Origin of the sequence: Flavobacterium ustbae (assembly GCF_003946915.1) — a bacterium.
Classification (GTDB): domain Bacteria; phylum Bacteroidota; class Bacteroidia; order Flavobacteriales; family Flavobacteriaceae; genus Flavobacterium; species Flavobacterium ustbae.
Window position 1 is genome coordinate 1 of record NZ_RPOC01000010.1, and the last position, 57671, is coordinate 57671.

Here is a 57671-nt window from a genome sequence, read left to right on the forward strand (position 1 = left end):
GCCTTCTCTTTTGGCCGTTTCGAATCTTCCGACTCTACTGCTCTTATTTCTTTTGTTCTGAAATCTCTTTCAGAACGGCTGTCAATTCAATATGTCTACGAACGTGTCTTTTTTCTGTTTCGCCTGTATCTCAAAGCGGGTGCAAAACTAATGATTCTTTTTGTTTCCTGCAAGAAAAATTTAAAAATTTTTGAAACTTTTTTTTTCGCCTCTCTTTTCTATTTTTCTCAGCAATCTCTCAAGGAACTTTCAGTGTTTTGCGGGGTGCAAATGTAAAAAGCATTTTCAAATCTCGCAAGCTTTTCAGGATCTTTTTTTTTTAGAAAATCGCTTTTCTTTTGATTCAGTGCCTGCCACTATTTTGATGAACGTTTTTCGCTGTTGCGGGTGCAAAAGTAGAACCTTTATTTACATTTACAAGCTTTTATTTTACATTTTTTCCATCTTTTTCTTAACGCGCTCATAACCCATCCTTTACAATTCAACTTTTTCTGCTGAGCTGTGGGGTTTTTCTGCGTTTTTTTCTTTTTTGATGGTTTTCGGCTCTTTTCGCATGTCGTTTTTATTGGTTTTTGACTTTTTTCGAGCCTTTTTTGTTCTTTTTGCAGTATTTGCTTCTTCCGAAAACAGCTGCCCTAGCCCCGATAGCAGCGGAAATCCTTTTGTCTGGTTTCTTTAGCCAGACAAAAGATTGAAGCGGATAGCGGGAAACAGCTCCCTATTAATATTTAAATTCCAAGTTTCAAATTCCAAGTTTCAAATTCCAAGTTTCAAATTCCAAATTCCAAATTCCAAATTCCAAATTCCAAATTCCAAATTCCAAATTCCAAATTCCAAATTCCAAACCCTAAAGGCTTCGCTGAGCTCAGCCAGACAGGACCGTTCTTTTATGCGTGGCGTGAGACGCACTGCGGTGCGTCTCTACGGAAGATTGGGGGTTATGAATAATGCTGCACCTATATAATACAGAAACCCGACAGGTTTGGAAAACTGTCGGGTTTAGTTGTAAATAATTACTCTTATATATATAGTGTAAAACTACCTTAATATATTATTCATTTATCGCATCTATAACTTCTTTTGTGATTTGGATGCTTTTTAGTTTTGCCTGATGATCAAAGATTGGACTTGTTACCATTAATTCGTCGATTCTTGCGTAGTTGATAAACTTTTTAAGATCTGTAACTAACTGTTCCTTGTTTCCTGTAAAGGTTCCAGCGGTCATTTGGTTTACATGAAAACGTTCTGCTTCATTCATGATATCGTCTAATGATGAAACTGGAGGCTGCAATCCTTTGCGATCATTTCTGATTAAGTTTAAAAACATTTGATACAAACTTGTAGAAAGCAATTCTGCTTCTTCATTTGTATCAGCAGCAATTACATTGAGACAAGCCATAGTTTTAGGTTTATCTAAAAATTCAGACGGCTGGAAATTTTCTCTATAAAATTCAAATGCCTGAATCATCAATTTTGGCGCAAAGTGTCCGGCAAATGCATAAGGTAGTCCGTACGCTGCTGCGAGAGCCGCGCTGTCCATACTTGATCCCAAAATCCAGATTGGCACTTTTAAACCTTCGGCTGGAAATGCACGGACTTTTCCTGTGGCATTTTCTACTGAAAAGTATTCCTGAAGCTTGCTCACATTCTGCGGAAATCGCTGTGCTTGCTCAAAAAAGTCTTTTCGAATCGCTTCGGCTGTTGGCTGATCTGTTCCTGGGGCTCTTCCTAATCCTAAATCGATTCGGTTTGGATAAAGTGTTTCAAGTGTTCCGAATTGCTCGGCTACTACTAAAGGTGAATGATTTGGCAGCATGATTCCGCCAGAACCTACTCGGATGTTTTGTGTTTGACTTGCTATATAACCAATTAAAACTACCGTTGCTGTACTGGCAACGTGTGCCATATTGTGGTGTTCTGCGAGCCACATTCTTTTGTACCCGATTTTGTCGGCAAGTTGGGCTATTTCTTTTGTTTTTTGAAATGTTTCTGTTGCGTTGCTATCTTGGGTGATAATCGCAAGCTCTAATATTGAGACTGAAATTGGGTTTTTCATATATAAATAAGGCTAAAATGCAAAATTAAGTCATTTATGTGAATGCCTCTTATTTCTAATGTTAATAGAATTATAATGTTTGTAGATACAAATGTCTTTATCTTAATTGAAGTATAATCAAATCGTGGTTTGTTTTGCCGTTGTGTTTTATTTTGGCATCTTTATCTGTTTCTACTTCAAATTTTGACGAATTTTCTACATTTAATGAAATATCACGATTTCTAAAACTTTTAGGAATTTCTGGAAGCTGAATCGTTACCGTTACTTCTTTATCTTTCTGAACGAAATCAACTTTAATCCTATCTCTCAGCCAAATGTATTCGTAGACTTCCTGCCATGGCGCCATCCAAATTGAATCGTTTCCATTTGCTCCATATTTATTGGCAAGTTTTGTCATATAATATTTAAAATCAGGAAAACGCATACTAAGATTCCAAAGATTAGTATTTCCAGTTCCGTGTGTGAATTCGTTAAACCAAACTGCATCTTTTTGTTTTACAATAGAATCTATCATTTTTAAATATTTATCCATTGTTTTAAAACTTGTTGTATCTTTTGAACTCTGCACAAAAGTTCTGGCAGAAATCAATTTATCTAAATCAACTTTTTCATTGACTTTATAAACTGGCCCTTTTCCATAGTATGAAGCCACCGAAAAATGACCGTTTTGAAGTGCCTCTTTTTCGTACTCTAAATAATATTTTTCATCACCTTCTCCGCCTGGAACTACAAAATGTGACATTGTGAAGTTCAGATTTTCTTTTATCGATTTTGTATTATCTGTTACTTCTGTCAAATAATTGGTGCCGTGTTTTGTGGCGTGATGAAAACTGTGATTGAGAATATCCCAACCTGCATTGTACATTTCACGAACTTCACCCCAAGAAAGATGTCCACGATTAGGCAAATTATTTAAAGATGCTCCGTTTATGGCTAATGCTAATTTGAACGGAATTTTATTCCCCAATCCGTCTGTATAAAAAAGACCTTTTGAAGTTGTTCCGTCCCCACCCTGATCTATTTTCCATCCATTTTTATTTGAAGCACTAATTTTTCCTCCATTTAATAATGGAAATGCTGTCAAATAAGCCGATCTGTAACCATCGTCAAGCGTAAAACTATAAGCAAAATGTTTGTTGTATTTTAATGGAGAGATGGAAATTTTTACTTTATCAGCCGATTTCAATTTTATTTTGAATGAAATAGTTTTCCTTTTTGAAGAATCTTTTTCAATTATTCCGTTTGAATAACCATTGAAACTGCTAAAAATTATAGCAGTTAATATAAGGAGAATTTGTTTTGACATAAATTTTTAGTGGTTCATTTTTCGAACTAAAAGTACATTTCTTTTTGAAGATAATATTTTAAAACTGATTATACTCTTAAAAATAATTTCGACCGAATTAAAAAAGCGAACTGGTTTTACACCTAAATTTGTACATCAAATATCAAAATTTGATTTAGCATAACTGCAAATGATACACAAAATTTTAATTATAGACGACGAAGAAAAACTGAGAAGTCTTTTAGTACGTATTGTAAAATCGGAAGGTTTCGAAGTTTTTGAAGCCAAAGATTTAAAATCGGGTTTTAAAAAACTAGAACAAAATGACATTGAAGTGGTTTTGTGTGATGTAAAACTGCCTGACGGAAACGGTGTCGATTTTGTACAAAATATAAAAGGTAGTTTTCCTTTAACAGAAGTTATTCTCCTAACCGCTTTCGGAAATATTCCCGACGGTGTTCAGGCGATGAAAAACGGCGCTTTCGATTATATTGTAAAAGGCGATGATAATGACAAGATTATTCCACTTTTGTACAAAGCGGTTGAAAAAGTGCAATTGCAAAAAAAAGTGCAGCAACTCGAAAAACGTATTGGCGATAAATATTCGTTTACTACAATTATAGGTAAATCAAAAGGAATTGAGCAAGTAATCGATCTGGCACAAAAAGTAGCTAAAACTGATTCGACTGTTTTATTAACGGGAGAAACAGGAACTGGAAAAGAGGTTTTTGCTCAGGCGATTCATGAAAATAGCAATCGTGTCGGAAAATCTTTTGTGGCTTTAAATTGCAGTACTTTTAGCAAGGAAATTTTGGAAAGTGAACTTTTCGGGCACAAACAAGGTGCTTTTACTGGAGCTTTAAAAGATAAAAAAGGTTTTATTGAAGAAGCAAACGGCGGTACTTTATTTCTGGATGAAATTGGTGAAATGCCGATTGATCTTCAAGCAAAATTATTACGTGTTCTGGAAACCAATGAATATATTCCAGTTGGCGATACGACTTCAAAAAAATCTAATTTCAGGTTAATTGCCGCCACAAATCGTGATTTAAAAGAAGAAAGCGATGCACACCGTTTTCGTTCTGATTTGTATTTCCGTTTGAATATTTTCGAAATCAAACTTCCTTCGCTTCGTGAAAGAATAAAAGATATTCCGCTTTTGGTTAATTTTTTTGTGAAACAGTTTTCTGAAAAAACAAATAAAAAGATGTTATCGGTTTCGGATGATTTTGTTCAGAAATTAGAAAATTATTCATGGCCGGGAAATATCCGTGAACTTAAAAATATTATCGAAAGATCGGTTATTTTAAGTAACAGTGACATTTTGACTTCTGATGTTCTTCCGTATGAAATGCAGCATCAACAGGAAAAAAACAACAAATCGATGTCGGCTTTTTCTATGCAGAGTATTGAAAAACTGCATATTCAGAAAGTTTTAAATTATACGAAAGGTAATAAAGCAGAAACGGCTAGACTTCTTGAAATTGGAATTGCGACTTTGTATAGAAAAATTGAGGAATATAATTTATAGCGTTCCTGCAAGGTTTCCAAAACCTTGTAGGTTTGATTATAAGTTTAGACCTCATCACAAATACCTACAAGGTTTTGGAAACCTTGTACGAGCCACCTACACTAAAATCATATCATTTCAATAAAAGCTTATCATTTTGATAGGCTTTTTTTATGCCGAAATTTTGGCACGAAACAATAACCTTTTATTTTACAATGCTTTACACATTACTCATCATTTTCGGAATATAATTTGGCATAAGGCGGGAAAGAACATTTAAAATCATTTCTCATGAAAAATAAAGTAAATACCATCTACAAACAAGCCGAACGGTTTGCTGAGATTACCAAAAAATCGATTATTAGCGGTAATATCGTTCGGGCAAAAAAATGTTTAGCACTTGCTGAACGGCTATTCATTAGCGGAAGCTTAGAAACCAAAAATGCAATTTCAAACGTCTATGTTTTCTCCGTTTCTTCTTTTATGGAAATGCGCCACTGCAATATTTCGCATCTTTTTCCGCAAACTCTAAAAGCAGAATACATAAAACAGGTTAATGCTTCAGGAGTTTAAAAAAGTTTAATCGCTAAACTGGTTAATTGGTTAATCGTCAAAAAGCACAATCTAAAATCTTAAATCTAAAATTATCATGGTCACATTTCTTTTGCTTGGGCTTGCAGTTTTACTCTTTGCTATCTGTTTCTTATCTGTCGAATTTTTTGAAAAAATCTAAATCATGACTGCACTATTTATTATTTCCATCGCCGTTTTCCTGTATTTGGTTTATGTACTAATCAAACCTGAAAAATTTTAATTGTGTGAAATGTCAAAAGCGAAATGTTAGATGACTTCATTTCTCAAATCACATCTCGCTTTTTACAATTCACATCTCACATCTTACAAAATATAAAATTATGAACACAGAATTACTAGGTGTCATCGGAATTTTTATCCTGACCATTGTTTTAGCAATTCCATTTGGGAAATATATTGCTAAAGTTTTTACGGGAGACAAAACACTTCTTGACCCGATTTTCAACCCGCTTGAAAAATTTATTTTTAAAATCAGCGGCATCAATCCAGCTGAAGAAATGAACTGGAAACAGCATCTTAAAGCACTTTTAAGCATTAATATGGTTTGGTTTTTTCTTTGCTTTTTTGTGCTGATGTTTCAAGGTTCGTTATTCTTAAATCCGGATAATAATCCTAATATGTCGCCAGATTTGGCTTTTAATACTGCCATTTCATTTTTAGTGAATTGTGATTTACAGCATTATTCCGGCGAAAGCGGTGTTTCTTATTTGTCGCAAATGGTTTTAATGTTTCTGCAGTTTGTTTCTGCCGGAGTCGGAATCGCAGCCGCGGCAATGGTTTTTACCGCTATGCGCGAAAAAACCACAGAAAAACTGGGGAATTTTTATAACTATTTCGTAAAAAGCTGTACCCGTATATTATTACCGCTTTCTGCAATTGTAGCAATTGTTTTGGTTTTCAGCGGAACGCCTATGACTTTTGAAGGAAAAGATGCGATTACCTCTTTACAAGGCGACCAGGTAGAAGTTTCACGCGGACCTGCCGCGGCTTTCATTGGAATTAAACATATTGGTACAAACGGCGGTGGATTCTTCGGAGCCAACTCTGCGCATCCTTTAGAAAATCCGACTTATTTCACCAATGCGGTTGAACTTTGGGCACAACTTATTGTTCCGTTTGCAATGATTTTCGCACTTGGATTTTTCTTGAACAAAAGAAAATTCTCTTACATCGTTTTTGGTGTAATGACAATTGGTTTTTTACTTCTCGTAATTCCAACAATTTCAAGCGAATTAAATGGAAATCCTGCCATCGAAAAAATGGGAATTGCTCAGACAACCGGAGCAATGGAAGGAAAAGAAGTCCGATTTGGCCCTGCTATTTCAGGATTTTGGAGTATTGCTACAACGGTAATTTCAACAGGTTCTGTAAACAGCATGCACGATAGTTCGATGCCTATCTCTGGAGCTATGCAGTTATTAGCTATGATGGTCAATGCCTTTTATGGCGGATGTGGTGTGGGGTACCTCAACTTTTACATCTTTATTATTTTGGCTGTATTTATTTCAGGTTTAATGGTTGGTCGAACTCCTGAATTTTTAGGAAAGAAAATTGAAGCTCGGGAAGTTAAAATTGCTGCTTTTATCGCTATTCTTCATCCGTTATTGATTTTATCAGGAACTGCTCTAGCATCTTATCTTGCTGCAAACGATACTGCAATGGGGTATTGGTTTAGCGGAAATGCAACTGGCTGGCTGAACAATCCGGGAAATCACGGTTTCTCTGAAATGTTATATGAATATACTTCGAGCGCCGCCAACAACGGTTCTGGGTTTGAAGGTTTAGGTGATAATAATCCGTTTTGGAATATCTCTACAGGAATTGTTTTATTGTTAGCTCGTTTCATTCCAATTATTGGGCCTTTGGCAATCGCAGGTTTATTGGCCAATAAAAAATACATTCCGGAAAGTGCAGGAACTTTAAAAACGGATACTTCAATTTTCGGAATCATGATTTTTGCTGTTATTGCGATTATTGCTGCACTTTCCTTCTTTCCTGCTTTGGCGCTTGGGCCATTGGCTGAATATTTTACTCTTTAATAATGCTGATATTTTTTAAACACATAGAAACATAGGAATTCAATATCCAAAAAAAGGAATTAGAAAAAACTAGTTTTCACACATAGCCCCGAGACTTCGGGATGAATATAAACATTCACGAAATGTTTTTCAAACATAACCCACGGTTTCAACCGTGGGGACACAGATTGAGAAAATACATTGCGTACCCACGGTTGAAACCGTGGGCTATGTTTAACATCAAAATCAATAAAAAAATCTATGTCTATGTGTTTAAAATCAACTCATAACATTTAACAAATAACATTTAACTTTTTACAAGAAAATGACAACTAATAAATCCACATCATTGTTTGAAAGTCAGCAGGTAAAAGAGGCTTTATGGCAATCTTTTGTGAAGCTGAATCCAAAAATGATGATTAAAAATCCGGTAATGTTTACAGTAGAAATCGGAACTGCAATTATGTTTGTGGTTTGCATTTCGATCTTAATGGGTGCCAACGATCAGGGAAGTTTTATTTACAACTTAATTATATTCTTAATATTACTGGCTACACTTTTGTTCGCCAATTTCGCCGAAGCTATTGCCGAAGCCCGCGGAAAAGCACAAGCCGACAGCTTAAGAAAAACCCGTGAAGAAACGCCTGCAAAATTAGAAAACGGACAAACGATCTCGTCGTCACAATTAAAAAAAGGAGACATTTTTGTCTGCGTTGCTGGAGATGTTATTGCAACTGATGGTGAAATTATTGAAGGTTTAGCAACTATCGACGAAAGCGCCATTACAGGAGAAAGTGCTCCAGTTATTAGAGAAGCTGGCGGAGATAAATCTTCTGTTACGGGCGGAACAAAAGTTTTGTCTGATAAAATCAAAGTACAGGTAACTTCTGAACCTGGTGAAAGTTTCTTAGACAAAATGATTGCTTTGGTTGAAGGTGCGAGCCGTCAGAAAACACCAAACGAAATTGCTCTGACTATTTTATTTGCTGCTTTTACATTGATCTTCGTGATTGTCTGCGTGACTTTAAAACCTTTTGCAGATTATGCCAATGCGCCAATTACCATTGCAGCTTTTATTGCTTTATTTGTTTGCTTAATTCCAACCACAATTGGAGGTTTGCTTTCTGCGATTGGGATTGCGGGAATGGACAGAGCGTTGCGCGCCAACGTAATTACCAAATCAGGAAAAGCGGTTGAAACTGCTGGAGATATTGACGTTTTGCTTTTGGATAAAACGGGAACAATCACCATTGGAAACCGAAAAGCAACTAATTTTTACCCAACCAAAGGAATCGCTTTTGAAGATTTTGTGAAATCTGCCGTTTTGAGTTCGCTTGCTGATGATACTCCTGAAGGGAAAAGTATTTTGGAATTGAGTGAAATGTTAGAGGTAAAAAATGAAAGCAAACCAAGTGTTTTACAAAATACTTCTGAAATCTCACAAACTATAAAATTTACTGCCGAAACCAGAACATCTGGCGTTATTTTAAAAGACGGAACTAATATTCGAAAAGGTGCGCAAGATGTTGCTAAAAAAATCGCAGAACGAGCTGGAAATGCTTTTCCTGAAGATACTGCACAACAAGTGATCACTATTTCTTCTAACGGAGGAACGCCTTTGGTTGTCCTAAAAAACAATCAGGTTCAAGGTGTTATCGAATTACAGGATATTATCAAAACTGGAATGAAAGAACGTTTTGAGCGCTTACGCCGAATGGGAATCAAAACGGTTATGGTTACGGGTGATAATCCGCTGACGGCAAAATTTATTGCTGAAAAAGCAGGTGTTGATGATTTTATTGCTGAAGCAAAACCTGAGGATAAAATGAATTATATCCGAAAAGAACAGGAAGAAGGTCGTCTCGTTGCTATGATGGGTGACGGAACAAACGATGCTCCTGCCCTTGCCCAAGCCAACGTTGGTGTTGCGATGAACAGTGGAACGCAAGCTGCAAAAGAAGCTGGAAATATGGTCGACTTAGATAACGATCCAACAAAATTGATCGAAATTGTAGAAATCGGAAAACAGCTTTTAATGACACGAGGAACGTTGACTACTTTCTCTATTGCGAATGACGTTGCGAAATATTTTGCGATTGTTCCGGCACTTTTTATTACCGCGATTCCAGCCTTGCAAGGTTTAAATATTATGCATTTGCATAGTCCTGAAAGTGCGATTTTATCTGCTGTAATTTTTAATGCGATTATTATTCCGATCTTAATTCCGCTTGCGCTGAAAGGTGTTGAATACCGCCCGATTGGAGCGAGTGCGATTCTGAAACGTAATCTTTTGATTTATGGTTTAGGTGGGTTGATTGTGCCTTTTATTGGGATAAAAATAATTGATTTAGCGGTTGCTCTATTTATGTAAGCTCCTAAGGTTCTAAGTCGCTAAGGTTCTAAGTTTTTTTCTTATCGATTTAGTCTTTTATTCAAATTAAAAAATCAAAATAATAAATTTCTAAGGTGGTTAAGAAAGCTCAGAAACTTAGAATCTTAGCACCTTAGAACGTTAAAAATAAAAAAAATGAAAAATATATTTTCTATACTAAAACTTACCGCAGTGACTTTGGTTTTGTTTGCGGTTATTTATCCTTTATCGATTTATGGAGTGGCTCAATTGGCTCCGAATCAAGGAAAAGGCGAAACACTTTCGGTTAACGAAAAAGTGATTGGTTATCAAAAAATCGGACAGAAGTTCGACAAATCGAATTATTTCTGGGGAAGACCTTCGGCTGTGGATTATAATGCTGCGGGAAGTGCAGGAAGTAACAAAGGTCCAAGCAATGCCGAATATCTGGCTTTGGTTCAAAAACGAATTGATACTTTATTATTGGTTCATCCGTATTTGAAAAAAGCGGACATTCCATCAGATATGGTTACGGCTTCAGGAAGCGGATTGGATCCAAATGTTTCTCCACAAGGTGCTTTGATTCAGGTAAAACGAATTGCTAAAGAAAGAAAATTGGATGAAGCTAAAGTCAAAGCTTTGGTAGAATCTAAAATTAATACGGCTGTTGTTGGCCCAGAAAGTGTGAATGTTTTGGAATTGAATATTGCCCTTGATGGATTGAAATAATAAGATTTTAAACCTGACAGGTTTTTTAAAACCTGTCGGGTTTGACAAAACTATTCAGCGATTTTGTGCGATTTCTCCTTTCAGTCGAAATGACAAACAGAAACTTTAAAACTAATACCTACAAGGTTTTGTCCCGAAGTCTCGGGATTGCAGGAAAGAAAACGCCTTTTTACCCCAAATCTCCTAGCCCCGATAGAAGCGAAAATTCTTTTTCTGGCTTCTTTAGCCAGGAAAAGATTGTAGCGGATAGCGGGATTAGCTCCTAAAAAATCTACTACTAATTTAATTACCCTAAATCGGTTTAAATACCACAAATACAAATGAAAAAAATAATACTTACCGCTTTAATCGCTTTTGGTTTTAGCAATTTACATGCACAAGAAGAGCCTAAAAGTCCGTTTACTTTTTCGGGATATGTTGATGTTTATTACAGTTATGATTTCGGAAAACCTGAAGATCATACGCGCCCAGGATTTTTTTACAGTTATAATAAAAGTAATGAAGTGAACCTGAATATGGGAATGGCAAAAGTGAATTATTCTAAAGAAAATATCCGAGGGAATTTTGCTCTTATGGCGGGAACTTACGCGCAATATAACATGTCGGCTGAACAGGATTTACTGCAAAATGTGTATGAAGCCAATGTTGGTGTGAAAATTTCCCGAAACCATAATTTATGGATTGATGCTGGAATTATGCCTTCGCACATTGGTTTTGAAAGCGCGATCGGGAAAGACTGCCAGAATCTAACGAGAAGCATTCTGGCTGAAAATTCTCCGTATTATGAAGCGGGAGTTAAAATTGGCTATACGTCTGAATCCGGAAAATGGTATTTGGCAGGAATGTATTTAAACGGCTGGCAGAGAATCCAGAAAATTGAAGGAAATCAAACTCCGGCTTTTGGAACGCAAGTTACGTATAAACCTTCGGACAATGTGACTTTAAACTGGAGTACGTATGCAGGAAACGAACAGCCTGATATCGACAAAAAATGGCGTTATTTTAATAATTTCTACGGACAGTTTAAAGTGTCTGAGAAAACAAATATAACAGCTGGTTTTGATGTGGGTTCGCAACAATCGGTAAAAGGAAGTGAGAAATATGATGTTTGGTTTTCGCCAGTTTTGATTCTGCAATACAAACCGACAGATAAGATTCAGCTTGCGGCGCGTGGTGAATATTACAGTGACGAAAAAGGTGTAATTATCGCAACAGAAACTCCAAACGGTTTTAAAACTTACGGATTTTCGGCTAACTTTGATTACTTAGTTACTGATAATGTTATGTTTAGAATTGAAGCGAGAAATTTGTCAAGCAAAGATGAAATTTTCACAAAAAACAATCTCCCAACGGATACAAATACGTTTGTAACGACTTCGTTGGCTATTAGTTTTTAAAAAATTATTTCACGCAGATTCCACAGATTTTAGCAGATTTAGTTTGATTTTTATTTAATAATCTGCGTTATCTGCTTAAATCTTTTTAAATCTGCGTGAAAAAAACTCTACGTCCTGGACTTTGCGAGATTTTTTCTCCCGCAGATTTGGCAGATTTAGCTGATTTTAAAATAAATCTTAGTGTCTTAGCGCCTTCGTGGCAAAAACCTATGAAAGAGGAAAAAGAAAATAATGCACAGCACTTTCTGGATTTGATTCAGAAATCACGGAAAGGAAAATTTAAAATCTACATCGGGATGAGTGCCGGTGTGGGTAAGACTTTCCGTATGCTTCAGGAAGCGCATTCGTTGTTGCGAAACGGAATCGATGTGAAAATCGGTTATATCGAAACGCATAATCGGAAAGAAACACATGAATTATTAACTGGTTTGCCTCTTATTCCGAGGCGAACCATTTTTTATAAAGGTAAACAACTCGAAGAACTCGATGTTCAGGCAATTATAAATTTACGTCCAGAAGTTGTGATTGTAGACGAATTGGCGCATACCAACGTCGAGGGAAGCAAAAACGAAAAACGCTGGCAGGATGTTCTGGAAATTCTCGAAGCGGGAATTAACGTCATTTCGGCGGTTAATATTCAGCATATTGAAAGTCTAAACGAAGACGTAAAACGCATTACAGGAATTGATGTTCAGGAGAGAATTCCAGATAATGTTTTGCGTCTGGCAGATGAAGTCGTAAACATCGACTTGACTTCTGAAGATTTGATTGCGCGTTTGAAAGAAGGAAAAATTTACACGCCAGATAAAATTCAAACCGCTTTGGCAAACTTCTTTAAATCGGAACAGATTCTGCAATTGCGCGAATTGGCTTTAAAGGAAGTAGCGAGTCAGGTCGTTCGGAAGGTCGAAAATGAAGTTCCGAATCTGCATGCTTTACGACATGAAAAATTATTGGCTTGTATTAGCAGTAATGATAAAACAGCCAAAATTGTGATTCGAAAAGCGGCGCGTCTGGCGAGTTATTACAACGGAATCTGGTATGTTTTATACGTTGAAACTCCAAAAGAAAGCACTACAAGAATTGCTCTCGATAAACAACGGCATTTAATTAATAACTTTAAACTCGCTGTGCAACTCGGCGCCGAAGTTATAAAAGTAGAAAATGAAAATATTACCAATGCGATTTTAAAAACCGTCGAAGAAAAACAAATCACAACTGTCTGCATCGGAAAACCGCATTTGAATTTATTTAAAGTAATTTTGTCTACAACAATTTTCAGACGCTTGCTAAATAAACTGTCTTTATCAAACGTCGATCTTGTTATTTTGTCTTAAAGGTTAAACCATATAAGTCATATAAGAAAATGTAAGCGGATTGTGTTTAAAGTTTAAAAAGCTTATCCGTACAACCTTTTAAATGAACTTATATTACTTATATGGTGAAAAAAATATTTTTATGAGAATTAAAACCAAATTGAATCTGGGTGTCGGATTGTTATTTTTGATGATAATCATCCTTTCGCTGGTGAGCGCTTATTCTGTTTTTTTGATTAAACAGGATACGGAAAATATTCTGAAATCAAATTACAATACGTTGGAATATTCGCGAAATATGATTTTTGCTTTGGATGGAATGAAATCAGATTCGAAAGAAACGATTCGAAATTTTGAGGAAAATCTTCAAAAGCAAACTCGAAATATTACCGAGCCAGGCGAAAAACAGGCAACAGAAAAACTGATGGCTAGTTTTGCTCTTTTAGAAAAGAATAATTCGGACGAAAATCTAAAAGCGCAGATTCGTCAGGATATTTTTGCGATCATGAAACTGAATCTTGATGCCATTAAACAGAAAAGTGACATTGCGAAACAATCGGCTGAAACGGCTAATTTATCTATTGCTATCGTTGGAACTTTATGCTTTTTGATCGCTTTTAATTTATTAGTTAATCTTCCAAACAATATTGCCAATCCGATTAAGGAACTGACTTTTAGTATTAAAGAAATTGCGAATAAAAATTATTCGGAGCGTGTGCATTTTACAAGCCACAGCGAGTTTGGAGATCTGGCCAAATCGTTTAATACGATGGCGCAGAAACTCGAAGAATATCACGATAGTAATGTATATAAACTTCTTTTTGAGAAAAAACGTCTGGAAACGCTTATCAATAACATGAATGATCCAATTATTGGTCTGGATCATGACGGAATTGTTTTGTTTGCTAATGATGAAGCGCTGAAAATTATTGGGCTAAAATCGGAAGATGCAATTGGAAAATCGGCTTCGGAATTAGCTAATACAAATGATTTAATTCGTTCTTTGATTTTAAAAGATACTGATGGGAATTCGAAGAAACAACCTTTAAAAATCTTTGCAAATTCCAAAGAAAGTTATTTCGAAAAAGAAATCCTCAACATCACGATAACACCAACAGGCGAAGAAAAAGAAATCAATATTGGCGATGTAATTATTCTGCGAAATATTACGCTTTTTAAAGAATTGGATTTTGCTAAAACTAATTTTATTGCCACCGTTTCACACGAATTAAAAACGCCGATTGCTTCTATAAAACTGAGTTTGCAATTGCTTGAAAATGATAAAACTGGAGAAATGAACGAAGACCAAAAACAATTGGTAGAAAGTATAAAAGATGATAGTCAAAGGTTATTAAAAATTACGGGCGAATTACTCAATTTATCACAACTGGAAACCGGAAATATTCAATTAAATATTGAAAAAAGCAATCCGTACCAAATTGCAAATTATGCCGTTGAAGCAGTAAAAGTTCAGGCAGACCAAAAGCAGATTCAATTGATTATTGATGCCGACGAAAACCTAAAAGATGTAAAAGCCGACAGCGAAAAAACAGGCTGGGTTTTGATTAATTATTTATCGAATGCGATTCGGTATTCATCAGAAAAAAGTACGATTCTTATCAAACTAAAAGAAGAAAATAATCAAATCGTTTTTCAGGTAATCGACACCGGAAAAGGAATTGATACGAGATATAAGGAGAAAGTTTTTGATAAATATTTCCAGATTCCGGGAAGTCCAAAAACAGGAACGGGATTGGGTCTGGCGATTAGCAAAGAATTTATTGAAGCCCAAAACGGAACGGTTGGCGTTGAAAGTAATTTAGGATTGGGGAGTACGTTTTGGTTTGCATTAAAGGTTTAGATTTTTTCCGCCACAAATTCACGAATTTTGATTTTAAATAATTCGTGAATTTGTGGCGGAAAAAAATCATTTTAATTATAGATTCATCTCCATAATCGGCATAAATCTGTTTTTGATTGACGTTTCAAATTCGCCCACTTTTTTAAATCCTAATTTCTGGTAAAACTGTTCTGCATTTGGTTCAGAATCAAGAATGATTTTTTGGCATTTTTCATTTCGCATTCTTTGTAGAAAATCATTCATTAATAAAGTCCCGAATCCTTTTCCGATGTATTCTGGCAAAAGAAATAAATTGTCCAATTTTACCTGATTATTTTCTTCTTTTAAATAAGAGTAATAACCGATGATTTGTTTTTCTTCGACTAAATTAAAAACAGGATTTTTTTGAATATAAGCTGAAGTAATTGTTAGATGTTTATCCCAAGCCAAAATTTGTTCTTTCGAATATCCCCAAAAGGCTTTTGATTTTTTGGTGATTTCGGTTAAGATTATGTGGTCTTCTGGTTTGGCTTTTTGGATGTTCATTTAAAAGATGCTTTTTAAAAGAGCCATCGGCTCGAATCATTTTGTAGGACCGGATTTTAATCCGGTCAAGATCGATACGCAGAGAATTCGGAGAACCATAGGTTCGACACATATAAAAACGTCAAATATGTATCGTTCCTACGGAACTTTTAAATTGACCGTCCAATTTTCAACGGATTAAAATCCGTTGCTACAATATCAATCATTCCTACGGAATTTTAAAAATTGAAATTGTCATTGCAATTGATATTGCTTTTTATGCATTCGAAGTATTATTCTTAATTTCCCTAACTTCACGTTTCAATTCCAAAAGCAAGTCTTTCATTGCTCCAGTTTCTGTTATTTCCTGTTTTTTATCCGAACGGCCGATGTTGCATTCGTATTCCCAAATCTCCAAAATATCAGAAGCTTTCACTTCATAATTCGGATAAAAACTATTATCGGATTCGAGAACCAAAGCGTTCTTTTTGTTTTTATTGAGACGTTTGTAGACCATTCCTTCGTTTTTAGTAATCAGGATATAGGTTTTCCCATCCATCACTTCGCCTAATTTTTCTACGTAACGTCCAATAATAATCGACCCATCTTCATGCGGTGGCATTGAATCACCTTCAACGGGAAATCCGCGGTGTTTTCCTGGTCCTAAAAATGGAAGCGTAATCTGCTGTAAACTTTCAATATATTCCGGATCGGCATATCCGTTTAGATAACCCGCTTTTGCTTTTTGAGATACGATTTCGATAAAATTTTCTCCAAAACTATCCACTTGTATGGGCAAAATAAGTCGGTTGCCTTCTAGTTTTATCAAATTTTGCACGTCAATTTTACGTATATCGACCGATAATATCAAGTCAATACTCATATGAAAATATAATGCAATCTTCTTTAGAATATCATACGGAGCTTCCGAAGTTCCATCTTCGTATTTCACGTATCTTCCTCTGGTAATGCTAAGGTTTTCAGCTAATTTCTCCTGTGATATTTTATGCTTAACCCTTAACGCTCTGATGTTGTCTGAAAATAAGGACATAATAAATTTGTTATAATTTGGAACAGCAAATATACAAAAAATGTTATTATCTGTACTAATTTTGTTTCATACAAAAACAAGGAAATGGCACGGGCAATTGTACATATGGATTTGGATACCTTTTTTGTATCCTGTGAACGACTCACTAACTCCGAACTCAATGGTATTCCGCTTATTGTAGGTGGTGGAGAACGCGGGGTGGTTGCTTCTTGCTCATATGAAGCACGTACATTTGGAGTTCGTTCTGCAATGCCAATTGCCATGGCAATGAAACTTTGTCCGCAAGCGAAAATTATCAAAGGCGACATGGAATTATATTCGAAAATGTCTCATGATGTTACCGAAATTCTTCAGGAAAAAGCGCCCGTTTTAGAAAAAGCGAGTGTCGATGAATTTTATCTGGATATTACCGGAATGGACCGTTTTCACGGAAGTTATAAATGGACAGATGAATTGGCTCAAAAAGTAATTAAAGAAACCGGGCTTCCTATTAGTTTTTCGTTATCGATTAATAAAACGGTTTCTAAAATTGCTACTGGAGAAGGAAAACCTGTTGGGAATCTTGAAATTCCGGAACATAAAGTGCAGACATTTTTAAATCCGCTTTCGATTCAGAAAATACCAATGGTCGGAACGGTGACTTTTCAGCTTTTGTCCCGAATTGGCGTTCGTAAAATTCAGACTTTGGCCGAAATGCCCGCCGAAGTTTTACAGCAAATGATTGGCAAAAACGGGCTTGATATCTGGAAAAAAGCCAACGGAATCGATCATACACCTGTAGAACCTTATAGCGAACGAAAATCTATTTCGACCGAACATACTTTTTCACAGGATACCATTGATATTGCAAAACTGAAAAGAGTGCTTTTGGGAATGGTTGAAAAACTGGCTTTCCAGCTTCGCTCAGAACAATGGCTGACCTCAACCGTTACAGTAAAAATTCGTTATGCCAATTTTGATACCGAAACCAAACAATGCCGTGTTGCTTACACTTCTGCAGATCATATTTTGACCAAAAATGTAATGGAACTGTTCGAAAAAGTGTATCAGCGCCGAATGCGTCTCCGTTTGATTGGTGTTCGCTTCAGCGGATTGGTTCGCGGCACGTACCAAATCGATCTTTTTGAAGACACTCAGGAAATGCTTTCGCTTTATGAAGCGATGGATAAAATGAAAAGCCGTTACGGTTTTGATGCCGTAATGCGTTGTGCAGGAGCTTCATTCAAACCAAATAATAAAGATGAAATTTTAAAACGCAACAAATAATGTATCTTAATTGTCATTCCTATCATTCTTTGCGTTATGGCACGATTCCGCTAAAAAATTTAGTTGAGAATGCCGTTTCTTATGGCATAAAAGCAATGGCTTTGACAGATATAAACACAGTTACCGGAATTTATGATTTTATAAAATTATGCGGCGAAAAGAATATTAAACCTCTTATCGGAATGGAATTTCGCTGTAATCATCAATTCCGATACATTGGTTTAGCCAAAAATGCCAAAGGTTTAGGCGAAATGAATCGTTTTTTAACCGAACATAATTTCAGCGGCGAACCTTTGCCTTTGCAAGCACCCAAATTTAAATCGGCTTTTGTTATTTATACTTTAGAAAATGCTCCTGAAATTCTTCATGAAAATGAATTTATAGGCGTTCGTCCAGAAGGAGTTACAAGTCTTCTGACTTCAAAACATAAAAATAAAATCTCCAAAATGGTGGTTTTACAGCCTGTAACTTTTTCGATGAAAAAAGAATACAATCTGCATAAAGTCTTGCGTGCTATTGATACCAATATTATTTTATCAAAACTCACAGAAGCGGACTTTTGCAAGACTTCAGATTTTATGGTTCCGACAGAATCTCTTATTCCTTTTTATGAAAATTATCCGGAGATTTTATTCAATACACAAAAGATTATTGACGACTGTAATTTTGAATATGATTTTTCAATTAAAAGAAATAAAAAATTCTTTACCGGAAGCCGTGAAGGAGATATAAAAAGACTAACCGAATTAACACTAGAAGGCTTTGAACACAGATATGGAAAAGAAAATAAAATTGCTGAAGAACGAGTTAAAAAAGAGCTGAAAGTTATTGATGAATTAAAATTTAGCGGTTACTTTTTAATTACCTGGGATATTATTCAATACAGCAATAGTCAGGGATTTATGCATATTGGTCGCGGAAGCGGTGCCAACAGTATTATTGCTTATTGTCTCGGAATCACCGACATCTGCCCTATTGAACTCGATTTATATTTTGAACGTTTTTTAAACCTGAACCGCAAAAGTCCGCCCGATTTTGATATCGACTGGAGCTGGCAAGAACGTGATGTGATTTTGAAATACATTTTTGGAAAATATGGTAAAGATCACGTGGCTTTCTGCGGAACGAATGTGGAATTTAAATACCGCTCTATTTTTAGAGAAGTCGGAAAAGTTTTTGGTCTTCCGAAAGAAGAATTAGATGTTTTAGCTAAAAATCCTGAAAACCTGCATCCGACAAATAAAATTGTAAGACTGGTTCAGGAATACGGGCATATGATGGAAAAATATCCCAACCAGCGCAGTATGCATGCCTGTGGAATTTTGATTTCTGAAGAACCAATTACGAATTATACACCTCTGGAAATGCCTCCAAAAGGATTTCCGATTGTACTTTTTGACATGCACACTGCAGAAGAAATTGGCTTTGACAAATTTGATATTTTAAGTCAGCGCGGAATCGGGCATATTGACGACAGCGTAAAACTAATTCAGAAAAATCGTGGTATAAAAATCGATATTCGTGATACTTCTATTTCAAAAGATGAAAAGATCTGTAATATTCATTTAGCAAAAGGAGATACAATTGGCTGTTTTTATATCGAAAGTCCGGCGATGCGTGGTTTGCTTCGTCGTTTGAATTGTGATAATTATAAAGTTCTCGTGGCGGCTTCGTCTATTATTCGTCCCGGCGTGGCGCAATCGGGAATGATGAAAGAATATATTTTCAGACATAATTATCCAACGAAGTTTGACTATTTTCATGATGTTTTTAGGGAACATCTCGGTGAAACTTACGGCATTATGGTGTATCAGGAAGATGTGATCAAAATCGCTCAGCATTACGGCGGACTTCCCGCTGCAGACGGCGATATTCTGCGCCGTGCCATGTCTGGAAAAGGACGTTCTCTGGAAGCGCTTCAAAAAGTAAAGGACAATTTCTTTGCGAGTTGTGCTCAAAAAGGACATCCATTAGCTTTAAGTCAGGAAATTTATCGTCAGATAGAATCTTTTGCGGGGTATTCTTTTTGTAAAGCACATTCGGCTTCTTATGCGGTAGAAAGCTATCAGAGCTTGTATTTGAAAGTGAATTATCCTGTCGAATTTATGACGGCGGTAATCAACAATCAGGGCGGTTTTTACAGAACGGAGGTTTATGTACACGAAGCGCGTATGTCTGGCGGAACAATTCATAATCCGTGTGTGAATAAAAGTGAATATCAAACGACTTTGTACGGAACTGATATTTATCTCGGTTTTATGCATTTGCAGAGTCTGGAATCTAAAATCGCTTTTTTAATTGAATCTGAAAGAAACGAAAACGGTGATTATAGTTCTTTAGAAGATTTTATCAACCGCATTCCGATTGGAATTGAAGGCATTAAAATCCTGATTTTTATTGGCGCTTTCCGCTTTACAGGAAAAACTAAAAATCAGCTTTTGGTGGTTGCCAGTTTACTTTTAAATAATTACAAACCCGAAAACCGAAATTTAAAACTGCTTCAGGAACCTGCTAAAGAATACACGCTTCCTGTTTTGGAACGTTCTGTTTTTGAAGATGCTTTTGACGAAATTGAATTATTAAGTTTTCCGGTTTCGTGTACTGTTTTTGATATTTTACAGACCAAATACCGAGGTGCTATTATGGCCAAAGATTTAGTAAAACATCATAAAAAACAAGTGAAAATGCTGGCGTATCTAATTTCTAGGAAACACGTTCCAACAAAACGAGGTGCTATGTATTTTGGAACCTGGATTGATCATGAAGGCACCTATTTTGACACGGCACATTTTCCTGATTCGTTAGAAAAAAATCCATTTCAAGGCGGAGGCTGTTATCTTTTGCTGGGAAACGTAGAAGTCGATTATCATTTTCCAACGATTACGATTATCCGAATGGCAAAAATGCCTTTTATTCCGGATCCGCGTTATATGGATACAAAAGATCAGTATAAAACGCAGGGTCAGATTAGAGAAGATGTGAGTATGACAAATAGAAAACCGTATCCGCAGGAACATGAAATTAATATGCCAAGACACAGAATGAAGTTTTGATTTTTTTTTGAGCCACAAAGACGCAAAGTTTTATATAAAGACTTAAAAAAGAAAAGCTTTGCGCCTCTGCGTCTTTGCGAAATTAAAAAATAATGCATCGAATGAGTTGAATTTGCGCGCAAAGTCACAGAGTCGCAAAGTTTTATTCAAAGCCTTAAAAAAGCTTTATAAAAAATTAAATAACAGAAATAGAACATTTTACGTTATATACAAATGAAAAAGCAGGAATATGCCATAGTAGATATTGAGACCACCGGTGGCAATGCCAGTCACAGCCGTATTACCGAAATCGCGATTATTATTCACGACGGAATAACTGTACTCGATCGTTATGAAACGCTTGTGAATCCGGAAAAAGATATTCCGCCTGCGATTTTTGGGTTAACCGGAATTAATAATGAAATGGTTGCTCATGCCCCAATCTTTGATGATATTTCTGAAAAAGTGCTGGAAATGCTCACAGATCGTATTTTCGTAGCGCACAATGTCAATTTCGATTATTCGTTTGTACACCATCAGCTGGCTCAGGCAGGATTTAAGTGGACTGCTAAAAAACTCTGTACGGTTCGTGCTGCCCGAAAAATCAAACCCGGACTGGGTTCTTATAGTTTGGGAAATCTTTGTAATTCCTTAAATATTGGTTTAGAAAACCGACACCGCGCGGGCGGAGATGCCGATGCAACTGCGCAATTATTCTCGCTTTTACGCGAATGGGATGATGAAGGCATTATTGATAAAATGATCAAAAAAACGGCTCCAGATCAGCGTTTACCTCCAAATTTACCGCCGGAAGATTTTAATGCTTTGCCCGAAAAACCGGGAATTTATTATTTCTATAATCAGGCGAAAAAAGTGATCTATGTTGGAAAAGCCGTTAATCTTAAAAAACGCGTTACATCGCATTTTACAGGAAATAACATCAATCCGCAGCGACAGCATTTTCTACGGGATATTTACGGAATTTCTTTTGAAGTTTGTGCTACCGAATTAATGGCGCTTCTGTTAGAATGTACCGAAATCAAAAAACTCTGGCCAACTTATAACAGAGCCTTAAAACGTTTTGAAGCCAAATTTGGAATCTATCAATACGAAGCGAGAAATGGTTATAAATATCTTGCAATTGGCAAAGTGAGTAAATTTCAAATCTGTATCCATGAGTTTAACAGCCTTCATGTTGGGATTAATTTATTGAGAAGTCTTGCCGAACAATTTGAAATTGATCATCGGTTCTGCAAATATTCCAGACCCGAAGAAGGGGAATTTTTCTATACTCCAGAAGTTAAAGAGCTTCCAGATGTTTTATTGCATAACGATCAAGTCGATAATGCAATTGATTTTCTATTGAATAATAGACCGAGTTTTGCCATTATTGACAAAGGAAGAACTTCAGATGAAAGAAGCTGCATATGGATCGAAAACGGCCGTTTTCATGGAATGGGTTATATTCCGAGAGATGTTGCTATCAATGATCCAGAAGATGTAAAAAGTTATGTTACGCTTTATAAAAGCAATCAATATATGGAGCAGTTAATTTTTGCTTACGCCGAAAAATATCCAGGTAAAGTGTTCTTTAACAAACACTTTCTAAAGTAAATAAGAAATTATATAAGATCTAAAATTTGAAAAAGCTGTAAATTTATGTTATAATCATTTTTAACACATAGTCCCGAAGCTTCGGGATAGATTTTATTATTAGTAAAAGAGATTAATGAAAGAAACTCTTTTCTAACACATAGTTATAGCTATGTGTATTTAATTTTTTAAGCTAAAAAAACTATCCCGAAGCTTCGTGACTATGTGTTTAAAATTTAGCACTAAGCAGTTTAAGACAACTAATTAAATCTACTATGAAAATAGCCACTTATAACGTAAACGGAGTCAACGGACGATTGAATGTTTTATTACAATGGCTCGAAGAAGCAAAACCCGATATTGTATGTCTTCAGGAATTAAAAGCGCCACAGGACAAATTTCCAATAAAGGCTATTAACGACGCGGGATATAATGCTATTTGGCATGGGCAAAAACAATGGAACGGCGTTGCAATCTTAGCCCGAAACATGGAAATTGAAGAAATAACACGCATACTTCCGGGCGATAAAGACGATGTACAAAGTCGTTATGTAGAAGCTTTAATTGACGGAATTGTAATTGCTTGTCTGTATCTCCCGAACGGAAATCCTGCTCCGGGACCAAAATTAGAATACAAAATGAAATGGTTTAATCGTCTGGCGCATCGCACTGAAACTTTATTAAAATTAAAAGTTCCCGTGATATTGGTTGGCGATTACAATGTTATGCCAACAGAATTAGATGTTTATAAACCCGAAAAGTGGGTAAAAGACGCTCTTTTTTTACCCGAAGTCAGAAAGGCTTTTGCATCTATTGTTGCTCAGGGATGGACAGATGCGATTCGAACATTGTATCCTAATGAAAAAATATATACGTTTTGGGATTATTTCCGCAATGCTTATCAGAGAGATGCCGGTCTTAGAATTGATCATTTTTTATTAAGTCCGCAAATTGTTAAAATGCTGCGTTCTGGCGGAGTTGACCGACATGTTCGCGGTTGGGAAAAAACAAGTGATCATGCGCCTGTTTGGATTGAAATTGAAAAAAATAAAAAGAATCATGACATTATTTAACGACACCGAATTGTTTACAACAGGTTTGGGAGGAAAAAAAATATTTGACATCCCAGATTCTGAATTGATTTTAATCGATAATTTCTTTACCAAAGAAGAATCTGATATTTTTTATGAAAGAATTCTTCGTAAAACAAAATGGAGAGAACATCAAATGGAAATTTATGATAAAACGTATACTGTTCCGAGAATGATTGCCTGGTACGAAGATAAAGATAATGTTGGCGCAGACCCAAAAGGTCCAGATTGGACTTACGAGTTATTAAAAATAAGAGGCCGCGTTGAAAAAGAAACGCAACTTGATTTTAACACCGTACTTCTAAATTTGTACCGGGATGGAAATGATGGCGTGGGCTGGCACAGCGACAAAGAACACAATACGGGACCCGATCCTATTATTGCTTCGGTTACTTTTGGAGAAACTAGAATGTTTAAACTTCGTCATAAATACAGTAAAGAAATTCCGCAAATCGAAATTCCGCTGCATCATGGATCTTTTTTATTAATGGCTGGAACTACTAATAGTTTTTGGCAGCATCAAGTTCCAAAAACAGCTCGAAATGTTTTGCCAAGGATCAATCTTACCTTTAGGAGAACCAATCGAAATATTTGATTTTTATCGAATTGGGTTTGTTTTTTTAATACTTTTTTTATTTAATAACCGTAAGATATTACTTAATCTAAAAGTTAAAACACACACTGTATGAAGCTTTTATTAGGCAGAACCTATCTTTTTTACTATTTTTGCAACCTTTTTTTAAATACAATACCGTAATGGCTTATTCGAACAATGATTTAGCGCGTTTCTTAGACGCACAGAACAAACTTTATCTTACTGCTCTTTCTGAAATCAGCAAAGGAAAAAAAGAAACACACTGGATGTGGTTTATTTTTCCGCAAATAAAAGGCTTAGGAAAAAGCGATACTGCAAATCTTTATGCCATTAATGACTTAAAAGAAGCTTCTGATTATTTGGAACATCCCATTTTAGGAAAACATTTAATTGAAATTTCAGAATTATTACTAACCTTTAAAATGAAATCGGCTGACGGTATTTTTGGAGATTTAGATGCTCGAAAGTTGCGTTCATGCATGACTTTATTTTCTTTGGTAGAAAATGCAAATCCGATATTTCAGGAAATTCTGGACGCTTTCTTCTCTGGAGAAATCGATCCGCTAACTTTGTCTATTATTAATTCAACTATAAAATCTGTTGATGAACCGGTTGTATTATAGCCGAGTTTACAGCGATTATTTACATGTAAAAGACACTAATTCTAGTGTCTTTTTTTGTTGGTAGATATGCTCTTGAATAAAATCTAAAGAGGAAATTCTTCATTTAAAAAGAATTAGCCTTAACTTGCATACGATCAATCTCAAATCTACCCCAATCATGACCGAAAAAATCAAAACTTTACAAATTATCCATCTTGCCATTTGCGCAGGAACCATTATAGCTTATTACATTGTAGGAGATCTTTCTTTAGAAACATTAAATATTCCTACTATAAATTCGACTTCAATTATATATCTTGCCATTCCTGTTTTGGCCTTTGTTTTGAGCAGTATATTGTTTAAAGCACAATTAAAACAAATTGACCCGAAATTAAAACTTGAAGATAAACTACCTGTTTACCAAGCAGCTTCTATTATGCGTTGGGCAGTTTTAGAAGGTGCCACTTTTCTGATCTTATTTGTAACGCCTGAATTTATACTATTCGGAATATTTATTCTCGTTTATCTTGTTTTTCTAAGACCGACAGAAGAAAGAATTATTAATGATTTATCTGATCGTTAAAATAAAATGCAACAAATAAAAAAAGCATCTTGAAAGAACAAGATGCTTTTTTTATGAAATCGTTTTAAGATAAAAATATTATTCGCTTGGTTTTGTTAAATAGTAAACTGGAATTCCGGTTAACATAATTAATACTCCCCATCCGCAAGTTGAAAATTTTGTAATTAATAACGAAATACAAATTGCTGATGCTACAATGATATATACCATTGGTAAAAATGGATAACCAAATGCTTTATAAGGTCTTTCTGCATCTGGCATCTTTTTTCTTAGAATAAAAATTCCGTAAATGGTCAAGATATAAAAAATCAGAACGATTATAATTACAAAGTCTAGCAAATCGCCATACTTTCCTGTCAGACACAAAGCCGAAGCCCATATACATTGTGCCCAAAGTGCCCATGCAGGCACACTGGAACTATTTAAAACTGCCGCTTTTTTGAAAAACAAACCATCTTTTGCCATTGTATAATATACTCTTGCACCCGCCATAATTAATCCGTTGTTGCAGGCAAAAGTCGAAATCATAATCATTATTGCTATAATCAAAGCTCCGATATTTCCAAAAATATAATCTGAAGCAACAACTGCAACACGATCAAACTTTGCTGTTGCCATTTCGTCAAACGGAATTACTGCCAAATACATCAGATTGGTCAGCACATAAATAGAGGTTACAATAAAAGTTCCTAGAAACAAACTAAGACCTACATTTCGTTTCGGGTTTTTAATTTCTCCCGCTATAAAAGTTACGCCATTCCAGGCATCACTAGAAAATAATGATCCAACCATTGCTGCAGAAATTCCAGAAATTAAAGCCGTTCCGCTAATTGGTAGCCATGAACCGCTGTCTTTGTCAAATGTTCTTGTGCTCCATCCGTCTGCCCAGTTTGCATCCCAAACAGAAGCTTTCGCGGCAAGCGTTAATCCAAAAATGACTAATCCGAGCAGTGATAGAATTTTGATTATAGTTAAAACTGTTTGCAGAATTTTTCCATTTTTAACACCACGGCTGTTGATAAAAGTCAGTATGATAATGGTAAGAATCGAAACCAGCTGTGCAGCATTCAGTTTAAAAGCACCTAATTCGTATAGGATATTCTCATCACTTAGAGGTTCATACAAATAAGCAGCAAATTTAGAAAAAGCCACTCCTACTGCTGCAATAGTTCCAGTCTGAATAACAGCAAAAAAACTCCAGCCGTACAAAAAAGCAATCAGTTTGTTGTAGGCCTCTTTTAGGTAAACGTATTGTCCTCCAGCTTTAGGAAACATTGCACTCAATTCGCCGTAACTAACAGCTGCGACAACAGTTATAAAACCGGACAAAAGCCAGATTAATGTAAGCCATCCTGCCGACCCAACTTGTCGGGCGATATCGGCACTTACAATAAATATCCCGGATCCTATCATAGAGCCTACCACAAGCATGGTTCCGTCTAAAAGGCCGAGTTCTCTTTTAAAATTTTCTTGGTCGTTTTCTTGCATTTTTATTGGTTTAGGTTGGCTAAAGGTATACTTTTTTCTGAAATTTTAATCTTTACTGATAATTTAAAAATAAAAAACATAACTAAAATTAATGCTTTACGGCTTCACGTAATGTTGTAATATTTATTTTACATAAATTTGAATTAAAACAGTAATATATATTTGATAAAAATTCAATTATTATCAATAGAAATTTAACCTAACGTTTCAGTAGTAATTGCGGGTACTTTGATATAACCGCAAATAATTCGATTGAGCGGATTGCAAAATCTAAAGTTAAAATCTAAAAGGCGGAACAAATTAACCCAAATCTAGTACCTAAAGTTTTCGTCTATAAAGGCAGTTATGCTAAAAAAGGGAAGTAAAAAAACATGAAAAATTTTAAAGCTTATTTCAGTATTTTTCTCATTTCATTAGTATCGAGTACAGTTTTTTTCGCTTGCTCAAACGATGATAACCAGCAACAACAGATTATAAGTTCTTCAAAAAAAGAATCTATAAATAAAACAACTAACAAATCAGCCTTAGTTCAAACGGTATGTAACGTAAACGGTCCAACGCTTGTCAATACAAATACTCCTATCACTTACACTTACACAAATGATAGTGGAACACCTGCCAATATTACTTGGGTAGCAAATCCTGCAAACCTCATAACAATTAATGGAAGCGGATCCACTATTACTGCCACATTCGCACCAAATTTTGTAAGTGGCTCAATAACTGCCACAGGTTATAACGGAACTGCATTAATTTGCGCATCAAAACTAAATATAACTAAGCAAGTTCCAACATGTTGCACTCCAGTGTTGTCTGCTTCATACATTTGTAGAGGTAGTGGATCAGGAAGCGCTGGAGGAGCAGTAGACATATCTATCCCAACGGGATGCAATATTGATTGGTCTTCAATTTCTAAAATTGACGTTAGTCTTTCTAGTGGAACAAGATTTACAGCAACTTATCCTAGCAGCTTATACAATCAGAGTCAAGGAACTTTGACAGCTCCATATAATATTAATAGTAACAAAATTCGTCTACCTTTCATTAATCCAGAATGCGCTCCAGATGTCGCATGTACTGCAACATTTTATTTCAATAATGGCTGCCCAACAGTTACAGCAACTGTAGTTACATTGGGACCACTTGAAACATCTGAATAATTTTAACTATGTATAAAAAACTGCAAAAATATTTTTGCAGTTTTTTTATACATTACAAAAGTTTTATTTTTTTGCCTTTAATACTATAAGTTCTAAAAAACAGGTGGAAATATATCAAATCTAAACATCTTCACTTTTACAAGATTTACAGGAAAATAAAATGGAAATTATCTTTAATCCTAAAAACACATGAAAAAAATTACTTTTTTGCTCTTATTCTTTTTTGCTTCATTGGGCATCTTTGCTCAAGATAACAACGGTGATTGGAAAGGTTTACTCAAAGTTCCAGGCGCCGAACTAAACCTTGTTTTACATATCACAAAAACTGAAAACGGTTTAAGTGCAACACTTGATAGCGTTGACCAAAAAGCGTTTGGGATTCCTGTAACTGCAATAAGCTTTGAAAACTCCACTCTCAAATTTACGATCACAAATCTACAAATAGAATATCAAGGCGTTCTTCAAAAAGATCAAACCATTACAGGAACTTTCAAACAAATGGGACAATCCTTGCCATTAGTTTTGAAGCGCTAGAAATTTTGTTTATTTTTAAATAAAAACAATATCATGACTTGGGATCCGAAAAAATATAACGAATTTAAAACAGAACGTTCTAAACCTTTCGATGATCTTATAAGTCATATTGTTGACAAACCCAATCTAAAAGTTATAGATCTCGGATGCGGAACTGGAGAACTTACTCAAAAATTATCTCAAAAACTTACAAATCCGTTTGTTATTGGCATTGATAATTCTGCTGAAATGCTGGCAAAAGCTCCCACACAAAACAATCTTGAATTTAAAGAAAAAACTATATTAGAACAGATTGATGAAGAAACTAAGTGGGATTTAATTTTCTCTAATGCTGCATTGCAATGGATTGACAATCATGAGGAACTTTTTCCGAAAATTATCTCGCGTATAAATCCAGGCGGACAACTGGCAGTTCAGATGCCGCAGCAAAACGAAAATATCCTTAACAAAATACTCTTCCAATTAGTTCAAGAAGAACCTTTTGCATCTTATCTAAAAAATTGGACACGACCTTCTCCAGTATTAACTTTAGATGAATATGCTAAAATTCTTTTCGAAAATGGCGGTAAAGATTTGACTATCTATGAGAAAGTTTATCCTTTAATTTCTAATAAAAAGCATGACTTTTTTGATTTCATTTCTGGATCAGCTTTAACGGTTTACCAAGAAAGGTTGAAAGAAGAAGAATTTGGAGCATTAACAGTCGAATTTAAGAAAAGAATAGATGCCTATTTTCCTGTCGTTCCCTCTATTTATGCATTTAGAAGGCTGATTATTTATGCTCAATTTTAAACAAACTACTCATAAATAAAGTATTCAATTACAGAATAATAAGGCTTACTGTTTATATTTTAGTTTATATTTTAGTTTATATTTTAGTTCCTATTTTTTACTCCTTTTTTCACTTCAAATTCAAATTCAAAACATACTTTTAAAGTTTCCAGACAACTAAATCTCTTTTTAAAAATCATAAAAAAAGACCTAACAACAACTTAAACAAAACACACTTAAATAAATATATTTTTGCTTAAAATATATTTATTCTACTAAATTCATAAGATAAATTTTACTATATTTGAAATAATCATTTTAAAAGCACTAAGTAAAGCAATACACATTAACAAGTGTTTAAAGTTTAGCTAAATTAATTTACCCCAACATTTTATTCAAACTTTAGTAAAAACACATAACAGGCACTTTATTATTAACCTACTAATTTTAAGATTATGTCTAAATTGCGGGCTTTAAAAAACTTTCGTTTCCCTAATGTTTTCATTCTTATCTTAATCGTTTTCATTTCGTGTGCATTATTAATCTGTATCAATTTTTTTACTATTAAAATTTTATCTGCCAACAGAGCTTACGCAAATGGCGAATCCCATTATTCTAAAGGACAGAAAGATGCTTCGAGACATTTAATTACTTATTTGTTTACCAAAAACCCTTTACAATGGAAATTGTTTCTTGAAGAGCTAAAAGTTCCACAAGGAGATGGCATTGCAAGAGCTACTCTTTTAAAGGCTGGAGATAATGAAGTTGCTAGAAAGGGATTTCTTATTGGCAGAAATAACGAAGATGACCTAGACGATCTTATCTGGCTTTTTGAAAATTTCAAAAATGTAAGTTTTTTATCTAAAGCTATAGACGAATGGGGACAAGGAGATAAACTTATTTTTGATTTGTTTATTATTGGTCAGCAGATCAATGCAAAAATCGAACATAATATATTAACAGCAGCAGACCAGAAAAAACACTTAAAGCAAATCAGTTCAATAAGCGACCGATTAACGATTAATCAGCGTAATTTTTCAAATACATTAGGAGACGGAACCCGTAAAATAAAAGATTTGCTAATTATAACAAACATCTTTTTTATTCTGATCATCATCTTAAGCGTTTGTCTTTATTATTCGATAATGGTAAAAAGACTGTTGCTTTCGAAGAAAGAGACTGAGGTGAAAAATGAAAATCTTATTTTGGTAAATCGCGAATTGGATCGTTTTGTGTACAGTGCTTCACACGATTTGAGGTCGCCAATTACTTCTCTAAAGGGCCTCATCGAAATAACAACATTGGAAGATGATGTACAGCAAGTTCGAAATTATTTACAAATGATGCACCACAGTCTAGAAAGACAAGACCAATTTATTAGCGATATTATTGACTATTCTAAAAACAAAAGAAAGGAAATAATCATAGAGCCTGTTAGCCTTAAAGAACTGTGTAATGAAGCCATTCTACAATTAATGCATATTGAAAATGCAGACAGAATTAAATTTACACAAGAACTTTTGATAGATCAAATTGAAAGCGATGGATTACGTTTAAAAATCATAATTAATAATTTGCTTTCTAATGCTATTAAATATGCAGATTGCAATAAGCAGGAAATGTTTATTACGATTAAAACGTATTTGAGCGAAGGTCTCAATAAAATTGAAGTAACTGACAATGGAATAGGAATTCATGATGATCATAAAGCCAATATTTTTGATATGTATTTTGGAACAAACAAAAACAAAGGCTCTGGATTAGGCTTATACATCGTAAAAGAAGCTGTTGAAAATATTAAAGGAGATATTTCTGTTTTTTCTGAAAACTGTGTTGGAAGTAAATTTATAGTAACAATACCAAAATCATATGCCGTATAGATCTCAATTTATAATTATAGAAGACAATCTGATCGATCAATTTGTAACTAAAAAGCTTCTTAAAAAAGGGCTTGACATTAATCCTATTTACATCGCTAACAATGGAAAAGAGGGAATGAACTGGCTTTTAAAGAATCAAAACCAAAATCCGCTGATTATTCTTTTAGACATTCAAATGCCAATTATGAATGGGTTTGAATTCTTAGAAGAGTTTGACAAGCTGCCAGAAAATATAAAAGAAAATATAGAGATTTTTGTGCTATCTTCGACTCTAGACATAGACGAAATTAAGAAAGTCAAAGAGAATAAGTATGTATCAGAGTTTTGGAGTAAACCTTTTAGGTTAGAAATACTGCAAAATGCTTTTCTTCACGCTTAGTTCAAGATACGATTTACTTGAGAAAAAGCTCTTGTGTAGTACGGTTCTTTTGTAGAAGAAATAATTACTCCGCCGTGTGTTGATGAATGCACAAATTTAATTTCACCTTCTGCTACTTCTACAATCATTCCAACATGATTGATATGGCGTCTTCCATTAGTTCTAAAGAAAATCAAATCTCCTTTCTGAGCTTCATCGGCACTCACTTTTGTACCAACACGGGATTGTTCGATCGAACTTCTGGGCAATTTAATATCAAAATTATTAAAAGTACAAATCATTAGACCCGAACAATCAAAACCAGCTTTGGTTGTTCCACCCGATCGGTATCTTGTTCCAATATTTTCAGTGGCATTTGCAATAAGCTGATCTATTAACTCCGAATTAGTTCCCATTCGGACCAAAGTGGAATCTCTTTTTATTTCTGAAACCGCTTCAACTGTTGCATTTACAGGTGAAGAAGAAGAGGCAATTGCATTTTCATTATTAGATCCTTGAAGAGCTTTTGAAGCTTGAATAGCATCTGCTTTTTCTTTAGGAATTCTAATTTTCAGAAGATAACCAACTGGTACTTTTCCTTTTATTGATGGATTTTGGCGTTCCAGTTCTGCAACTGTAATTCCATATTCTTTAGAAATACCGTATTTTGTTTCTTTGGCTTTGACTTCTCTAAAAAGTTCTACATCTGTCGATACTACCTCTACAGAAGTTTCTGGTTGTTTTTCTTTAATAACAGCTTCGTCAGTAGGAATAACAATTTGTTGTCCAATTTTTAATCCTTCTGTTTCTAAAAGCGGATTGGCTTTTTTTAAGTCATTAACAGAGACATTATATTTTTTAGAAATTCCCCAAAGTGTTTCTTTAGATGCCACTTCATGAATTCCAGAAGTATTTGAAGGGGTGTTATTTACTGCAACTTCAGCATTTTTATTCTTTGACTTTACAGTATTTTTATTTGGAATTAAGAGCGTTGAATTTAGTTTCAATATTTTAGGAGCGTTCGGATTCGCATCTGCTATATCTTTAACTTTAACTCCATATTTTTTAGCAATAACAGAAAGGTTTTCTCCTTGCGAAATTTTGTGCTTAATATAATTATCTTGTGCAAAAACTCCAACACTGAAAAAAAACATTACTATTATTAACCTGTAAACCATATTTACTCTTTAAAGTTATTAAATTCTCTCTTTTTAAGCTCAGTTACATAATTAAACTTAAAAATTACAAATATATTACCTCAAAGGCGAATTTAATTCTTAAAACAGTAAAAACCATAATTTTTAACAATTATTTTACCTCAAATTAACAGCATCGGCATAGAAATTGAGCCAACATTTTGAAATACAATTTTTTATAGAAAGGTATTTTATTTGACCTTAATCTCAATTTTACACTTTATTACAGGGCAAAAAAGTACTTTTCACCACCTCATACTTTCCTTTTCATCAACAACAAAAACAATCAAAAACTTCAAAAAAAGAAAATAAAAACTTTTCACTATAATAACTTTCAATAAAAAAGCCCTGTAAATACAGAGCTTTTTTCATAAATATTTACTGAAACATTAAGCTTTTCCAGCAGCAATTAAGTTTAATGCAGAACCAGCAACAAACCATCCAATTTGCCCTTCATTGTACGTATGGTTGGCCAATATAATATCTTTTGAACCATCTGCGTGAACAAATTCTAATGTTAAAGGCTTACCTGGAGCAAATTCTGTTAAATCTAAGAAGTTAATTGTATCATCTTCTTGAATTCTATCATAATCTGTTTCGTTTGCAAATGTCAATCCCAAAAGACCTTGTTTTTTAAGGTTGGTTTCGTGGATACGTGCAAAAGATTTCACTAACACCGCTTTCACTCCTAAGAAACGAGGCTCCATGGCAGCATGCTCACGAGAAGAACCTTCTCCGTAGTTATGATCTCCAACTACAATAGATGGCACTCCAGCTGCTTTGTATGCACGAGCCACCGCAGGAACAGCGTCATAATCTCCAGTTAATTGGTTTTTAACTGAATTAGTTTTTTGATTGTAAGCATTAACAGCACCAATCAGCATATTGTTTGAAATATTATCTAAATGTCCGCGGAAACGCAACCAAGGTCCAGCCATAGAAATATGATCTGTAGTACATTTTCCAAATGCTTTAATTAATAATTTAGCTCCTGTAATATTTTTACCATCCCAAGCATTAAAAGGAGCCAATAATTGCAAACGTTCTGAAGTTGGATCCACCACAACCTGAACATTTGAACCATCTTCTGCCGGAGCTTGAAAACCTGGATCTTCAGCGTAGAAGCCTTTTTCAGGAAGCTCGTCACCCGTTGGCTCATCCAACATTACTTCTTCCCCATCTTCGTTGATTAATTTATCTGTTAAAGGATTAAAACCTAAATCACCTGCAATTGCAAGCGCCGTTACTAATTCTGGAGAACCAACAAACGCTAAAGTGTTTGGATTACCGTCTGCACGTTTTGAGAAGTTTCGGTTAAAAGAGTGTACAATCGTGTTTCTTTCTTCTTTTTCTGCTCCTTCTCTATCCCACATACCAATACACGGTCCACAGGCATTTGCAAATACAGTAGCATTGATTTTATTGAACGTATCGATAAAGCCGTCTCTTTCTATTGTAGAACGCACTACTTCAGAACCTGGAGTAATAGTAAACTTTGCTTTTGTTTTTAGATTTTTAGCCGCTACTTGTCTTGCCAATGAAGCTGCACGCGAAATATCTTCGTAAGAAGAGTTTGTACAAGAACCAATTAAACCAACCTGAATTTGTAGTGGCCAATTGTTTTTAACCGCTTCTTCTTTCATTTTAGAAATTGGAGTAGCTAAATCTGGTGTAAAAGGACCATTCAAGTGTGGCTCTAATTCAGACAGATTAATTTCTATAACTTGATCAAAATATTCGTGCGGATTTGCGTATACTTCTGCATCTCCAGTTAAATAAGGAGCAATTTTATCCGCAGCATCAGCCACGTCAGCTCTGTTTGTAGAACGAAGGTAACGACTCATTGAGTCATCATAACCAAAAGTCGAAGTTGTCGCTCCAATTTCGGCACCCATGTTACAAATAGTTCCTTTACCAGTACAAGACATTGCTGTTGCACCTTCTCCAAAATATTCTACAATTGCACCAGTACCACCTTTTACAGTTAAGATACCAGCAACTTTAAGTATAACATCTTTAGGAGCTGTCCATCCAGATAATTTTCCGGTTAATTTAACTCCGATAAGTTTAGGAAATTTAAGCTCCCAAGCCATTCCAGACATAACATCTACAGCATCTGCTCCACCGACACCAATCGCAACCATTCCTAGACCGCCTGCATTTACAGTATGAGAATCTGTACCAATCATCATTCCGCCAGGGAAAGCATAATTTTCAAGTACAACTTGGTGAATAATTCCTGCTCCTGGCTTCCAGAAACCGATTCCGTATTTATTAGAAACAGAAGATAAGAAGTCGAAAACTTCATTACTTTGTGTTTTTGCTCGAGCCAAATCGGTTACAGCATCTACTTTTGCTTGAATCAAGTGATCGCAGTGAACCGTTGTAGGAACTGCTACTTTAGATTTTCCAGCGTGCATAAACTGTAATAATGCCATTTGTGCGGTTGCGTCTTGACAAGCTACGCGGTCTGGCGCAAAATCAACATAATCAACCCCTCTTCCAAACGCCTTTGTTGGATTTCCATCCCAAAGGTGATTGTATAAAATTTTCTCTGTTAAAGTAAGCGGACGACCTACAATCTCACGCGCTTTATCAACTCGCGCTGGCATGTTTTCGTACACTTTCTTAATCATTTCGATATCAAAAGCCATAGATTTTTTGTTTTTTATTATTCTTTTTTGAACATCACAAGTTACAAAAAATAGAATAATTATTACTAAAAAAGCCCGAGTTTTATGACTCGGGCTTTCAAAATATTATTAAATAATCTATAGATTACATAACTAATTGTTTGTTAGAAGGCGCAAACTTAGTTAAGTTAATACCATCTACCGCAGCAGTATATTCTTCCATAGTTGGAGTTCTACCTAAAATTGTAGAAAGAACCACAACTGGCGTAGAAGAAAGCAATGATTCTCCTTTTTTACCTTCTGTATCTTCTACAACTCTACCTTGGAAAAGACGCGTAGAAGTAGCCATTACAGTATCTCCTTTAGCTGCTTTTTCTTGGTTACCCATACAAAGGTTACATCCTGGACGCTCTAAATAAAGCATGTTTTCATATTCTGTACGTGCTGCGCCTTTTGGAGCATCATCATTAAATTCGAAACCAGAGTATTTTTGTAAAACTGCCCAATCCCCTTCAGCTTTAAGCTCGTCAACAATATTATAAGTTGGCGGCGCTACTACAAGTGGAGCATTAAATTGAACTTTACCATTTTGAGCTTCAACGTTTTTCAACATTTGAGCAAGGATTTTCATATCTCCTTTGTGAACCATACAGGAACCGATAAATCCAAGATCTACCTTTTTCACTCCACCATAGAAAGATAATGGTCTAATCGTATCGTGAGTATATCTTTTAGAAACATCAATATTATTAACGTCTGGATCAGCAATCATTGGCTCAGCAATCTGATCTAAGTCAACAACAACTTCAGCATAATATTTAGCGTTTGCATCTGGAGTTAAAGCTGGTTTTTCTGCAGATTTAATTTCAGCAATACGTTTATCTGCTTTATTGATTAATCCTTGAAGAACTTGTCTTTCGTTATCCATTCCTTTTTCGATCATAATCTGAATTCTGCCTTTAGCAATTTCCAATGATTCGATCAAAGTATCATCTTCAGAAATACAGATAGAAGCTTTCGCTTTCATTTCTGCAGTCCAATCTGTAAATGTAAAGGCTTGGTCAGCTGTAAGAGTCCCAATATGAACCTCGATAATTCTACCTTGGAATACGTTCTCTCCACCAAACTGATGTAACATTTGAGCTTGTGTAGCGTGAACCACATCACGGAAATCCATGTAACCTTTCATGTCTCCTTTGAAAGTTACTTTTACAGATTCTGGAATAGGCATAGAAGCTTCTCCAGTAGCCAATGCAAGTGCAACAGTTCCAGAGTCAGCACCAAAAGCAACACCTTTTGACATTCTTGTATGAGAGTCACCACCGATAATGATTGCCCATTCGTCGATAGTAATATCGTTAAGTACTTTATGGATAACGTCTGTCATTGAGTGATAAACACCTTTAGGATCACGAGCTGTGATTAAACCAAAGTTGTTCATAAATTTCATCAATTTAGGAATATTAGCCTGCGCTTTTTTATCCCATACAGAAGCTGTGTGACATCCTGATTGGTAAGCACCGTCAACAATTGGAGAAATTACTGTAGCAGCCATAGACTCTAATTCTTGAGCAGTCATTAAACCTGTAGTATCTTGAGAACCAACAATGTTAACTTCTACACGAACGTCTGAACCAGCATGTAAAACTTTTCCTGGAGTGATACCAACAGCATTTTTATTGAAGATTTTCTCTACAGCAGTAAGTCCTTGTCCTTCAATAGAAATTTCTTTTGATGGAGCAAATACTAGCGGAGCTTCAATATCTAAAACTTTTGCTGCGAATGTCTGTAATTTTTTACCAAATACAATAGCATAAGATCCTCCAGCTTTAATGAATTCCATTTTTTGCGGAGTGAATGACTTAGACATGTCAATCAATTCTTGATCACCGTTGTATAGTTTTTTTGTTTTTGTATTAATTGTCAGAACTGTTCCTGTAGCAACAGAATAAGTTTGCTCAAGGATTGGTTCGTCATTTTCGTTACGAATAACATTTCCTTCTGCGTCCGTTTTTTTAACCCAGTTTTTAAGGTCAACACCGATACCTCCGGTAACGTCAACCGTTGTAAGGAAGATTGGAGAAATACCGTTTGTACCTCCAACAATTGGAGCAATATTTACAAACGGAACATATTTACTTGCTTGTTTACCAGTCCAAAGAGCCACGTTGTTTACACCTGACATTCTAGAAGAACCAACACCCATTGTACCTTTTTCAGCAATTAACATCACGCTTGCGTCTGGATGTTTTGCCTGTAAAGCCTGAATTTCAGCTTGCGCTTCTGGCGTGATCATACATTTACCGTGAAGTTCACGATCTGAACGTGAGTGAGCTTGGTTTCCTGGAGATAATAAATCTGTAGAAATATCACCTTCTCCAGCGATAAAAGTGACCACTTTAATTTCTTCTGCTACTTCTGGAAGTTTAGTAAAGAATTCTGCTTTTGCATAACTTTCTAAAATATCTTTAGCAATTACACTTCCACTTTTATATGCTTCTTTTAAACGATCTGTGTCTGCATCATAAAGGAATACTTGCGTTTTAAGCACTTTAGCCGCTTCTTGCGCAATAGCAACATCATTTCCTAATGCCAAATCAAGTAAAACCTCTATTGAAGGTCCACCCTTCATGTGTGATAATAATTCAAAAGCAAAATCAGGAGTAATTTCTTTTACTACAGATTCGCCTAAAATAATTTCTTTTAAAAACTTTGCTTTTTCACCTGCAGCACTTGTAGTACCAGGTAAAGTATTGTAAATAAAAAACTTAAGAGAGTCTTCGCGGTGTGCGTTATCAACATCTTTAATTTGGGCAATGATTTCGCTTAATAATTCAGCTCCATCAATTGGTTTAGGGTGTAACCCTTGATTTTTTCTTTCTTCAATTTCTTGAATGTAATCCTGATAAATATTCATAATAAAAGCGGATTTATTTTTTTGAGGCAAATTTAAGCATTAAAGACGATAATTAAAAAAAATTTAATAGAACTAGCCTTTTCAAAAATTATTATTGTTAAAAAACGATTTTCACTCCTTGTTTTTATCAATAAATCAATTTAATATTAAAATAATGAATTATTAACATTTAAAAATCTTTTCTTTAACAAAGTCGAAATTCATTGTTAAAAGCGAAGTAAGTTTTTACCTCTATTTTCACTAAGAATCTTTCTAAATAAGCAATTATAACGTTATAGTTGAGATTTTAAAAGTCGTTGAAGGAGAATTTTCTACTTCTAAAAAAACAAAAAATCCTGACAATAAATTATCAGGATTTCTATAAAGTATTTTTAGTTTTTACATTAATTTTTTAATAATAACTTCTTCCGTTATTCCTTCAGCATCTGCTTTGTAATTTTTAATAATTCTGTGTCTCAAAATACCTGTAGCAACCGCTTGAACATCTTCAATATCTGGTGAAAATTTTCCATTAAAAGCGGCATGCGCTTTTGCTGCCAGAATTAAATTCTGTGAAGCTCTTGGCCCTGCACCCCAATCAAGATAATTTTTCACAAAATCGGTAGTTAAACTATTGTCTGGACGTGTTTTACTTACTAGAGTAACTGCATATTCGATAACATTATCTGCGACAGGAATTCTGCGAATTAAATGCTGAAAATCGATAATTTCCTGTGCATTAAACAATGGATTAATGTCTGTTTTAACATCAGAAGTTGTTCGTTTTACTACTTGAACTTCTTCTTCAAAGGTTGGATATTCTAATTTAATAGCAAACATAAAACGATCCAATTGCGCTTCTGGTAAAGGATAAGTTCCTTCTTGCTCAATTGGATTTTGAGTTGCTAAAACAAAATAAGGCAAATCTAATTTATAATGCTGGCCTGCAATAGTTACCGATCTTTCCTGCATGGCTTCTAACAAAGCTGCCTGCGTTTTTGGTGGCGTTCTATTGATTTCGTCAGCCAGAATAATATTAGAAAAAATTGGTCCTTTTATGAATTTGAAATTTCTATTTTCATCCAAAATTTCGCTACCTAAAATATCAGAAGGCATTAAATCTGGCGTAAACTGAATTCTTTTAAAATCTAGCCCCAAAGCCTGAGACAAAGTATTTATCATTAAGGTTTTTGCCAAACCAGGAACACCAATTAAAAGTGCGTGTCCTCCAGAAAATATACAAAGTAAAATTTGATCTACAACGGCATCTTGCCCTACAATGATTTTCGCTATTTCTTTTTTTAATTCGTTTCTTTTTTGAACTAAATTGTGAATTGCTGTTACGTCAGACATTTATGAATGTATTTAAAATTAAAAAGAGTTAATTCTATGAATTCATAAAACTAACTCTTTTTATTTATTTATTAAAACTTATTTTTTCAACCAATTGTTTGCAAAAGTACAGTCTTTATATTCTCCAATAATTTTGATATAAGTGTCTTTAATCTTAGTATCAAACCATTTTGCAATTGCATTAATCTGCTTTTCTTTTAGTGCTAATTCTTTAATCTTAGTATAATCTTTAGCATAGTCTGCAGTATGTTCGTCAATTCTGTTGGTAACGGTAATTAGCTTATATGTTTTTTTACCTTTATCATCTGTATTTAAAAGTGGCTGAGAAATTTCGTCTCCTTTTAAATTTGAAACTTGACTATATAAAGTCGGATCCATTTTTGTTAACTCAAATCGAGTATCTTGAGTTGTTGGGTTTACCAATGTTCCTCCGTTTGCTCTTGTTTCTTTTTCATCAGACTCTGTTCTCGCTGCTTCGGCAAAAGTGATTTCTTTATTGATAATTTTAGCTCTAATATTAGCAATTCTCTCTTTAGCTTCTTTTAAAGCCGCTTCAGAAACTGTTGGAGCAATCAAAATATGACGGAGCTCAACCTCTTGCCCTTTAATTTTTTCTACCATAATAATATGGAAACCAAAAGTAGTTTCAAATGGCTCAGAAATTTCTCCAGCTTGCAAACTAAAAGCCACATCTTTAAACTCTTTTACAAAAGGAGTTTTTCTTGTCATTTTATAATAACCTCCATTTGGTGAAGAACCTGGATCTTGAGAATATAAAACTGCTTTTGTTGCAAAACTAGAACCTTCAAGAACGTCTTTTCTAATTGCATTCAGCCTATCTTTAACTTTTTGTTTGTCTTCTGCAGAAATTTTAGGTTCCACAACAATTTGCGCTACTTCCATTTCAGCTCCAAAAGTTGGCAATTCATCTTTTGGTATTTTTTTAAAGAAATTACGAACTTCTTCTGGAGTAATCTCAACATCTTTAATGATCTTATCTCTCATTTCAGAAGCTAATTTCTGCTCCTTTAAGATATCCGAAAAATAAGTTTTAAATTCTTCTACAGAACTTTTTTTATAGTATTCTACTACTTTATTAATATCACCAACTTGCTGCGTCATGTAGTTTAGACGATCTTCCATCATACCTCTAACTTCGGCATCACTCACAATAATACTATCCTGAATGGCTTGGTGCGCATATAATTTATCTTCTAGAAGTTTACCAAGCATCTGGCATCTTGTAATATCTTTCACAGATCCGCCTTGCGCCGTAATTTCTAAAAATCCTTTATCGATATCCGAATCTAAAACGATATAATCTCCTACTGTCGCAATAATTCCGTCAATTTTCAATTTTCCGCCAGAAGGAACTTCTACTGGTTTTTGAGCAACAACATCAGAAATAATTTCTTGCGCTGTGATAATTGGAGTAAAAAAAAGAAAAAAACAAATTGGTAGTGCAAACTTGAAATCAATTGTTTTTAGCTGTAATTTTTTTAATAGCATTATTTTAATTTTTATTTGAATGTAAGCCTGTTTTTAGATAATCTTCTAAAATTATTGATGCTGAACTTGTAACATAAATAATTAAAGTATAGTTCTTTCGTAACTTATAACGAACAAAAATAACAATTCAATTACATAATCCAACTATCCAGTATACTATTAACAAAAAATTATAGGATAGTTTTATATCGGAGTATAGAATAGTCTCTTTTTAATTTCTCAATTCAGTGAAATACAATTTAATAATAGTTTTCAAAATTTAAATTTCTGCCCAAATAAAAACTTAATTATAAGCTTCATAATAAAAAGTTCTTAACACTACAACGTTTTCGTAATAACTTATTTTCTTACAAATTAAAATTAAATCAAAAAACAATTACTTTAGATGCATAATTAATAATTTATAGCTCTAAAAAATATAAATATATGATTTTTGGAGTTTAAAATTTAGTAATTACAAAATACAACTATTTAACTTAACCACATCTATTATGAAAAAACCTATTTTAAAGTTATGTCTTATTACAGCATTTACTGGACTGCTGTATTCGTGTTCGACAAATGAAATCAGCGAATCTGATGCAATAGCGGAAAGCCAACAATTTAAAGTTATTGATGTTACGCATCACGATGGAAAACCTTTTAGTACAGGAGTTTCCAGTGCTTCTGTAACGGGAAAATATGTAGATAATCCTGGTGGTGGCGTTATGATGCAAGCGTTCTATTGGGATGTGCCTGCTGGTGGAAATTGGTGGAATACTGTTAAAGGAAAAGTAACTGCATGGGGAAATGCAGGAATTGGTTCAATTTGGCTGCCTCCAGCTTCAAAAGCACAAAATGGAGCTTTCTCAATGGGATATGATCCAACAGATTACTTTGATTTTGGAGACTACAATCAGAACGGAACTACAGAAACGAGATTTGGATCAAAAACCGAATTAGTGAGTTTAATAACTGCGGCTCATAATGAAAATATAAAGGTATATGCAGACATTGTAATTAACCATAACAGTGGAGGGCAATCTGAAGCCAATCCATTCACAGGAACCAATACTTGGACTAATTTCACAGGAGTTGCTTCTGGTAAATTTCCTCGTACCTATAATGATTTTTACAAAAATAGTTACGGAAATAATGACGAAGGATCTTTTGGAGGATTTCCAGATTTATGCCACGCTGCCCCAAATGTTCAAAACTGGCTTTGGCTTAGAGCCGATGGTGTTGGAAAATATTATAAAAATACTATGAAATTTGATGGTTGGAGATTTGATTATGTAAAAGGTTTTGGTGCGTGGGTTGTAAATGCATGGAATGCCAATGTTGGCGGATTTTCTGTGGGAGAATTATGGGACTCCAATGTAAATGTATTAAATGACTGGGCAAACAATGCAAACAGTTCTGTTTTTGATTTTGCTTGTTATTATAAAATGAATGATGCCTTTGATGGAAACAATCTGGCACTTTTGAATGATGACATGATGTGGAAACGTAATCCGTACAAAGCGGTAACTTTTGTAACCAATCATGATACAGATGAAATTTGGAGCAAAATGTTAGCTTACTCTTATATATTAACTCATGAAGGATATCCAACCATTTTCTACAGAGATTATGAAGAATGGTTAGACAAAAATAAATTGAATAACCTGATCTGGATTCATAATAATAAAGCAACTGGAACAACTTCTATTTTATATTCTGATAATGATGAATATGTGGCACGAAGAAACGGTTACAACGGAAATCCTGGATTGGTGGTTTACATTAATAATTCAGATGTTTGGCAAGAAAGATGGATTCAAACCAATTGGGCCAATACTCAAATTAAAGATTTTACAGGAAACTCAACTTGGTACCCAACTACTCAAGCAGACAAATGGGTAAAGATACAATGTCCTCCAAAAGGATATTCAATTTGGTCAATTAATCAGTAATTTAAAATGACTATTCTAAAGGCTGTTCTAAATGGAACAGCCTTTTCTTTTTACCACAAATTTCACAAATTATCACAAATTAAATATTGCAAATTCGTGAATTCGTGGCTAAAAAAAATATTTGAAATTGACAACTATACCTTTTAACACTTTAATTTGCGAACTGAATATTTTTATTAAGCCGTAATTAATAGTACTTTTGCAACCTATTTATACAAAATATGAGCTTTTTAAAAGAAATACAACGCAGAAGAACATTTGGAATTATATCGCATCCCGATGCCGGTAAAACAACATTGACTGAGAAGTTATTGTTATTTGGAGGTGCAATTCAGGAAGCTGGTGCGGTAAAAAGTAATAAGATTAAAAAAGGAGCAACATCTGATTTCATGGAAATCGAACGCCAAAGAGGTATTTCGGTTTCTACCTCTGTTCTTGCTTTTAATTATAAAGACAAAAAAATCAATATCCTTGATACTCCTGGACACAAGGATTTTGCTGAAGATACATTTAGAACTTTAACTGCAGTTGATAGCGTAATTGTTGTAATTGACGTTGCAAAAGGGGTTGAGGAACAAACTGAAAAACTGGTTTCTGTTTGTAGAATGCGTAATATTCCGATGATTGTTTTCATCAACAAATTAGACCGTGAAGGTAAAGATGCTTTTGATCTAATGGATGAGGTAGAACAAAAATTAGGTCTAAAAGTTACGCCATTAAGTTTCCCAATCGGAATGGGATACGATTTTCAGGGAATTTACAATCTTTGGGAAGAAAACATCAACCTTTTTAGCGGAGACAGCCGTAAAAATATAGAAGAAACAATCGCTTTTTCTGATGTTCAGAATAATCCGGAACTGGATAAAATTGTGGGCGAAAAAGCAGCGGCTAAACTTCGTGAAGAATTAGAATTAATAGACGAAGTATATCCAAAATTTGATCGTCAAGATTATTTAGACGGAAAAATTCAGCCTGTGTTTTTTGGTTCTGCATTGAATAATTTTGGAGTTCGCGAATTGTTAGATTGTTTCATTACAATCGCTCCTTCGCCAAGAGCAAAAGATTCTGAAACTCGTTTGGTTGATCCAACAGAAGAAAAAATGAGTGGTTTTGTATTTAAAATTCACGCTAATATGGATCCTAAACATAGAGATCGTTTAGCTTTCATCAAAATTGTTTCGGGAACTTTCGAAAGAAATAAACCTTACTATCACGTCCGTCAGAAGAAAAATTTAAAATTCTCTAGCCCTAATGCCTTTTTCGCTGAGAAAAAAGAAATTGTTGACGTTTCTTATCCTGGTGATATTGTTGGTTTGCACGATACTGGGAACTTTAAAATTGGTGATACTTTAACTGAAGGTGAAATTATGAGTTTCAAAGGAATTCCAAGTTTCTCTCCAGAGCACTTTAGATATATCAATAATGCCGATCCTTTAAAAGCAAAACAGCTTGATAAAGGTGTCGATCAGTTAATGGACGAAGGTGTTGCTCAGTTATTTACCTTAGAAATGAACAACCGTAAAGTAATCGGAACTGTTGGAGCGCTTCAATATGAAGTTATTCAATACCGTTTAGAGCATGAATATGGTGCAAAATGTACTTATGAAAATTTCCCAGTACATAAAGCATGTTGGGTAAAGCCAGATGATGCTAAAAATGAAGAATTCAAAGAATTTAAACGTATCAAACAAAAATTCTTGGCTCACGACAAATATGGCCAATTGGTATTTTTAGCCGATTCTGATTTTACAATCCAGATGACACAAAGTAAATATCCAACTGTAAAATTATATTTTACGTCTGAGTTTGATTAATCTTTTCTTTTACAAAGATATAAAGGCTGTTTAATGATTTTTAAACAGCCTTTTTTATTTCTAATTTCTTTATCGCGAAATACTATTTCATCAAAATATAATTTTAATCGGAAACGAAATTTTTTACGCAATATATACTGAATAAAAAAAACGCTAAAAATTAGCGCTTTTTTATAACTTGAATTAAATCAACCTTTACTAAGTCATTATATTTCAAAATTCAATCTTTTTTAGGCAACACCAAATTAAAATAATACTCTGTTGAAAAGAAATTTTGTCGACTAAAGTAAATTAAATCAGATTAACTACATTTTATTGACGTGCATTACAAAAAAAAGCCCCTTTAAAAAGGGGCTTTAAAATTTATGCTTGTCCTGTTGGACCGAAATTAAGCGGAATTGGCGCCTGTTCCGTTTCTTTGATTTCGCCATGAGCGGCTTCAAATCTGTGGATATTTTCTCCAATTGCTCTCAATAATCTTTTAGCATGTTGTGGTGTCAAAACAATTCTTGACTTTACCTTGGCTTTAGGAATACCTGGCATAATACTCACAAAATCTAAAACAAATTCTGATGATGAGTGATTGATAATTGCCAGATTAGAATAAATTCCTTCTGCAATAGTTTCGTCTAACTCAATGTTAATTTGCTCTTGTTGTTGTTTCGGATTACTCATAGTTTCCTAATTAATAAATGTATTCTTCTTTATTAGCCATCATTTCGTTGTAATCATCTTTAGATCCTACGATAGTGTTATCGTATTCTCTCATACCAGTTCCCGCAGGAATTCTGTGTCCAACAATTACATTTTCTTTCAATCCTTCTAGATCATCTACTTTACCAGCTACAGCAGCTTCGTTAAGTACTTTCGTTGTCTCCTGGAATGAAGCCGCAGAAATGAATGATTTAGTTTGTAGCGAAGCTCTTGTAATACCTTGTAGAACTGGCGTTGCAGTTGCAGTAATTACGTCTCTTGCTACAACAAGATTTTTATCTGTACGTTTTAGTAATGAATTTTCATCACGTAATTCACGAGGCGTAATGATCTGACCTGGTTTCAATACTGAAGAATCTCCAGCATCTTCAACCACTTTCATACCGTATAATTTATCGTTTTGAACGATGAAATCTTTAGTATGGATTAATTGGTCTTCTAAGAATAAAGTATCACCTGGATCCTGAACTCTTACTTTACGCATCATTTGACGAATAACTACCTCAAAGTGCTTATCATTAATTTTTACCCCTTGTAAACGGTAAACCTCTTGAATTTCATTTACCAAGTACTGTTGAACAGCAGCTGGCCCTTGAATTCTTAAGATATCATCTGGTGTAATCGCACCATCAGATAATGGAACTCCCGCTCTTACGAAGTCATTTTCTTGAACTAAGATTTGGCTTGAAAGTTTCACTAGATACTTTTTAACCTCACCAAATTTAGATTCGATAACGATCTCACGGTTACCTCTTTTGATTTTACCGAAAGATACAACACCATCAATTTCAGATACAACTGCTGGGTTAGAAGGGTTACGAGCCTCAAGAAGCTCAGTAATTCTTGGTAAACCTCCCGTGATATCGCCCGCTTTAGAAGAACGACGTGGAATTTTTACTAATACTTTACCTGCTTTAATTTTCTCACCATTCTCAACCATAAGGTGTGCACCTACTGGTAAGTTGTATGAACGAATCAATTCACCTTCTTTACCGTAAACCAATAAAGTTGGGATTAATTTTTTGTTTCTAGCCTCAGAAATTACTTTTTCCTGGAAACCAGTCTGCTCATCAATCTCCACCATGAACGATTGTCCTTGCTCTAAATCTTCGTAAGCAATCTTACCGGTAAACTCAGAAACAATTACACCGTTATATGGATCCCATTTACAGATTACAGTTCCTTTAGCAACAGTATCTCCGTCATTAACAAAAATACTAGATCCGTAAGGAATGTTATGTGTATTTAAAACAATTCCAGTTTTCTCGTCAACCAATTTCAACTCAGTTGAACGTGAAACTACGATGTCAACAGAGTTTCCTTCTCCATCTTCTCCTTTAACTGTTTTTAAATCTTCAATTTCAAGTCTACCGTTGAATCTTGTAATAATACTAGACTCTTCAGAAATACCTCCAGCAACCCCTCCAACGTGGAACGTACGAAGTGTTAACTGTGTACCTGGCTCACCAATAGACTGAGCTGCAATAACTCCGACAGCTTCACCTCTTTGTGTCATCTTACCAGTAGCTAAGTTTCTACCGTAACATTTAGCACAAATTCCTTTTAAAGCTTCACAAGTTAATGGAGATCTAACTTCTACTTTCTCAATTGGAGAAGCTTCGATCGTTCTCATAATTGATTCTGTGATTTGCTCTCCAGATTTAACCATTACTTCGTTAGTAAGAGGATTAATAACGTCTTGTAATGCAACACGTCCTAAAATTCTCTCTCCTAAAGATTCAACGATTTCCTCATTTTTCTTCAATGCTGCAACTTCAACACCTCTTAAAGTTCCACAATCCTCGATGTTAACAATAACATCCTGAGAAACGTCATGAAGTCTTCTTGTCAAGTAACCAGCATCGGCTGTTTTAAGAGCCGTATCCGCAAGACCTTTACGAGCACCGTGAGTAGAAATGAAATACTCAAGGATCGAAAGACCTTCCTTAAAGTTAGAAAGAATCGGGTTTTCAATAATCTCACCACCACCGGCAGTAGATTTTTTAGGCTTAGCCATCAAACCACGCATACCTGTTAACTGACGAATCTGCTCCTTAGAACCCCTCGCTCCAGAGTCAAGCATCATATATACAGAGTTGAAACCTTGCTGGTCTTCTCTAATATTTTTCATTGCTAATTCTGTTAACTGAGCATTCGCAGAAGTCCACACGTCAATAACTTGGTTGTAACGCTCGTTATTGGTAATAAGACCCATGTTATAGTTGGTTGAGATACCTTCAACTTGCTCTCTGGCATCTGCAATCAATTTCGTTTTTTGTTCTGGAATTCTAATATCACCTAAAGAGAATGATAAACCTCCTCTAAATGCGAATTTATATCCCATATCTTTCATATTATCCAAGAAAGCTGCTGTTGTAGGTACATCAGTCACACTTAAAATGTGTCCGATAATATCTCTAAGGTTTTTCTTAGTCAATACGTCGTTGATATATCCGGCTGCTTCCGGTACCACTTCGTTAAATAATACACGTCCAGCAGTTGTTTGGATAATTTTGTACACTAATTCTCCAGCTTCATTAAAATCTTTTGCACGGATTTTCACACGAGCATTCAATTCTAATCTTCCTTCGTTTAATGCAATATTTACTTCTTCAGCAGAGTAAAAAGTCAAATCCTGACCAATAATTTTGTGATCTTCTGTAGAAATACGCTCTTTGGTCATATAGTATAGACCCAAGACCATGTCCTGAGAAGGTACAGTAATTGGAGCACCATTTGCAGGGTTCAAGATATTATGAGAAGCCAACATTAATAATTGTGCCTCTAAAATAGCCTCTGGTCCTAATGGTAAGTGAACCGCCATCTGGTCACCATCGAAATCGGCGTTGAATGCCGTACATACTAATGGGTGTAACTGGATTGCTTTTCCTTCAATTAATTTTGGCTGGAATGCCTGAATACCAAGTCTGTGCAAAGTAGGAGCACGGTTAAGTAATACTGGGTGTCCTTTAATTACGTTTTCAAGGATATCCCAAACTACAGGCTCTTTTTTGTCAATGATTTTCTTAGCAGATTTTACTGTTTTAACAATACCCCTTTCAATCAACTTACGGATTACGAAAGGTTTGTATAATTCAGAAGCCATATCTTTTGGCAATCCGCACTCATATAATTTTAACTCCGGACCAACGACGATTACCGAACGGGCAGAATAATCCACACGTTTTCCTAAAAGGTTTTGACGGAAACGTCCTTGTTTACCTTTTAATGAGTCAGATAATGATTTTAATGGTCTGTTTGATTCTGTTTTGACAGCAGAAGCTTTACGTGTATTATCGAATAATGAATCTACAGATTCTTGTAACATACGTTTTTCGTTTCTTAAGATAACTTCTGGAGCTTTAATCTCCATTAATCTTTTCAAACGGTTGTTACGAATGATTACACGACGATATAAATCGTTCAAATCTGAAGTTGCAAAACGACCTCCATCAAGTGGCACAAGCGGACGTAATTCTGGCGGAATAACTGGAACCACTTTCATAATCATCCATTCTGGACGATTTTCACGGTTTTCGTTAGACTCACGGAAAGATTCAACAACTTGTAATCTTTTTAAAGCCTCAGTTTTTCTTTGCTTAGATGTTTCGTTGTTAGCACTGTGTCTTAATTCATAAGATAATGCATCAAGATCAATACGAGCTAATAAATCCATAATACACTCTGCTCCGATTTTGGCAACAAATTTATTTGGATCTAAATCATCTAAATATTGATTTTCCTGCGGAAGAGTATCTAAAATGTTTAAGTATTCTTCTTCAGTTAAGAAATCTAATCTTTGTAATGATTCTCCATCTGCATTTTTAGCGATACCAGCCTGGATTACTACGTATCTTTCGTAGTAAATGATCATATCTAATTTCTTAGATGGAAGACCAAGGATATAACCAATTTTGTTTGGAAGAGAACGGAAATACCAGATGTGAGCGATTGGCACAACAAGGTTGATGTGTCCTACTCTATCACGACGTACTTTTTTCTCAGTAACTTCAACACCACAACGGTCACAGATGATACCTTTGTAACGAATTCTTTTATACTTACCACAAGCACATTCGAAATCTTTTACTGGTCCGAAGATTCTTTCGCAGAAAAGTCCGTCACGCTCTGGTTTGTGAGTTCTATAGTTAATTGTTTCTGGCTTTAAAACCTCTCCTCTTGATTCTTTTAGGATAGATTCTGGTGAAGCCAATCCAATAGAGATTTTGTTAAATCTTTTTACTGGATTTTTATCTTTATTGTTTCTGTTATTCATCATAGTTTTTACTATTGATTTATTTGCAATTAAAAAATTGATTTTAGATTTATAATCTACTCTTCAAAAAATTAAAGAGTTAATCATTCAGCTACTACCTCGGGTTACTTCTCTAAACCTCAAAATTTTATCTGAAGTGCTAGTTATAAAATGCTTTGCATTATTATAAAAAATCGGAACGGTTTACGGGTATAAATCTTTAAAAACTTCTAACATTTAGTAACAGTTTCAGTCCCAGTTTTCAGGGTAAACTGAATACTGAGACTGTGACTGAAAACTTTTATTTATTCTTCCAAACGAAGATCTAATCCTAGACCTTTCAATTCGTGCATTAATACATTGAATGACTCTGGTAAGCCTGGTTCTGGCATAGTTTCACCCTTAACGATAGCCTCGTAAGTTTTAGCTCTACCAATAACATCATCAGACTTAACAGTTAAGATTTCACGTAGTGTACTAGAAGCCCCATAAGCCTCAAGTGCCCAAACCTCCATCTCTCCAAAACGCTGACCTCCAAATTGAGCCTTACCTCCAAGTGGCTGTTGCGTAATCAATGAGTATGGTCCGATAGAACGTGCGTGCATCTTATCATCAACCATGTGTCCTAATTTAAGCATGTAAATTACACCCACAGTCGCTTTTTGTGCAAAACGCTCTCCAGTACCACCATCGTAAAGGTGAGTATGTCCGAAACGTGGTACTCCAGCCTCATCAGTCAAAGCATTGATCTCGTCTAAAGAAGCACCGTCAAAAATTGGAGTAGCAAATTTTCTACCCAAGTTCATACCAGCCCAACCTAATACAGTCTCATAAATCTGACCAATGTTCATACGTGAAGGTACCCCAAGTGGGTTCAACACGATATCAACTGGCGTTCCGTCTTCAAGGAAAGGCATATCTTCATGACGAACGATTCTAGCAACAATACCTTTGTTACCGTGACGTCCTGCCATTTTATCCCCTACTTTCAACTTACGTTTCTTAGCAATATAAATCTTAGCTAATTTTAAGATACCAGATGGTAACTCATCTCCAACAGTGATCGTAAATTTCTCTCTTCTTAAAGCCCCTTGTAAGTCGTTCAGCTTAATTTTATAGTTATGAATCAAATCATTAACCATTTTATTAGTAGCATCATCAGCAACCCATTGACCTTTACTTAAGTGAGCAAAATCTTCTACAGCGTAAAGCATTTTTTGAGTATATTTTTTACCTTTTGGTAAAACTTCTTCACCCAAATCGTTCATTACACCTTGAGATGTTTTTCCGTTAACGATCAAGAATAATTTCTCTACTAATCTGTCTTTTAATTCAACAAATTTAGTTTCGAATTCCATTTCAAGAGCTCCTAAAGCATCTTTATCTTGAGTACGTTTACGTTTATCTTTTACGGCTCTTGCAAATAATTTTTTGTCAAGAACTACACCATGTAAAGATGGAGACGCTTTTAATGAAGCATCTTTTACGTCACCCGCTTTATCTCCGAAGATTGCACGAAGCAATTTCTCCTCTGGAGTTGGATCTGATTCTCCTTTTGGTGTAATTTTTCCGATTAGAATGTCGCCAGGCTTAACCTCTGCTCCAATTCTGATCATACCGTTTTCATCTAAATCTTTAGTAGCTTCTTCAGAAACGTTAGGAATATCGTTTGTTAACTCTTCATTTCCTAACTTAGTATCTCTAACCTCTAATGAATAATCATCAACGTGGATAGAAGTAAAAATATCATCACGAACTACTTTTTCAGAAATTACAATCGCATCCTCAAAGTTATACCCTTTCCATGGCATGAACGCAACTTTTAAGTTTCTACCTAAAGCTAATTCTCCATTTTGAGTAGCATATCCTTCAGACAATACTTGTCCAGGAACAACTCTGTCACCTCTTCTTACGATTGGTTTCAAGTTAATACTTGTTCCTTGGTTTGTTTTTCTAAATTTAATTAAGTTGTATGTTTTCTCATCAGCATCAAAACTAACCATTCTTTCATCTTCAGTACGGTCGTATTTGATAGTAATGATATTAGCATCAACGTATTCTACAGTACCATGACCCTCAGCATTAATCAATACTCTTGAGTCCGAAGCAACCTGACGCTCTAAACCTGTACCAACAATCGGAGCTTCAGGACGAATCAAAGGAACCGCCTGACGCATCATGTTAGATCCCATCAACGCACGGTTCGCATCATCATGCTCCAAGAAAGGAATCAAAGATGCAGAAATCGAAGCGATCTGGTTTGGTGCAACGTCTGTATAATGAACAACATTTGGCTCAACAACTGGGAAGTCACCTTCCTCACGAGCAATAACATTGCTAGCTGTAATTTTACCAGTTTCGTCCATTTCAATGTTTGCCTGAGCAATCATTTTTCCTTCTTCTTCTTCCGCACTTAAATAGATTGGAGTACTTTCTAAATCAACTACACCGTTAGTAACTTTACGGTAAGGAGTTTCGATGAATCCCATTCCGTTTACTTTCGCGTAAACACCAAGAGATGAAATCAAACCAATGTTTGGTCCCTCTGGAGTTTCAATTGGACATAAACGTCCGTAGTGCGTGTAGTGAACGTCACGAACCTCGAAACCAGCTCTTTCTCTCGAAAGTCCACCTGGTCCAAGTGCAGATAATCTTCTTTTGTGTGTAATCTCAGCAAGTGGATTCGTTTGATCCATAAATTGAGATAACTGGTTAGTACCAAAGAAAGAGTTAATAACCGAAGATAATGTTTTAGCATTGATCAAATCGATTGGTGTAAACACCTCGTTATCTCTAACGTTCATTCTCTCACGAATAGTTCTAGCCATACGTGCTAAACCAACACCGAATTGTTGGGACAATTGTTCACCAACTGTTCTAACACGACGGTTTGATAAGTGGTCGATATCATCAATCTCTGCTTTAGAGTTGATCAACTCGATCAAATATTTAACGATTGTAATGATATCCTCTTTAGTAAGCACTTGCTTATCCATAGGGATATCTAAATCTAATTTTTTGTTCATTCTGTAACGACCTACTTCACCTAAGTTGTAACGTTGGTCAGAGAAGAACAATTTATCTATAATACCACGAGCAGTTTCCTCATCAGGCGGTTCAGCGTTACGCAACTGACGGTAAATGTGCTCTACAGCTTCTTTTTCAGAGTTTGTTGGATCTTTTTGTAGCGTGTTGTGGATAATAGCATAATCTGCTTGGTTATTATCCTCTTTGTGTAACAAAATAGATTTAACGTTAGAATCGATGATCTCTTCAACATTATCTTTATCGATAATTGTATCACGATCAAGGATGATTTCGTTACGCTCGATAGAAACTACCTCTCCAGTATCTTCATCTACGAAATCCTCATGCCATGTGTTCAAAACACGTGCAGCAAGTCTTCTTCCAATATATTTTTTAATTCCTGTTTTAGAAACTTTAATTTCTTCCGCTAAGTCGAAAATCTCTAAGATATCTTTATCTCTTTCGAATCCAATAGCACGGAATAAAGTTGTTACAGGTAATTTTTTCTTTCTATCGATATAAGCGTACATTACGCTGTTAATATCTGTAGAGAATTCTATCCAAGAACCTTTAAAAGGAATTACTCTTGCAGAATAAAGTTTAGTTCCATTTGCGTGGAATGACTGTCCAAAGAAAACTCCTGGAGAACGGTGTAATTGAGACACTACAACACGCTCAGCACCATTGATTACAAAAGTACCACTTGGAGTCATGTAAGGAATTGTTCCAAGATAAACATCTTGTACAATCGTTTCAAAATCTTCGTGTTCTGGATCTGTACAGTATAGTTTCAACCTAGCTTTTAATGGCACACTATAAGTAAGACCTCTCTCTATACATTCTTGAATTGTATAACGTGGCGGATCAACAAAATAATCTAGGAATTCCAATACAAAGTTGTTTCTTGTATCTGTGATTGGAAAGTTTTCCATGAAGGTGTTGTATAACCCTTCGTTGCCTCTTTCGTCAGATTTCGTTTCTAATTGAAAGAAATCTTTAAAAGATTTAACCTGTACATCCAAGAAGTCTGGATAATCAGGGATATTTTTTGTAGAGGCAAAATTCAATCTTTCAGTCTGATTTGTTATCATCAATGGACAAAATTTTGATTAAAAAAAAGTAATTTTTTTGTGTAAATACACACTGTTTAATCTATACTTTCTTATTATAATCAATACATCTTTAAAAATTAAAACTTAAATAAAGTTCAATTTTCTTTCTTCGTATTGATCAAAAACTTTTTCGTATTTTAAACTATGGGATAATAAAATTGATATATTTTATTATACGAAAAATGGTTTAGGCCTTTGAGTGTTAACTCAAGACCTAAACCTAGTTCTTAAACTGAGTTTAATTATTTAAGCTCAACAGTAGCTCCAGCCTCTTCTAATGATTTTTTAAGACCTTCAGCCTCTTCTTTAGAAACACCTTCTTTAACGTTGCTTGGAGCACCGTCAACTACGTCTTTAGCTTCTTTAAGACCTAAACCAGTTAATTCTTTAACTAATTTTACAACAGCTAATTTAGAAGCTCCTGCATCTTTCAATACAACTGTAAATTCAGTTTGTGCTTCTTCAGCAGCACCGTCTCCTCCACCAGCAGCAACTACTACAGCAGCAGCAGCAGGCTCGATTCCGTACTCATCTTTTAATATTGTTGCTAATTCGTTAACTTCTTTAACTGTTAAGTTAACTAATTGTTCTGCGAATTGTTTCAAATCTGCCATTTTTTCTATCGTTTAAAATGATTTGTGTAAAAATATAATTTAATTATTGTGCGCTAATTAAGCAGCAAGGAAGCAAACTTCCTTACGTTGATTACTCTGCTCCTTCTTCTTCGCTTCCAGCGAATTTGTTTTGTAAAGCAGAAATAATTCTTTGAGCAGGAGATTGTAATAATCCAATGATTTCTCCAATAAGCTCTTCTTTAGATTTAATTGTAGCTAATGCATCTAATTGGTTATCCCCAATGTATACTTCAGAATTGATGTAAGCTCCTTTTAAAACTGGTTTATCAGATTTCTTACGGAAATCTTTAATGATTTTTCCAGGTGCGTTAGCAACATCAGAAATGAAGATAGCACTGTTACCAGATAAAACTGTTGGTAAATCCCCATAATCATTATCAGAAGCTTCCATTGCTTTTGCAAGCAAAGTGTTTTTAACAACCTCTAATTTGATACCTGCTTTGAAACAAGCTCTACGTAAGCTTGAAGTTGTCTCTGCGTTTAAACCAGAAATATCAGAAATGTAAATGATATTTGTACCAGCTAACTGCGCAGTTAAATTTTCAATCGCGATTGATTTTTCTTCTCTAGTCATACTAAAAATTTTTAACTACCAATTATACTGCTTTTGGGTCTAATGCAATAGCAGGACTCATTGTGCTTGTAAGGTGAATACCTTTAATGTATGTACCTTTAGCAGCAGTTGGTTTAAGTTTTATTAATGTTTGAATAATTTCGTGTGCGTTGTCAACGATTTGTTCAGCTCCGAAAGAAACTTTACCAATACCCGCGTGAACGATACCAGTTTTATCAACTTTAAAGTCAATTTTACCAGCTTTAACTTCTTGAACAGCTTTAGCAACATCCATAGTTACTGTACCTGTTTTAGGGTTTGGCATTAAACCTCTAGGTCCTAAAATACGACCTAATGGACCTAATTTACCCATAACAGCAGGCATAGTAATGATCACATCAACATCTGTCCAACCGTCTTTAATTTTTTGTAAGTAATCGTCAAGACCAACGTGATCTGCTCCAGCTTCTCTAGCTTCCGCTTCTTTGTCTGGAGTAACCAATGCTAATACTTTAACGTCTTTTCCTGTTCCGTGAGGTAATGTAACTACACCTCTAACCATTTGATTCGCTTTTCTTGGATCAACACCCAAACGAACTGCGATATCAACAGACTCATCAAATTTTGCAGAAGCAACAACTTTAATTAATGCAGCAGCATCTTTTAAAGAGTATAATTTGTTCTTTTCAATTTTTGAAGCAGCCTCTTTTTGCTTTTTTGTTAATTTTGCCATTTCTTTTTCTTAATTAAAAAGGAGCATCTCCTGATACAGTTATACCCATAGATCTAGCTGTTCCAGCAACCATACTCATAGCTTTCTCAATTGTGAAAGCATTTAAGTCCGGCATTTTGTCTTCAGCAATAGTTCTAATTTGTTCCCAAGTAACGCTAGCTACTTTTTTACGATTAGGCTCACCAGAACCAGATTTTAGCTTTGCAGCTTCCATTAACTGAACTGCTGCTGGAGGAGTCTTAACAACAAAATCAAATGATTTGTCTTTGTACACAGTGATTTGCACTGGACAAATTTTGCCAGGTTTATCCTGAGTTCTAGCATTAAATTGCTTACAGAACTCCATGATGTTAACCCCAGCAGCTCCTAAAGCAGGTCCAACCGGTGGCGACGGGTTCGCAGCACCTCCCTTAACTTGTAGTTTAACTACCTTACTAATTTCTTTAGCCATTTTTAAAAAATTTAACACTGTAATCAATGGAAGCGATTACAATGGTTTATTATAGTGTAACAAAAATTATACTTTTTCTACCTGCATAAAACTTAACTCTAATGGAGTTTTTCTTCCGAAAATCTTAACCATTACCTCAAGTTTACGCTTCTCTTCATTGATTTTCTCAACAGATCCGTTAAATCCGTTAAAAGGACCATCAATAACCTTAACCGTTTCTCCAACACTGAAAGGAATAGAACGAGTATCTGTATTAACAGCCAACTCATCTACCTTACCTAACATACGGTTTACTTCAGAAAGTCTCAAAGGAACAGGTTCTCCGCCTTTTGTCTCTCCTAAAAATCCAATAACACTAGTAATTGACTTAATAATATGAGGGATCTCACCAACCAAATTAGCTTCGATCATAACATATCCAGGAAAATACACTTTATCCTTAGATGATTTTTTCCCATCTTTTACAGTAACCACTTTTTCAGTAGGAACCAAAACTTGAGAAACATAATCCTCCATACCTAATCTCGCAATCTCAGTCTCAATATAAGCTTTCACTTTATTCTCTTGACCACTAACCGCTCTAACTACGTACCATTTTTTCACATTATTATCTGCCATCACAAAAAAAATTATCCTTTTAACCAGTTAAAAAATCCAGCCAAAGCTTTTGCAAAAAATTCGTCTACTCCCCAAGTTGCCAAAGCAAATAGAATCGAAAATACAGCCACAACAATTGTCAATTTTTGAACTTCAGCCCAAGATGGCCAAGTAACATTTGACTTTAACTCTTCGAAAGCCTCTGATAAATAATTAGTAACTTTTGTCATTTGATATATTTTTTATTGCACGGGCGGAGGGATTCGAACCCCCATCAACGGTTTTGGAGACCGCTATTCTACCCTTGAACTACGCCCGTAATTAAAGCCAGTGATTAAAAAAATAACCACTGGCTTTTTATTTATTTTAATAGAATTACTCTACGATTTCAGTTACCTGACCAGCACCAACTGTTCTACCACCTTCACGGATAGCGAAACGTAAACCTACGTTCATAGCGATTGGGCTTAATAAAGCAACCTCGATAGTTAAGTTATCACCTGGCATTACCATCTCTACACCTGCTGGTAAAGAAATAACTCCTGTTACGTCAGTTGTACGTACGTAGAACTGTGGACGGTAGTTATTGTGGAATGGAGTGTGACGTCCACCTTCTTCTTTTTTCAAGATATAAA

Annotated in this window: 44 protein-coding genes and 1 tRNA gene (1 of these 45 running past the window's edge); 24 read left to right on the forward strand and 21 right to left on the reverse strand. The window is 35.0% G+C overall.

The genetic code is table 11. The annotated features are described in order from the left end of the window. Positions 1-276, forward strand: a 276-nt coding sequence (locus EG814_RS21095; protein ID WP_206430312.1) for a hypothetical protein, incomplete at its 5' end; no start/stop codon positions are given. A 775-nt stretch (positions 277-1051) separates the two neighbouring features. Here EG814_RS21095 and EG814_RS13450 read toward each other — a convergent pair. Further along, complete coding sequence (locus tag EG814_RS13450; protein WP_125722432.1) at positions 1052-2056, reverse strand: LLM class flavin-dependent oxidoreductase; 1005 nt, start codon at positions 2054-2056, stop codon at positions 1052-1054. A 97-nt stretch (positions 2057-2153) separates the two neighbouring features. Continuing rightward, a complete protein-coding gene (locus EG814_RS13455; RefSeq protein WP_125722433.1) occupies positions 2154-3362 on the reverse strand; it encodes a polysaccharide deacetylase family protein in 1209 nt (402 codons plus the stop codon). Between the two features lie 169 nt (positions 3363-3531). Here EG814_RS13455 and EG814_RS13460 point away from each other — a divergent pair, with 169 nt between their 5' ends. The 9 genes from EG814_RS13460 (at position 3532) to EG814_RS13500 (ending at position 15116) form a co-directional block, all read left to right on the forward strand. Next, positions 3532-4872 (forward strand): sigma-54-dependent transcriptional regulator, encoded by a 1341-nt coding sequence (locus EG814_RS13460; RefSeq protein ID WP_164515327.1) that lies wholly within the window; start codon positions 3532-3534, stop codon positions 4870-4872. A 270-nt stretch (positions 4873-5142) separates the two neighbouring features. Further along, positions 5143-5424 carry a DUF7674 family protein gene (locus tag EG814_RS13465; RefSeq protein ID WP_125722434.1) on the forward strand — a complete coding sequence of 94 codons (282 nt, stop codon included), beginning with the start codon at positions 5143-5145 and terminating at the stop codon, positions 5422-5424. Positions 5425-5587: 163 nt separating this feature from the next. Beyond that, positions 5588-5665, forward strand: a complete 78-nt coding sequence (kdpF, locus tag EG814_RS13470; protein ID WP_125722563.1) for a K(+)-transporting ATPase subunit F — start codon at positions 5588-5590, stop codon at positions 5663-5665. 100 nt (positions 5666-5765) lie between these two features. Then, positions 5766-7484 carry a potassium-transporting ATPase subunit KdpA gene (gene kdpA / locus EG814_RS13475; protein WP_125722435.1) on the forward strand — a complete coding sequence of 573 codons (1719 nt, stop codon included), beginning with the start codon at positions 5766-5768 and terminating at the stop codon, positions 7482-7484. A gap of 304 nt (positions 7485-7788) precedes the next feature. Beyond that, positions 7789-9834 (forward strand): potassium-transporting ATPase subunit KdpB, encoded by a 2046-nt coding sequence (gene kdpB, locus EG814_RS13480; protein ID WP_125722436.1) that lies wholly within the window; start codon positions 7789-7791, stop codon positions 9832-9834. A 156-nt stretch (positions 9835-9990) separates the two neighbouring features. Further along, a complete protein-coding gene (locus tag EG814_RS13485; RefSeq protein WP_125722437.1) occupies positions 9991-10542 on the forward strand; it encodes a K(+)-transporting ATPase subunit C in 552 nt (183 codons plus the stop codon). Between the two features lie 320 nt (positions 10543-10862). Further along, complete coding sequence (locus EG814_RS13490) at positions 10863-11939, forward strand: porin (RefSeq protein ID WP_125722438.1); 1077 nt, start codon at positions 10863-10865, stop codon at positions 11937-11939. Between the two features lie 209 nt (positions 11940-12148). Then, positions 12149-13276: a sensor protein KdpD gene (locus EG814_RS13495; protein WP_125722564.1), complete on the forward strand. Its 1128-nt coding sequence runs from the start codon at positions 12149-12151 to the stop codon at positions 13274-13276. 121 nt (positions 13277-13397) lie between these two features. After that, complete coding sequence (locus EG814_RS13500; protein WP_125722439.1) at positions 13398-15116, forward strand: sensor histidine kinase; 1719 nt, start codon at positions 13398-13400, stop codon at positions 15114-15116. Between the two features lie 75 nt (positions 15117-15191). Here EG814_RS13500 and EG814_RS13505 read toward each other — a convergent pair whose 3' ends face one another. Both EG814_RS13505 and EG814_RS13510 read right to left on the reverse strand, forming a co-directional pair. After that, positions 15192-15641 carry a GNAT family N-acetyltransferase gene (locus EG814_RS13505; protein WP_125722440.1) on the reverse strand — a complete coding sequence of 150 codons (450 nt, stop codon included), beginning with the start codon at positions 15639-15641 and terminating at the stop codon, positions 15192-15194. Positions 15642-15897: 256 nt separating this feature from the next. After that, positions 15898-16671 (reverse strand): XRE family transcriptional regulator, encoded by a 774-nt coding sequence (locus tag EG814_RS13510; protein WP_125722441.1) that lies wholly within the window; start codon positions 16669-16671, stop codon positions 15898-15900. An 84-nt stretch (positions 16672-16755) separates the two neighbouring features. Between EG814_RS13510 and dinB the strand changes: the two genes are divergently transcribed. The 7 genes from dinB (at position 16756) to EG814_RS13545 (ending at position 25433) form a co-directional block, all read left to right on the forward strand. Then, complete coding sequence (dinB, locus tag EG814_RS13515) at positions 16756-17937, forward strand: DNA polymerase IV (protein ID WP_125722442.1); 1182 nt, start codon at positions 16756-16758, stop codon at positions 17935-17937. Beyond that, positions 17937-20990 (forward strand): DNA polymerase III subunit alpha, encoded by a 3054-nt coding sequence (locus EG814_RS13520; RefSeq protein ID WP_125722443.1) that lies wholly within the window; start codon positions 17937-17939, stop codon positions 20988-20990. Before dinB ends, EG814_RS13520 begins: the two co-directional genes overlap by 1 nt. A 213-nt stretch (positions 20991-21203) precedes the next feature. Further along, entirely contained in the window at positions 21204-22583 is a 1380-nt protein-coding gene (locus EG814_RS13525) for an exonuclease domain-containing protein (protein ID WP_125722444.1), read from the forward strand. Positions 22584-22837: 254 nt separating this feature from the next. Next, the gene (gene xth, locus EG814_RS13530) at positions 22838-23635 is read left to right on the forward strand and encodes an exodeoxyribonuclease III (protein ID WP_125722445.1); all 798 of its coding nucleotides are present in this window, start codon (positions 22838-22840) and stop codon (positions 23633-23635) included. Further along, on the forward strand, positions 23622-24248 hold the full coding sequence (locus EG814_RS13535) for an alpha-ketoglutarate-dependent dioxygenase AlkB family protein (protein ID WP_125722446.1): 627 nt from the start codon (positions 23622-23624) through the stop codon (positions 24246-24248). The genes xth and EG814_RS13535 overlap by 14 nt, the downstream gene beginning before the upstream one ends. A gap of 161 nt (positions 24249-24409) precedes the next feature. Continuing rightward, on the forward strand, positions 24410-24871 hold the full coding sequence (locus EG814_RS13540; protein ID WP_125722447.1) for a DUF1810 domain-containing protein: 462 nt from the start codon (positions 24410-24412) through the stop codon (positions 24869-24871). A gap of 157 nt (positions 24872-25028) precedes the next feature. Next, positions 25029-25433, forward strand: coding sequence for an MFS transporter (locus EG814_RS13545; protein WP_125722448.1), 405 nt, complete (start codon positions 25029-25031; stop codon positions 25431-25433). A 78-nt stretch (positions 25434-25511) separates the two neighbouring features. Here the strand turns inward: EG814_RS13545 and EG814_RS13550 are convergent, their stop codons facing one another. After that, a complete protein-coding gene (locus EG814_RS13550) occupies positions 25512-26921 on the reverse strand; it encodes an APC family permease (RefSeq protein ID WP_125722449.1) in 1410 nt (469 codons plus the stop codon). A gap of 371 nt (positions 26922-27292) precedes the next feature. Between EG814_RS13550 and EG814_RS13555 the strand changes: the two genes are divergently transcribed. The 5 genes from EG814_RS13555 to EG814_RS13575 all read left to right on the forward strand — a co-directional run bounded on the left by EG814_RS13555 (position 27293) and on the right by EG814_RS13575 (position 31645). Next, positions 27293-28081: a hypothetical protein gene (locus tag EG814_RS13555; RefSeq protein ID WP_125722450.1), complete on the forward strand. Its 789-nt coding sequence runs from the start codon at positions 27293-27295 to the stop codon at positions 28079-28081. A 189-nt stretch (positions 28082-28270) separates the two neighbouring features. Beyond that, complete coding sequence (locus tag EG814_RS13560) at positions 28271-28615, forward strand: hypothetical protein (protein WP_125722451.1); 345 nt, start codon at positions 28271-28273, stop codon at positions 28613-28615. A gap of 33 nt (positions 28616-28648) precedes the next feature. Further along, complete coding sequence (locus EG814_RS13565) at positions 28649-29407, forward strand: methyltransferase domain-containing protein (protein ID WP_125722452.1); 759 nt, start codon at positions 28649-28651, stop codon at positions 29405-29407. A gap of 434 nt (positions 29408-29841) precedes the next feature. Continuing rightward, a complete protein-coding gene (locus tag EG814_RS13570) occupies positions 29842-31266 on the forward strand; it encodes a sensor histidine kinase (RefSeq protein ID WP_125722453.1) in 1425 nt (474 codons plus the stop codon). Then, complete coding sequence (locus tag EG814_RS13575; RefSeq protein WP_125722454.1) at positions 31256-31645, forward strand: response regulator; 390 nt, start codon at positions 31256-31258, stop codon at positions 31643-31645. Before EG814_RS13570 ends, EG814_RS13575 begins: the two co-directional genes overlap by 11 nt. On the opposite strand, the gene EG814_RS13580 is transcribed toward EG814_RS13575, so the two are convergent. The 5 genes from EG814_RS13580 to EG814_RS13600 all read right to left on the reverse strand — a co-directional run bounded on the left by EG814_RS13580 (position 31642) and on the right by EG814_RS13600 (position 41211). Further along, a complete protein-coding gene (locus tag EG814_RS13580; protein WP_235830976.1) occupies positions 31642-32778 on the reverse strand; it encodes a C40 family peptidase in 1137 nt (378 codons plus the stop codon). The two genes, EG814_RS13575 and EG814_RS13580, sit on opposite strands and share 4 nt — an antisense overlap. 431 nt (positions 32779-33209) lie before the next feature. Beyond that, positions 33210-35474, reverse strand: coding sequence for an aconitate hydratase (locus EG814_RS13585; RefSeq protein ID WP_125722456.1), 2265 nt, complete (start codon positions 35472-35474; stop codon positions 33210-33212). A gap of 124 nt (positions 35475-35598) precedes the next feature. Then, on the reverse strand, positions 35599-38370 hold the full coding sequence (locus tag EG814_RS13590) for a bifunctional aconitate hydratase 2/2-methylisocitrate dehydratase (protein ID WP_125722457.1): 2772 nt from the start codon (positions 38368-38370) through the stop codon (positions 35599-35601). Between the two features lie 378 nt (positions 38371-38748). After that, the gene (locus EG814_RS13595) at positions 38749-39702 is read right to left on the reverse strand and encodes an AAA family ATPase (RefSeq protein WP_125722458.1); all 954 of its coding nucleotides are present in this window, start codon (positions 39700-39702) and stop codon (positions 38749-38751) included. Positions 39703-39780: 78 nt separating this feature from the next. Continuing rightward, positions 39781-41211 carry a peptidylprolyl isomerase gene (locus EG814_RS13600; protein WP_125722459.1) on the reverse strand — a complete coding sequence of 477 codons (1431 nt, stop codon included), beginning with the start codon at positions 41209-41211 and terminating at the stop codon, positions 39781-39783. A gap of 491 nt (positions 41212-41702) precedes the next feature. Here EG814_RS13600 and EG814_RS13605 point away from each other — a divergent pair, with 491 nt between their 5' ends. Together EG814_RS13605 and EG814_RS13610 are read left to right on the forward strand one after the other, a co-directional pair. Continuing rightward, positions 41703-43145, forward strand: coding sequence for an alpha-amylase (locus tag EG814_RS13605; RefSeq protein ID WP_125722460.1), 1443 nt, complete (start codon positions 41703-41705; stop codon positions 43143-43145). A 221-nt stretch (positions 43146-43366) separates the two neighbouring features. Beyond that, positions 43367-44959: a peptide chain release factor 3 gene (locus tag EG814_RS13610; protein ID WP_125722461.1), complete on the forward strand. Its 1593-nt coding sequence runs from the start codon at positions 43367-43369 to the stop codon at positions 44957-44959. Between the two features lie 363 nt (positions 44960-45322). On the opposite strand, the gene EG814_RS13615 is transcribed toward EG814_RS13610, so the two are convergent. The 11 genes from EG814_RS13615 to tuf form a co-directional block, all read right to left on the reverse strand. Continuing rightward, positions 45323-45634 carry a DUF3467 domain-containing protein gene (locus EG814_RS13615; RefSeq protein WP_109192123.1) on the reverse strand — a complete coding sequence of 104 codons (312 nt, stop codon included), beginning with the start codon at positions 45632-45634 and terminating at the stop codon, positions 45323-45325. Positions 45635-45644: 10 nt separating this feature from the next. Continuing rightward, on the reverse strand, positions 45645-49952 hold the full coding sequence (gene rpoC, locus EG814_RS13620; RefSeq protein WP_125722462.1) for a DNA-directed RNA polymerase subunit beta': 4308 nt from the start codon (positions 49950-49952) through the stop codon (positions 45645-45647). A gap of 281 nt (positions 49953-50233) precedes the next feature. After that, on the reverse strand, positions 50234-54046 hold the full coding sequence (rpoB, locus tag EG814_RS13625) for a DNA-directed RNA polymerase subunit beta (RefSeq protein ID WP_125722463.1): 3813 nt from the start codon (positions 54044-54046) through the stop codon (positions 50234-50236). Positions 54047-54309: 263 nt separating this feature from the next. After that, positions 54310-54681 carry a 50S ribosomal protein L7/L12 gene (gene rplL, locus EG814_RS13630; RefSeq protein ID WP_008466917.1) on the reverse strand — a complete coding sequence of 124 codons (372 nt, stop codon included), beginning with the start codon at positions 54679-54681 and terminating at the stop codon, positions 54310-54312. A gap of 91 nt (positions 54682-54772) precedes the next feature. Further along, entirely contained in the window at positions 54773-55276 is a 504-nt protein-coding gene (gene rplJ / locus EG814_RS13635) for a 50S ribosomal protein L10 (RefSeq protein ID WP_125722464.1), read from the reverse strand. Positions 55277-55298: 22 nt separating this feature from the next. Next, on the reverse strand, positions 55299-55988 hold the full coding sequence (rplA, locus tag EG814_RS13640; RefSeq protein WP_025572415.1) for a 50S ribosomal protein L1: 690 nt from the start codon (positions 55986-55988) through the stop codon (positions 55299-55301). A 13-nt stretch (positions 55989-56001) separates the two neighbouring features. Next, entirely contained in the window at positions 56002-56439 is a 438-nt protein-coding gene (gene rplK, locus EG814_RS13645; RefSeq protein ID WP_008466923.1) for a 50S ribosomal protein L11, read from the reverse strand. 66 nt (positions 56440-56505) lie between these two features. Then, a complete protein-coding gene (gene nusG / locus EG814_RS13650; RefSeq protein ID WP_008466925.1) occupies positions 56506-57057 on the reverse strand; it encodes a transcription termination/antitermination protein NusG in 552 nt (183 codons plus the stop codon). Between the two features lie 11 nt (positions 57058-57068). Continuing rightward, a complete protein-coding gene (secE, locus tag EG814_RS13655; protein ID WP_125722465.1) occupies positions 57069-57266 on the reverse strand; it encodes a preprotein translocase subunit SecE in 198 nt (65 codons plus the stop codon). 18 nt (positions 57267-57284) lie between these two features. After that, positions 57285-57355, reverse strand: a tRNA-Trp gene (locus EG814_RS13660). Positions 57356-57411: 56 nt separating this feature from the next. Further along, on the reverse strand, positions 57412-57671 hold the final stretch of the coding sequence (gene tuf / locus EG814_RS13665) for an elongation factor Tu (RefSeq protein WP_026730432.1). It continues 928 nt past the right edge of the window; only the last 260 of its 1188 coding nucleotides appear in the window; its start codon lies off the right edge, out of view — the gene reads right to left on this strand; its stop codon occupies positions 57412-57414.

Bases quoted from the DNA above. Each gene is read 5' to 3' on its own strand.
- EG814_RS13450 (WP_125722432.1), bottom strand. From the start codon at position 2,056: ATGAAAAACCCAATTTCAGTCTCAATATTAGAGCTTGCGATTATCACC.
- EG814_RS13455 (WP_125722433.1), bottom strand. From the start codon at position 3,362: ATGTCAAAACAAATTCTCCTTATATTAACTGCTATAATTTTTAGCAGT.
- EG814_RS13460 (WP_164515327.1), top strand. From the start codon at position 3,532: ATGATACACAAAATTTTAATTATAGACGACGAAGAAAAACTGAGAAGT.
- EG814_RS13465 (WP_125722434.1), top strand. From the start codon at position 5,143: ATGAAAAATAAAGTAAATACCATCTACAAACAAGCCGAACGGTTTGCT.
- kdpF (WP_125722563.1), top strand. From the start codon at position 5,588: ATGACTGCACTATTTATTATTTCCATCGCCGTTTTCCTGTATTTGGTT.
- kdpA (WP_125722435.1), top strand. From the start codon at position 5,766: ATGAACACAGAATTACTAGGTGTCATCGGAATTTTTATCCTGACCATT.
- kdpB (WP_125722436.1), top strand. From the start codon at position 7,789: ATGACAACTAATAAATCCACATCATTGTTTGAAAGTCAGCAGGTAAAA.
- EG814_RS13485 (WP_125722437.1), top strand. From the start codon at position 9,991: ATGAAAAATATATTTTCTATACTAAAACTTACCGCAGTGACTTTGGTT.
- EG814_RS13490 (WP_125722438.1), top strand. From the start codon at position 10,863: ATGAAAAAAATAATACTTACCGCTTTAATCGCTTTTGGTTTTAGCAAT.
- EG814_RS13495 (WP_125722564.1), top strand. From the start codon at position 12,149: ATGAAAGAGGAAAAAGAAAATAATGCACAGCACTTTCTGGATTTGATT.
- EG814_RS13500 (WP_125722439.1), top strand. From the start codon at position 13,398: ATGAGAATTAAAACCAAATTGAATCTGGGTGTCGGATTGTTATTTTTG.
- EG814_RS13505 (WP_125722440.1), bottom strand. From the start codon at position 15,641: ATGAACATCCAAAAAGCCAAACCAGAAGACCACATAATCTTAACCGAA.
- EG814_RS13510 (WP_125722441.1), bottom strand. From the start codon at position 16,671: ATGTCCTTATTTTCAGACAACATCAGAGCGTTAAGGGTTAAGCATAAA.
- dinB (WP_125722442.1), top strand. From the start codon at position 16,756: ATGGCACGGGCAATTGTACATATGGATTTGGATACCTTTTTTGTATCC.
- EG814_RS13520 (WP_125722443.1), top strand. From the start codon at position 17,937: ATGTATCTTAATTGTCATTCCTATCATTCTTTGCGTTATGGCACGATT.
- EG814_RS13525 (WP_125722444.1), top strand. From the start codon at position 21,204: ATGAAAAAGCAGGAATATGCCATAGTAGATATTGAGACCACCGGTGGC.
- xth (WP_125722445.1), top strand. From the start codon at position 22,838: ATGAAAATAGCCACTTATAACGTAAACGGAGTCAACGGACGATTGAAT.
- EG814_RS13535 (WP_125722446.1), top strand. From the start codon at position 23,622: ATGACATTATTTAACGACACCGAATTGTTTACAACAGGTTTGGGAGGA.
- EG814_RS13540 (WP_125722447.1), top strand. From the start codon at position 24,410: ATGGCTTATTCGAACAATGATTTAGCGCGTTTCTTAGACGCACAGAAC.
- EG814_RS13545 (WP_125722448.1), top strand. From the start codon at position 25,029: ATGACCGAAAAAATCAAAACTTTACAAATTATCCATCTTGCCATTTGC.
- EG814_RS13550 (WP_125722449.1), bottom strand. From the start codon at position 26,921: ATGCAAGAAAACGACCAAGAAAATTTTAAAAGAGAACTCGGCCTTTTA.
- EG814_RS13555 (WP_125722450.1), top strand. From the start codon at position 27,293: ATGAAAAATTTTAAAGCTTATTTCAGTATTTTTCTCATTTCATTAGTA.
- EG814_RS13560 (WP_125722451.1), top strand. From the start codon at position 28,271: ATGAAAAAAATTACTTTTTTGCTCTTATTCTTTTTTGCTTCATTGGGC.
- EG814_RS13565 (WP_125722452.1), top strand. From the start codon at position 28,649: ATGACTTGGGATCCGAAAAAATATAACGAATTTAAAACAGAACGTTCT.
- EG814_RS13570 (WP_125722453.1), top strand. From the start codon at position 29,842: ATGTCTAAATTGCGGGCTTTAAAAAACTTTCGTTTCCCTAATGTTTTC.
- EG814_RS13575 (WP_125722454.1), top strand. From the start codon at position 31,256: ATGCCGTATAGATCTCAATTTATAATTATAGAAGACAATCTGATCGAT.
- EG814_RS13580 (WP_235830976.1), bottom strand. From the start codon at position 32,778: ATGTTTTTTTTCAGTGTTGGAGTTTTTGCACAAGATAATTATATTAAG.
- EG814_RS13585 (WP_125722456.1), bottom strand. From the start codon at position 35,474: ATGGCTTTTGATATCGAAATGATTAAGAAAGTGTACGAAAACATGCCA.
- EG814_RS13590 (WP_125722457.1), bottom strand. From the start codon at position 38,370: ATGAATATTTATCAGGATTACATTCAAGAAATTGAAGAAAGAAAAAAT.
- EG814_RS13595 (WP_125722458.1), bottom strand. From the start codon at position 39,702: ATGTCTGACGTAACAGCAATTCACAATTTAGTTCAAAAAAGAAACGAA.
- EG814_RS13600 (WP_125722459.1), bottom strand. From the start codon at position 41,211: ATGCTATTAAAAAAATTACAGCTAAAAACAATTGATTTCAAGTTTGCA.
- EG814_RS13605 (WP_125722460.1), top strand. From the start codon at position 41,703: ATGAAAAAACCTATTTTAAAGTTATGTCTTATTACAGCATTTACTGGA.
- EG814_RS13610 (WP_125722461.1), top strand. From the start codon at position 43,367: ATGAGCTTTTTAAAAGAAATACAACGCAGAAGAACATTTGGAATTATA.
- EG814_RS13615 (WP_109192123.1), bottom strand. From the start codon at position 45,634: ATGAGTAATCCGAAACAACAACAAGAGCAAATTAACATTGAGTTAGAC.
- rpoC (WP_125722462.1), bottom strand. From the start codon at position 49,952: ATGATGAATAACAGAAACAATAAAGATAAAAATCCAGTAAAAAGATTT.
- rpoB (WP_125722463.1), bottom strand. From the start codon at position 54,046: ATGATAACAAATCAGACTGAAAGATTGAATTTTGCCTCTACAAAAAAT.
- rplL (WP_008466917.1), bottom strand. From the start codon at position 54,681: ATGGCAGATTTGAAACAATTCGCAGAACAATTAGTTAACTTAACAGTT.
- rplJ (WP_125722464.1), bottom strand. From the start codon at position 55,276: ATGACTAGAGAAGAAAAATCAATCGCGATTGAAAATTTAACTGCGCAG.
- rplA (WP_025572415.1), bottom strand. From the start codon at position 55,988: ATGGCAAAATTAACAAAAAAGCAAAAAGAGGCTGCTTCAAAAATTGAA.
- rplK (WP_008466923.1), bottom strand. From the start codon at position 56,439: ATGGCTAAAGAAATTAGTAAGGTAGTTAAACTACAAGTTAAGGGAGGT.
- nusG (WP_008466925.1), bottom strand. From the start codon at position 57,057: ATGGCAGATAATAATGTGAAAAAATGGTACGTAGTTAGAGCGGTTAGT.
- secE (WP_125722465.1), bottom strand. From the start codon at position 57,266: ATGACAAAAGTTACTAATTATTTATCAGAGGCTTTCGAAGAGTTAAAG.